This is a genomic window from Pseudomonas sp. MIS38, assembly GCF_019891575.1.
Classification (GTDB): Bacteria; Pseudomonadota; Gammaproteobacteria; order Pseudomonadales; family Pseudomonadaceae; genus Aquipseudomonas; species Aquipseudomonas putida_A.
The window spans coordinates 115,007-155,390 of record NZ_JAFLXF010000014.1; the positions used below are offsets into that span (position 1 = coordinate 115,007).

32 protein-coding genes and 1 pseudogene (1 of these 33 only partly in view) are annotated in these 40,384 nt (G+C 61.3%); 9 read left to right on the top strand and 24 right to left on the bottom strand.

The window, feature by feature from the left end:
• Positions 1-387: pseudogene (locus J1G18_RS28460) on the top strand (methyl-accepting chemotaxis protein); its annotated part reaches 210 nt to the left of the window's first position; the annotation flags it as partial.
• Positions 388-547: 160 nt separating this feature from the next.
• On the opposite strand, the gene J1G18_RS17245 reads toward J1G18_RS28460, so the two are convergent.
• The 8 genes from J1G18_RS17245 to J1G18_RS17280 form a co-directional block, all read right to left on the bottom strand.
• Entirely contained in the window at positions 548-967 is a 420-nt protein-coding gene (locus J1G18_RS17245) for a type II toxin-antitoxin system VapC family toxin (RefSeq protein ID WP_098967124.1), read from the bottom strand.
• Entirely contained in the window at positions 964-1,209 is a 246-nt protein-coding gene (locus tag J1G18_RS17250) for a FitA-like ribbon-helix-helix domain-containing protein (protein WP_098967122.1), read from the bottom strand. Before J1G18_RS17250 ends, J1G18_RS17245 begins: the two co-directional genes overlap by 4 nt.
• 221 nt (positions 1,210-1,430) lie before the next feature.
• Positions 1,431-2,804 (bottom strand): DUF1329 domain-containing protein, encoded by a 1,374-nt coding sequence (locus J1G18_RS17255; RefSeq protein WP_223008123.1) that lies wholly within the window; start codon positions 2,802-2,804, stop codon positions 1,431-1,433.
• A gap of 164 nt (positions 2,805-2,968) precedes the next feature.
• On the bottom strand, positions 2,969-4,927 hold the full coding sequence (locus J1G18_RS17260; protein ID WP_223008124.1) for a DUF1302 domain-containing protein: 1,959 nt from the start codon (positions 4,925-4,927) through the stop codon (positions 2,969-2,971).
• Between the two features lie 42 nt (positions 4,928-4,969).
• On the bottom strand, positions 4,970-6,259 hold the full coding sequence (locus tag J1G18_RS17265) for a phospholipase (protein WP_223008125.1): 1,290 nt from the start codon (positions 6,257-6,259) through the stop codon (positions 4,970-4,972).
• Positions 6,260-6,490: 231 nt separating this feature from the next.
• Positions 6,491-8,059 carry an FGGY-family carbohydrate kinase gene (locus J1G18_RS17270; RefSeq protein WP_223008126.1) on the bottom strand — a complete coding sequence of 523 codons (1,569 nt, stop codon included), beginning with the start codon at positions 8,057-8,059 and terminating at the stop codon, positions 6,491-6,493.
• A 20-nt stretch (positions 8,060-8,079) separates the two neighbouring features.
• The gene (locus J1G18_RS17275) at positions 8,080-9,675 is read right to left on the bottom strand and encodes a glycerol-3-phosphate dehydrogenase/oxidase (protein ID WP_223008127.1); all 1,596 of its coding nucleotides are present in this window, start codon (positions 9,673-9,675) and stop codon (positions 8,080-8,082) included.
• Positions 9,676-9,680: 5 nt separating this feature from the next.
• Positions 9,681-11,276 carry an FAD-binding oxidoreductase gene (locus J1G18_RS17280; RefSeq protein ID WP_223008128.1) on the bottom strand — a complete coding sequence of 532 codons (1,596 nt, stop codon included), beginning with the start codon at positions 11,274-11,276 and terminating at the stop codon, positions 9,681-9,683.
• Positions 11,277-11,487: 211 nt separating this feature from the next.
• Here J1G18_RS17280 and J1G18_RS17285 point away from each other — a divergent pair, with 211 nt between their 5' ends.
• Both J1G18_RS17285 and J1G18_RS17290 read left to right on the top strand, forming a co-directional pair.
• Positions 11,488-12,504 carry an AraC family transcriptional regulator gene (locus tag J1G18_RS17285; protein ID WP_223008129.1) on the top strand — a complete coding sequence of 339 codons (1,017 nt, stop codon included), beginning with the start codon at positions 11,488-11,490 and terminating at the stop codon, positions 12,502-12,504.
• 514 nt (positions 12,505-13,018) lie between these two features.
• Positions 13,019-13,384, top strand: coding sequence for a DUF6124 family protein (locus J1G18_RS17290; protein WP_223008130.1), 366 nt, complete (start codon positions 13,019-13,021; stop codon positions 13,382-13,384).
• 256 nt (positions 13,385-13,640) lie between these two features.
• Here J1G18_RS17290 and J1G18_RS17295 read toward each other — a convergent pair whose 3' ends face one another.
• The 7 genes from J1G18_RS17295 to J1G18_RS17325 all read right to left on the bottom strand — a co-directional run bounded on the left by J1G18_RS17295 (position 13,641) and on the right by J1G18_RS17325 (position 20,888).
• Complete coding sequence (locus J1G18_RS17295) at positions 13,641-14,009, bottom strand: glyoxalase superfamily protein (protein WP_007962133.1); 369 nt, start codon at positions 14,007-14,009, stop codon at positions 13,641-13,643.
• Positions 14,010-14,128: 119 nt separating this feature from the next.
• Positions 14,129-15,586 (bottom strand): N-acyl-D-amino-acid deacylase family protein, encoded by a 1,458-nt coding sequence (locus tag J1G18_RS17300; protein WP_223008131.1) that lies wholly within the window; start codon positions 15,584-15,586, stop codon positions 14,129-14,131.
• A 1-nt stretch (position 15,587) separates the two neighbouring features.
• The gene (locus tag J1G18_RS17305) at positions 15,588-16,448 is read right to left on the bottom strand and encodes a MurR/RpiR family transcriptional regulator (protein ID WP_223008132.1); all 861 of its coding nucleotides are present in this window, start codon (positions 16,446-16,448) and stop codon (positions 15,588-15,590) included.
• 15 nt (positions 16,449-16,463) lie between these two features.
• Positions 16,464-17,813: a GntP family permease gene (locus J1G18_RS17310; protein WP_223008133.1), complete on the bottom strand. Its 1,350-nt coding sequence runs from the start codon at positions 17,811-17,813 to the stop codon at positions 16,464-16,466.
• Positions 17,814-18,180: 367 nt separating this feature from the next.
• On the bottom strand, positions 18,181-19,074 hold the full coding sequence (locus J1G18_RS17315; RefSeq protein ID WP_223008134.1) for an NAD-dependent epimerase/dehydratase family protein: 894 nt from the start codon (positions 19,072-19,074) through the stop codon (positions 18,181-18,183).
• A 103-nt stretch (positions 19,075-19,177) separates the two neighbouring features.
• Positions 19,178-20,089 (bottom strand): LysR family transcriptional regulator, encoded by a 912-nt coding sequence (locus J1G18_RS17320; RefSeq protein WP_134785388.1) that lies wholly within the window; start codon positions 20,087-20,089, stop codon positions 19,178-19,180.
• A 208-nt stretch (positions 20,090-20,297) separates the two neighbouring features.
• Entirely contained in the window at positions 20,298-20,888 is a 591-nt protein-coding gene (locus J1G18_RS17325; protein ID WP_098967101.1) for an NAD(P)H-dependent oxidoreductase, read from the bottom strand.
• Between the two features lie 182 nt (positions 20,889-21,070).
• On the opposite strand from J1G18_RS17325, the gene J1G18_RS17330 reads away from it, so the two are divergent.
• Entirely contained in the window at positions 21,071-21,385 is a 315-nt protein-coding gene (locus tag J1G18_RS17330; RefSeq protein ID WP_027614144.1) for a putative quinol monooxygenase, read from the top strand.
• Here J1G18_RS17330 and J1G18_RS17335 read toward each other — a convergent pair.
• Entirely contained in the window at positions 21,375-22,139 is a 765-nt protein-coding gene (locus J1G18_RS17335) for a sulfite exporter TauE/SafE family protein (RefSeq protein ID WP_223008135.1), read from the bottom strand. The genes J1G18_RS17330 and J1G18_RS17335 overlap by 11 nt on opposite strands.
• Positions 22,140-22,353: 214 nt before the next feature.
• Here J1G18_RS17335 and J1G18_RS17340 point away from each other — a divergent pair, with 214 nt between their 5' ends.
• The 4 genes from J1G18_RS17340 (at position 22,354) to J1G18_RS17355 (ending at position 24,738) form a co-directional block, all read left to right on the top strand.
• The gene (locus tag J1G18_RS17340) at positions 22,354-23,235 is read left to right on the top strand and encodes a LysR substrate-binding domain-containing protein (protein ID WP_223008136.1); all 882 of its coding nucleotides are present in this window, start codon (positions 22,354-22,356) and stop codon (positions 23,233-23,235) included.
• A 44-nt stretch (positions 23,236-23,279) separates the two neighbouring features.
• The gene (locus tag J1G18_RS17345; RefSeq protein WP_098967095.1) at positions 23,280-23,855 is read left to right on the top strand and encodes an NAD(P)H-dependent oxidoreductase; all 576 of its coding nucleotides are present in this window, start codon (positions 23,280-23,282) and stop codon (positions 23,853-23,855) included.
• Between the two features lie 47 nt (positions 23,856-23,902).
• Complete coding sequence (locus tag J1G18_RS17350) at positions 23,903-24,274, top strand: MerR family transcriptional regulator (RefSeq protein ID WP_086793657.1); 372 nt, start codon at positions 23,903-23,905, stop codon at positions 24,272-24,274.
• Positions 24,275-24,387: 113 nt separating this feature from the next.
• Complete coding sequence (locus J1G18_RS17355; protein ID WP_003221437.1) at positions 24,388-24,738, top strand: cupin domain-containing protein; 351 nt, start codon at positions 24,388-24,390, stop codon at positions 24,736-24,738.
• A gap of 248 nt (positions 24,739-24,986) precedes the next feature.
• Here the strand turns inward: J1G18_RS17355 and mmsB are convergent, their stop codons facing one another.
• Both mmsB and J1G18_RS17365 read right to left on the bottom strand, forming a co-directional pair.
• Positions 24,987-25,874, bottom strand: coding sequence for a 3-hydroxyisobutyrate dehydrogenase (mmsB, locus tag J1G18_RS17360; RefSeq protein WP_098967092.1), 888 nt, complete (start codon positions 25,872-25,874; stop codon positions 24,987-24,989).
• Between the two features lie 9 nt (positions 25,875-25,883).
• Complete coding sequence (locus J1G18_RS17365) at positions 25,884-27,410, bottom strand: CoA-acylating methylmalonate-semialdehyde dehydrogenase (protein WP_007962100.1); 1,527 nt, start codon at positions 27,408-27,410, stop codon at positions 25,884-25,886.
• 150 nt (positions 27,411-27,560) lie between these two features.
• Here J1G18_RS17365 and J1G18_RS17370 point away from each other — a divergent pair, with 150 nt between their 5' ends.
• Positions 27,561-28,508 (top strand): LysR family transcriptional regulator, encoded by a 948-nt coding sequence (locus tag J1G18_RS17370; protein WP_007962101.1) that lies wholly within the window; start codon positions 27,561-27,563, stop codon positions 28,506-28,508.
• Here J1G18_RS17370 and J1G18_RS17375 read toward each other — a convergent pair.
• From J1G18_RS17375 to recC, 6 genes are all read right to left on the bottom strand, one after another.
• Entirely contained in the window at positions 28,505-28,960 is a 456-nt protein-coding gene (locus tag J1G18_RS17375; protein ID WP_177416206.1) for an OmpA family protein, read from the bottom strand. The two genes, J1G18_RS17370 and J1G18_RS17375, sit on opposite strands and share 4 nt — an antisense overlap.
• A 43-nt stretch (positions 28,961-29,003) precedes the next feature.
• Positions 29,004-30,272: a diguanylate cyclase domain-containing protein gene (locus J1G18_RS17380; RefSeq protein ID WP_097090438.1), complete on the bottom strand. Its 1,269-nt coding sequence runs from the start codon at positions 30,270-30,272 to the stop codon at positions 29,004-29,006.
• Entirely contained in the window at positions 30,269-30,844 is a 576-nt protein-coding gene (locus J1G18_RS17385; protein ID WP_027614152.1) for a YfiR family protein, read from the bottom strand. The genes J1G18_RS17380 and J1G18_RS17385 overlap by 4 nt, the downstream gene beginning before the upstream one ends.
• Before the next feature lie 120 nt (positions 30,845-30,964).
• Positions 30,965-33,064 (bottom strand): exodeoxyribonuclease V subunit alpha, encoded by a 2,100-nt coding sequence (gene recD / locus J1G18_RS17390; RefSeq protein ID WP_223008137.1) that lies wholly within the window; start codon positions 33,062-33,064, stop codon positions 30,965-30,967.
• Complete coding sequence (gene recB, locus J1G18_RS17395; RefSeq protein ID WP_223008138.1) at positions 33,061-36,750, bottom strand: exodeoxyribonuclease V subunit beta; 3,690 nt, start codon at positions 36,748-36,750, stop codon at positions 33,061-33,063. The genes recD and recB overlap by 4 nt, the downstream gene beginning before the upstream one ends.
• Entirely contained in the window at positions 36,747-40,199 is a 3,453-nt protein-coding gene (recC, locus tag J1G18_RS17400) for an exodeoxyribonuclease V subunit gamma (protein WP_210559099.1), read from the bottom strand. The genes recB and recC overlap by 4 nt, the downstream gene beginning before the upstream one ends.
• Between the last annotated feature and the right edge of the window lie 185 nt (positions 40,200-40,384).

Here is a 40,384-nt window from a genome sequence, read left to right on the forward strand (position 1 = left end):
CGTGGTCTGGCCCAGCGCACGCAGAAATCCACCGAGGAAATCGAAGGTCTGGTCGCCGGTCTGCAGAACGGCACCCAGCAAGTGGCGGCGGTGATGAACAACAGCCGCGCCCTGACCGACAGCAGCGTGGCCCTGACCCGCAAGGCTGGCGACTCCCTGGAAAACATCACCCGCACGGTGTCGAACATCCAGTCGATGAACCAGCAGATCGCCGCCGCGGCCGAGCAGCAAAGCGCCGTGGCCGAAGAAATCAGCCGCAGCATCATCAACGTGCGCGACGTGTCGGAACAGACCGCCGCGGCCAGTGATGAAACCGCCGCGTCCAGCGTTGAACTGGCACGCCTGGGTGGTCAGTTGCAGCAGATGGTGAGCCACTTCCGCGTCTGATCTTCACCTCTGCGTTGAACGGAAGATCGATTCGCGAGTAGGCTCGCTCCCACAGGTAATGCGTTGAACACAGATCATGTGAACAACGCCAATCCCCTGTAGGAGCGAGCCTGCTCGCGATGGCGTCAGTCCAGTCAGCCCATACTCACTGCCCCACCGCTCACACCTCCCACGGATTCATCACTTCCACTCCCGAGAACCGAAAGTCCTTCACGTTACGGGTGGCGATTGCCGCGCCATGAGCCCGGCAAATTGCGGCTATCTGAGCATCAGCCATCGACACCGCCCGTCCCTTTGCTTCGCAATCTGCGACGAGTGCCGCGTACTCGACAGCGGCATGCGCATCGAACGGCAAAATGCGTCCGGCGAAATCCTCTTCGAACATTGCCATCGCATGGGCTTGAAGATTCTGTTTGCGCTTGCCTGAGGGAAGTCGGGCGATGCCGTGGAGTATCTCAGCCACCGTTATCGCACTGATGGCCAGATCCATGGCGGGCTGCGCATCAACCCAGGCCAGCACCCTGGTTTCAGGTTCGATACGCATAAACTCTGAAAGCACGTTGGTATCGAGCACTATCATTCAGAAAAATCCACCCCGGTGGCTTTCTCTGAGCGCTCCGGCAATTCAAGTTCAACTCCGCCGTTTGCACTGAACCTGCTGCGTATCCGGCTTCCAAGTCCGCCGGCACGATCAACTGTGGCCAAGGCTCGACCGAGAATCAGGCGCGCCTCTTCTTCCATGGAGTGTCCGTTGTGTGCAGCGGTGATACGCAACTGTTCCTTGAGCTTTTCGTCAAGGTTTCGAATGGTGATGCTGGCCATGACGCCTCCTGCAATCAATGAAATCATTGATTGCATGCTAGCACATCCGTTCTGGCTCACACCGGGCAATCTTCCGAACGGCCATTCTCACTGCAGCAGATGGTCAGCCATTTCCGCGTCTGACCTTCACCTCTGCGCTGAACGAAAGATCGATTCGCGAGCAGGCTCGCTCCTACAGGGGTGGCGTTGGATCAGCAGGCCGGTGCGCGTGTTGCCTGACTCTAGCGTGTCCCGCGCTGGCGCAACGCCGAGGGCATGAAATACGCGTCTTCCGGCACCGGTTGCGAGAAGTCCACGGTGGAGGCTTCTTCGTTATCGAGGTTCTGCACGTAGTAACGGCGGGCCTGCAGGTCGTGGAACACGTCCAGTGCGCTCCAGGTGGTCGGCAGGTCGTAGAAGTTTTTCAGGTAGGCCATCGACACCCGCCACAACTCCCCTCGCCCATCGTATTGATCAACCAGCGCCGCGCCCCAGCTGTCCTCGTCGAGAAACAGCACGCGCTTGGAATAGATATGCCGCGCGCCCGGTTTCAGGTTGCCTTCAACCACCCACACGCGGTGCAGTTCGTAGCGGGTGAATTGCGGGTTGAGGTGGCCCGGGGTCAGCAGTTGTGCGTACTTCACGTCGGGGCTGCCGACCTTGTAGTTGTTGTAGGGAATGTAGATTTCCTGCTTGCCCTTGAGCTTCCAGTCGTAGCGGTCCGGCGAGCCGTTGAACAGGTCGGTATCGTCTGCCGTGCGCAGGCCATCGGATGAGGCGATCGGCGTGTCATATGCCAGGTTCGGCGCGCGGCGCACACGGCGTTGGCCGGCGTCGTAGACCCAGGCCTGGCGCGGGTCCTTGAGCTGATCGAGCATCTCGTGCACCAGCGCCGCACCGCCGGCCAGCCGCGCCGGACTTTTCACGAAGGCGAGGTAGTAGAACAGGATGTTTTTCAGGTCGGCGTACTGCCCGCCCGGACGGTAGAAGTTGAACAGCGCTTCCTGCTGCGAGGTCACCAGCGCAAAGCTGCCGTTGCGCTGCACCGGGGCTTCGGACGCGCGACGTACCACGTAGATTCCGCGATAACGGGTGATGTGGTTCCACAGCACTTCGATGCCGTCCTTGGGCACCGGAAACGGTACGCCGCCGTAGGCATCGGCGAATCCGCTGCCGCCTTCCAGCAGCTTGGCCGAGGTCGCGTTCTTCAGGGTGTTGTCATACAGCCACTGCGGCGCCGAACCCGAGCGACGCGACGGGTAGACCGGCATCTGGAACGTGTCCGGGTAGCTGTTAAACAGCGCAATCTGACCGGGGCTGAGGTGGGCCTTGTACTGGTCGAGATTGGCCTTGGTAATGGTGAACAACGGCTTGTCCGCCGCATATGGATCCGGGTGATGTTGGCCCGGTTTGTAGCCGGCGGGCGCCTGGGTGATGCCGCCGGTCCAGGCCGGAATGGTGCCGGCGGCGTTGCCCGCGCGCTCGGCGCCCAGGGGCGTGAGGGTGGTTTTCAGTTGTTCGGCTTGTTGCGGGGTGATGGCGGCGAAGGCGCTGCCGGCGGTGAGGCCCAGAACCAGCGCCAACATGGTTTTGCTGAATCGTGATGAGTAAAACATGATCGATCTCCGAGATGGGAGTGAGGTCTGAGAATCACCGCAAGTCCCTTGTAGGAGTGAGCCTGCTCGCGATAGCGGTGTGTCAGACAACATTTACCGCGACTGAAAATCCGCTATCGCGAGCAGGCTCACTCCTACAAGGGGGTGCGCCTGTGTTCTGGATATCAAAGAAAATACTTGAGATTGAACCCGACGTTGTCGCGGTCGCGAATCCCGTTGTTCTGTCCGCCGCCCCAGAAGTTGGTGTATTGCACCTCGGCTTCGAGCTTGTTCTGGTAGTTGGCCTTGATCCCCAGGGTGTAGGCCTTACGCCCGTCGATGGTGTTGCCGGCTTGATAGCTGTTGCCCTTGAAGTCGTCCTTGTAGACGACGTAAGGCGAGACGTTGACCCCGGCGTACACGTCGTTCCAGGTGCCGTTGAACATCACCGTGTAGCTGTAGGAGTTGCGGTTGACCTGATCATCACGATCACCGCCGGAGACATAAGAGGTGTTGCCGGTACCGGCGTAATAACGCGTGCTGCCGTCGTAGGCGGTGTATTGCAGACTGCTGCCGCGCAGGTGTTCGGAGGCCAGTTCGAAGATGCCGAACATCGAGTCGAACGACAGCGTCGGGCCGAAGTTGTAGATGCTGCCCAGCGAGGTGTTGAACGCCTCCACGCGCTCGGCGTTATTGATCTGGCTGTCGAGGGTGACCATCTGCCCGCCGACGTTGATCGCCTTGCCGGTCACCGCCACAGCGGCACCGTTGGCCAGATCGCCGATCAAGTCGTTAGTCGCGGCGATGCCGATCGGCAGGTTCGGCCGGTAGGCAATCTCGCCGAACACCGAGGCCTGGCCCAAAGTGGTATTGAAGCTGAAACCGTACATGCGGATGTCTTCGGCATAGCGCCGATGCGCCTGAATATTGCCCATCACGTCGGCTGTCGCCAGACCATTCGCCAGCGCCCCAGCCTGACTGCCAGCGACGCTGGAGAGCATGTTGGTCAGGGCATTCATGTCGATGCCTTTGTAGCCACCGAGGTCAGCGGCGATGGTCGGCTCCTTGGCGTGGTAGTTGACCAGATACAGGCCGAACTCGGTGCTGTTGAGCTCCTCGGCGATGTAGCGAAACGCAAAGCCAAACTGACCATCGTTGCGCGCGTTGTAGTCCTTGCCGATCGACGCCACTTTCAGCGTATTGCCGTAGGCCGGCGTAACGCCGTTGGCGTACAGGCCAGTGGTCTGCAAAACCGGACTGAGCAACGGGTTGTTGCCCAATGCGCTGTACAGGCCGATGACGTTGCCAAAGCCCGGCACCGGCGTATCAAGCGCAGTGCCGCTGAAGTTGTTGTAACCGGTGTTGCCGCCATCGGCGAACAGGTCGGTCTGCGAGTAGAAAGTGCCGACCGGGTCGATGCGGGTTTCCTTCCAGTTGGTCTGGTAGAAGCTCTCCAGGGTCAGCGAATCGCTGAGGCCAATGTTGAAGCTCACGGCCTCCACCGGCATCAACACTTCCTTGACCTCGGCGCCCGGCAAGCGGTACTTGGCGGCGTCCACCGGGTTGGTGGTGTTGACGCCGCCGCGATAGAAAATCCCCTCGCCCCAGTTGAACACCTGACGCCCGACCCGCGCAGTCACCGGCATCTGCGCCACGTCCCAGTTGCTGTAGACATAGGCGTCGAGCATCTCGATCCGGCTGCCGGCGATGTCGCGGGTCTGGCTGGTGAAGCGGTCATCCTGCGGGTAGCTCTGGCTCGGCTGCGCCGGGTTGTTGTTGCGGTAGTAATCGTTGCGCTTGTCCATCAACTGGGTGTCGTAGAACGCCGTGCCGCGCAGGAACATCCCGTAGTTCTGGTAGTTGGCTTCCAGCTCCGAAGTGATCTTGTACACCTCGGAAACCAGCCCGGTGTCGAAGTTGCGATTGCCGTCGTTGGTGTTGACGTCATCGTTGTTCTTGTCGCGACCCTGCACCCGCCACAAACGCCCATAGGACAGGGTCGTGTCGATCGAGCCGGTGACCTGATTGTCCAGCACGCTGAACTCGGCAGCCTGCAGCGCATCCACCGCGCAGAGTTGCAGCAGCCCTGCCAGGCCGACACCGGGCAGTGCCACGCCGGTGAGGCGCAATCGAGTGTTGATCATGGGTTCCTCCTTGTTCTTATTGTTTTTGTGTGGCCGCGATGGCTACGGTGCCAGTCCCGCACGGACATAAATCCGGCTGTGCGCGCCGAAATGGCCGAGCAGTTTGAACAGCTGCTGATTGAGTGCCGGATGCTCGAAGGTCTCGCGCTGCACCTGATTGCCGCTGCTGAAATCACTGGTCACCGGGGCCGTCTCCAGCCACTGGCCGATGGTTTCATCGAACGCTGCCGAGTCCTCGACCGACTCGGCGCTGACCACTTCGCGCAAGTAGTCCACCGAGTACGGCGGATAGTGTTGGTCTTGAGCGACATCGGCGTAGGCCGCGAGCATCGGATGCGCCTGACCGGCACGTAGCACGCGGCGCAACCAGGTCGATTGATACTTCTCGATTTCCATATGGCGGGTGGCGACCCGTTCGATCGAGGCTTTTTTATCATCGGCAAAACCGGCCAGCGCCTTGCCTTCCAGCAACAACAGACTCGGCAGTTCGACCCCGGGCAATGGCTTGGCGTGATAAGGCTGGGTCAGGTCCTGCACGTGGTGCACGCCCCATCCGAGAAAGCGGTAACCCCAGTAAGGATGGCCAGAGGCGAACGCCAGACGCGCCAGCCCCAGGTACTGATAGGCGCGCCAATCCGGCCAACTGCGCTGAAGAAATCCGGCAGCGGCATACACCACCGCGCTTTCATGGAAGAAGCCCATGTGGAACGGTGCCTGCGAGCTGTACTGAAAACGCGCATCGCCAAACGGCTGCGGGCCGAAGCCATACAGCGCGCCGACCTCGCCGGGGTTGTCGCTGAACAGGTTGATGTCGTGACCGTAATCCGGCTCGTCGGCGGCGCTTGCCAGCACCGCCAGCGGCGCAACTTTTTCGCCGTCCGCCACGCGAATGAAACGCTGACGATTCCATGGCGAAAGCGTCTGCTCGACCATCACCTGATCGGCACTGAGATGTTCGCGTTCGGGCAGGTCTTGGCCCGGCAGCGGCTGAATGACCATCGCCAGATGAATGCGCGGATTGAGCCGCAACGCCGTGAGAAAATCGTGGCGCAGATTGTCGCTTGGTACGGCGGGCAGTTTCAGGTTGTCGGGGCGCGGCGGGTATTGGGTGAAGTGTTCACGGGCGAAGTTTTCCTGTTGTTCCAGCAGTGCGACCACGGCTGGATACTGCTCGGCGAGAAAACGCTCCAGCGGCTCGACTTCGACCGGCGGCGCATCGCGCAGCGCCGGCAGTTCCTGCAACGCCAGATAGCTGCCCACCGTGTGGTTCGACCAGCCCCACGCCGTCGGGGCCATTGCACAAAGCAGCAACAGGAGAAATGTCAGCTTCATTGCTTTTAATTCTTATTGGAGGTGCTGTGGGGGTTGAGCCTAACAACCGCCCCAGGCGCTGACACTGTCCGATCTCACCAGAAAAAGTCTCCGATAGCGCCATGTGCGAATCACCACGCCCCCTGTAGGAGTGAGCCTGCTCGCGATGGCGGTGGGTCAGTCAAACAGGTGCAAGCTGACACACCGCCTTCGCGAGCAAGCCCGCTCCCACAGGGGATTTCTGGTGTCTGGTCAGGCGGGGTAACCGGTGATTTTGCGGATGCTCTGGTACAACGGCTTGAGCTGGCGATACATGCGCAGGTACACCTCTTTGTACAAACGCTCATAGACCTGCTGTGCCTCGGGCTGCGGCGTGAATACCGTCCCGACGCGGGTCATCGCGGCGATTGCCGTGGGGAAATCCGCATACAAGCCCAACCCCACCGCACAACAGATCGCCGCGCCCAACCCGGACGCTTCGTACACATGCGGACGCTCCGCCGGCAGACCAAAAATATTCGCCGTCAGCTGCATCGCCGCATCACTCTGCGAACCGCCACCGGCCACGCGCAGACGCTTGACCGACACCTTCGAGCGCTTCTCGATGTTCTCCAGGCCTTGGCGCAGCGCATACGCCAGCCCTTCCAGAATCGCCCGGTAAATGTGCGCGCGGGTGTGCACGTCGCCGAAGCCGATCATCGCGCCCTTGGCTTCGACACCCGGCTCACGAATCCCCGGCGACCAGTACGGTTGCAGCATCAGCCCCATCGATCCCGGCGGCACCGCATTCACCAGCGCATCGAACAGTTGCTCGGGTTCAATGCCCTGCTCTTTGGCCTGCTGCATCTCGCGCAGGCCGAATTCGTTCTTGAACCAGCTGACCATCCAGTAACCGCGATAAATCATCACCTCGCAGTTGTACTGATCCGGCACCGCCGAGGGGTACGGCGGGATCAGCGGGACGATTTCCAGATAGCGCGAGCGAGTGCTGGTGATCGTCGCCGTGGTGCCGTAGGACAGGCACACCGTGCTCGCATCGACCACGCCGGAACCGACCACTTCGCAGGCCTTGTCAGCGCCCGCAGCAATCAGCGGCAAGCCCTCCGGAATCCCCGTGTGGCGGCTCGCTTCGGCGCTGATGTAGCCAAGGGTTTCGCCGGGCTTGTGCAAGGTCGGCAATTGTTCCGGACGCACCGCCAGCGCCTGCCATTTCCAGTCGCTGGGCGCGGCCCATTTCAACCGTTTGAAGTCGAACGGCAGATAGCCGACGCAGCAACCCACCGAGTCGACAAAGCGCCCACACAAACGATGGGTGAGAAACCCCGAGAGCAGCAAAAACTTGTCGGTCGCTGCCCATACTTCAGGCTGGTGTCTGGCGATCCAGTTGGCCTCGGCCTGAGCGCGAAAATAATCCACGGTGGCCTGCGCGCCGACCAGTTTGAACAGCCAGCCCCACGGCCCCTTGATCCCGCCCTCGACTTCGCTCTGGCGCTGATCGAGCCACAGAATGGCCGGGCGCAGTGGCTTGCCCTGAGCATCGACGTTTATCACCGTGCCGCGCTGAGTGGTCAGCGACACCCCGGCAATCTGCGAGCGATCAATCCCGGTTTGCGCCCATACCTGCTGACAGGCTTCGCCGAGTTTCGCCCAATAATATTCCGGGTCCTGTTCGGCCCAGCCCGGTTGCGTCGAGTAATACGCCTGCAACTCGACCTTGCCTTTGCCCAGCAGATTGCCCTGCAAATCGAAGAGCAATGCGCGCACGCTCTGGGTGCCGTTGTCGATCGCCAGCAGGTAGCGCTTGTTCGAGTGGTTATCCATGGCGCTCTCTTCAAGGGGCATCAAGGCGTGGCATCCGGCAGACCGTGATGGCGTTGCCACAACGCCCGGTAACGCTGCAGCTCTTGCTGCCAGTGTGCATCGTCCCAGCCCAGTCTTGGCTGGCAGAGTTGGCGGATGGCAGCGAAATATTCTTCACCACCGCGCGCCAGCAACAGGCCCAGACGGGTGCGGCGCAGCAACAGATCATCGAGGTGCAGCACCATTTCCGCTTCGCAGGCAAAGGCCAGCTCTGCCCACAAGGTGTCGGTGTTGCCGACCGTTTCGTGACCCAACTCGTCGATCAACTGCGCCAGTCGCGGCAGGTCGCGACCGTGGCGTCCGGCCAGACGTCGCCACTGTTGCGGGCTGAGTCCGGGGATCGGCCGTGGTGCTACAGCGGTAAAAACCGCTGCGCCATCATCTTCGAAATCGCGGCCAAGCATGTCGGCACAGGCCTTGAGCACTTCGATGGCTTGCGGGCGAAACGTCGTCAGCTTGCCGCCGGCCAACGTGACGCAACCCGGCTCCTGCCACAGCACATGCTCACGGGTTTCATTCGACGGCTTGCCTTGCTGTTCACCCGCCGCGCTGCCGACCACCGGACGCACGCCGGACCAGGTCGACAGCACATCGCTCGCCGTCACTTCGGCACCTGGAAATTGTTGCGTGCAGGCCGCCAGCAGATAGTCGAGTTCGTCAGCGCTGATGCTCGCGCTCTGGTCCAGATTCTCGCGATGATCGAGGTCGGTGGTGCCGACCACCGTCGCCCCTTCCCACGGAAAAACGAACACCGGCCGACGGTCGCGCGCATGCAGAAACGTGAAGGCCTGCGCCACCGGCAAACGCCAGCCCGGCAGCAGCAGATGACTGCCGCGCAGCGGGCGCAACTGTCGTGGCGCTTCAGGCAAACGCAGGCGCTCAGCCCATGCCCCGGTCGCCACCGCCAGCACGCCGCAACGCAATTGCAGCGATCCACCCGCTTCGCAGTCCTCGATCTGCACCCCACACACCCGACCGTTTTCGCGCAGCAAATGTTCGACGCGCACCCCGTTGAGCACTACCGCGCCATCGGCTCGCGCTTCGCTTAACACGCGCATCACCAGCCGTGCATCATCGGTCAGCGCATCAACGAAACAGGTGCCGCCGAGCAGGTGGTTTTCCTTCACCCCCGGCGCCAGAAAACGCAGTTGCTGCGCGTCATGAAAACGATGGCTGCGGCGTCCCGCCAACGCGTCATACACCGACAACAAGCCACCGAGCACACGCGGCCCGGGAAAGCCACCGCGATAGTGCGGCATCATGAAACTCATCGGCTCCACCAGCCCCGGCGCTTCATCGAGCAGGCGCTGGCGCTCGCGCACTGAATCACGGGTCAGGCGCCACTGGCCCTTGGCGATGTAACGCAAACCGCCGTGGACCATTTTCGACGATCGGCTAGAGGTGCCCCAGGCGAAATCCCGTTGCTCCAGCAGCAGACAACGCCAGCCACGCCGTGCCGCTTCGCGCAGAATTCCAGCACCGCTGATGCCGCCGCCGATGACGATCAGATCCCAGCTTGCGTCGGCCAATGTCGGCAAGGTTTGCTGGCGCCACGCGGCGTTCCAGTCCGGGTGCATGATCGTCACTCCTGCAACAGCGTGCCGGGGTTGAGGCGCCCGGCCGGATCGAAGTGCTTGCTCAGCGCCTGCAAAGCGTCCATCGCCAGCGCGCCTTTTTCGCGCGGCAGGTACGGCGCGTGATCCTTGCCGACCCCATGCTGGTGGCTGATGGTGCCGTGATTGTCGACGATGGTCTGGCTGGCCGCGTGCTTGAGTGCCTGCCAGCGCGCCAGCGTCGCCGGATAATCCGCCGCCGGGCGAAAAACGTAAGTGGTGTAGATGCTCGAGCCTTCGCCGTAAACGTGGGACAGATGGGTGAACACATGCACCCGCTCGCCCTGCGCTGCCAAGGCATCGCGCAGGCTGTTTTCGATCAGGTTGAGCAGGTGGTCGACGTTGCTCCAGTCGGTGGCGGTTTCCAGGGTGTCGACAACGTAACCGGCGTTCCACAGGTTCTCGCGCAGGTAGGGGAAACGGAAGCGGTTCTGCGCCCATTTCTTGCCAAGCAAGGTGCCGGTGAACACGCCACCGAAGGCTTTCAGATGCCGGCGGGCCTGGCTCAGCGACAGCGCGTTTTGCCGACGGTTGCCGGTCACGCCGAAGGTCAGCAGGCATTTGCCTTCACCGGCACCGCGCAGGCTCAGGTACTTTTCCAGCCAGGCGATTTGCTGCGGATGCCCAGACAGCGCCAGTTGGGTTTCGGTCTCCACCGCGTTCGACAGGCGCAGCATCGACAGCGGCACCCGCGCCTGGGCCAATTGGCGAATCGCTTGCAGCGCCTTGCTCCAACTGGGCAGGAACACTCCGTAAAAACGCTCATCGGCCGGCAGCGGACTGACCCGCACTTTGACCTCGGAAATGATTCCGAAACGACCCTCACAACCGAGCACCACTTCGCGCAGATCAGGCCCCGCCGCCGAGGCTGGGAACGTCGGAATTTCCAACGGCCCGGCGAAAGTTTCCAGGGTGCCGCCAGCGAACAATTGCTCGATGCGCCCGTAGCGCAACGACTGCTGACCGCTGGAGCGACTGGCCACCCAACCGCCCAGCGTCGACAACTCCCACGACTGCGGGAAATGCCCCAGCGTATAGCCGCGAGCGCGCAGCTGACTTTCCACCTGCGGGCCACTGGCGCCGGGGCCGAACGTCGCCAGTTGGCTCTGCTCGTCGAGGTCGATCAGGCGATTCATCCGCGCCAGCGACACGGTCACCACCGGTCGCGTCGAATCCGGCGGGTTGATGTGCCCGGCCACCGAAGTGCCGCCGCCGTAGGGAATCAGGCACAGGTCCTGCTCATGGGCAAGCGCCAGCAACTGGCGGATCTGTTCGGCAGTTTCGGGAAACGCCACCGCATCGGGATAGTTGCCCAGCGCGCCTTCGCGCAGCGCCAGCCAGTCCGGCAGGCTCTGGCCCCTGGCGTGCAGCAGACGGTCATGGGCGTCGACGCTGTACAAGGTGTGCGCCGCCAGTCGCGAGAGCGGCACCCGCGCCAATGCCGACTCCAGCGTGGCATCGGGCAATACGTGCCCGGCCCCCAGTCGTTCATGGAGAAAACTCGCGCCCTGGGCCGGCAGTTCGACCACCGTTGTTGCCTCTCCCCAGCCGTTCCAGCGTCGCATGCGTGTGTCCTTCTTATGCAGTCTGATCAGTGATGTGGCAGGCCTCCATACTAGTCAGCGGCCAAAAAGTGTCACGGTCGCATCCGGCCAGTTCGAGTAGCCAATTGAGTCAAACGTCGCGCAAGTGCCAGCCATTTACTTTAGTCGGGGTTTCAAATTACCTTTCAGGCATTCATTCGCTAATGCAGGCCTTGATCAAGGAATTCGGATCATGCAATCGCTCGGCTTCACCTCGGTTCCGCCGCTGCTCAAATACGTGCGCCATGCCGAGCAACTGGGCATGGCCATCGAGCCGGCGTTGGCGGCAGCCGGATTGCAGGCGCAGCAACTGAGCGACAACAGCCTGCGCCTGCCGGGCGAAACCCATGAACGCCTGCTCGATTATTTCTGCGAGCACTCGGGCGACCCGCTGTTTGGTCTCAACGCGGCCAATTTCGTCCTGCCCAATTCCTGGAGCGTGCTCGGTTACATCACCATGAACTGCGCGACCCTGGGCGATGCCATGAGCCGGATCATGCCGTTCGAAAAACTGGTGGGCGACATGGGCGTCAGCCGCGCCGAAGTGCAGGACGGTCATGTACACCTGATCTGGACTTGCCGCTACGAGCGTCCGCGGATTCGTCGGCATCTGGTGGAAAACGTTCTCGGCTCCTGGCTGCAATATGCACGCTGGATTGCCGACACACAGATGTCGCCCGCCGCCGTGTGGCTGGAACATCCATGTCCGACAGACGCTACCCAGGAGCAGTACGAAGCGTTTTTCGATTGCCCGGTGCTGTTCGAGCAAGCGTATTCGGCGCTGATCGTGCCGTTGGCGTATCTGCAATTACCGCTGCGCCAGGCCGATGCGCAATTGCTGCGTACGCTGGAAGAACACGCGATGGGCTTGATGGCGACGCTGGAGGATGCATCGCTGGAACAGCGGGTCAAAAGCATCCTGCGCCAGTTGCTCAAGGAAGGCTTGCCGCGCAAGGAACAGGTGGCCGAGCAAATGGCGGTGTCGGTGCGCACGTTGCAGCGCCAGTTGCATCAGGCGGGGACGTCGTATCAGCAGATTCTTGATGATTTGCGTCAGGAACTGGCCGAGCATTACTTGCTCAACAGCACGTTGCCGATTCAGGACATTGCGCAGTATCTGGGGTTTACCGAGCCGCGGTCGTTTCACCGCACGTTCAAGAGCCGGCGCGGGATGCCGCCGGGGGAGTTTCGGCAGATGCATCGGGGATGACGGGACTGGCCTCTTCGCGAGCAAGCCCGCTCCCACAGGGGATTTGTGTCGTACACAAAATCTGCATTCACTGAAGATCCACTGTGGGAGCGGGCTTGCTCGCGAAGGCGCCAGTCGCCTCACCTCAATCCGACAGACAAATCCTCCGCTCCTGTAGTGCAATAAACACTTTCCAGCACACGTGTTTAAAGACACTCAGTGTTACGCCCTACTGCCTACAAATCCTTGCGCCACTGCCTACGGCTACGCCAGAATCCGCCGGCTTGTGCGCCCCGGAGGCCGTCGGTAACTTGAGTCCGTCACTGATTTCCAGTGATCGGGTTTAGTAGCCCGAGGTTTTTGGGGCGTATCGCTCATCAGACAGTCAGGTCTTGCCTGAACGTTATGGTGGCTGTGCGCAGGGCGCCCTCGGGCGCGCCGGTTTCCCAGATCCCCGGTCTACTAACCTGCGCACGGCTGCCTCCATTTCTTTTAGTAGGGAAACGGCGGCCAGCCCTCAATGAGGATCTGGCAAATGTTCAAAGTTACACCCAACCCGCCGTCCACCGACGCGGCCTCCCCCTACGAATCCCCCGCTTCAAGGAAATTCCACGAAGCCGCCGAGCGCGCCCTCGACCACTACCTCGGCCCACCGAGGCCCGCGATCATGGCCACCCCGTACCAGCCCAATAGTCTCTACATGGCCAATCCGGCCAGCGGCACCGAACCGTTGCTGGCCGATGCCTGCGAATCCCTTGGCTCGGCCACCGTGATGCTCAACGACTTCGCCGGCCTGCTTGAAGGCTCGCACCGCAAGACCCTGCAAGGCATCGCACAAGTGGTGATGGTGGCGGAAGTCGCCGTCAATCGGGTGCTGGATCAGTTAGTGCCAACCGAGTAACGAAAAAGCCCGCGGCAAAACCTTAGTGGTTTGGCAGCGGGCTTTTTTGTATGGCGTGAATCTTTTTCCCTCACCCCAACCCTCTCCCGGAGGGAGAGGGGGCCGATCGAGGGATGCTCGCGAGACACACCGACCTGAAAATGCTGCTGTGAATGCACAATCGCAGCGGATCATTCAGGTCGATGTACAGCGCAAGACACCTCGGTCAGTCCCCTCTCCCTCTGGGAGAGGGTTAGGGTGAGGGGCTCTTCTCAGCTCAAACACTGATCGCGTTGGTAAACACCAACCGATTACCAAACGGATCAGCAATCGTCATGTCCTGACTGCCCCACGGCATCGCCTGAATCTGTGGGTGCGAGAACTTGTAGTCCTTGGCCACCAGTTGCTGCTGGAACGCCTCCAGCTCATCGGTCTCGATGCGCAACGCCGAACCCGGCGTCGCATCGCCATGATGCTCCGACAGGTGCAGCACGCACTCGCCACGCGACACCTGCAGATACAGCGGGAAATTGGCTTCGAAACGATGCTGCCAGTCGATCTTGAAGCCGAGGAAGTCGACGTAAAACTCCAACGCCTTGGCTTCATCGAAGATCCGCAGGATCGGGGTGGTTTTGCCGAAGCTCATGGGGTGCTCCCTGACTTGTTTGGCCCAAAAGTGTAGACGGGCTGGATGTCAGCAATTCGGCTTGGCGGTGGCTTTCTTTAATTGCAATGTGCCACCACTGTGACGCACTCCGCGAATCGTCAGCGAAAGTTGTCACGCAAATCCCCGTCCCGCGCCAGAAACCGCCCTTCCCGGCGACCATTCGCCTGCCCATCGCGATAACTCAACACGCCATTGACCCACACCCCATCAATCCCCTGCGCCGCTCGCTGCGGATCATGGAAATCCGCCACATCTCGCACCGTCAAAGGATAGAACAGCACCAGATCCGCCCAATAGCCTTCACGAATCTCGCCGCGCCCTTTCAAGCCAAACCGTGCCGCCGACAGACCGGTCATCTTGTGCACGGCGGTGTGCAGCGGAAACAGCCCGACATCACGACTGAAATGGCCGAGCACTCGTGGGAAAGCGCCCCACAGGCGTGGATGCGGGAATGGGTCTTCCGGCAGTCCGTCAGAGCCGACCATCGACAGCGGATGCGCGAGGATTTTTCGTACATCCGCCTCGTCCATGCCGTAGTACACCGCGCCCGCCGGTTGCAGGGACTTGGCGGCTTCGAGCAGTGGCACGTTCCATTCGGCGGCGATGTCGATCAGGTCGCGACCGCTGACTTCGGGGTGCGGCGTCGACCAGGTGATGGTGATGCGATGGGCATCGGTGACTTGCTTCAGATCCAGCGTCGAAGAACTCGCCGCGTAGGGATAGCAATCGCAGCCCACGTGCTGGGTTTTCGCCGCTTCCTCCAACGCCGCGAGCAACTGCGGACTGCGCCCCCAATTACCGACACCGGCGCATTTGAGGTGGGAAATGATCACCGGCGATTGCGAGTGACGGCCAATGCTGAACGCTTCTTCCATCGCCTCCAGCACCGGTTCGAATTCACTGCGCAGATGGGTGGTGTACACCGCGCCGAACGCCGTGAGTTCTTCGGTCAGTTGCTTCACTTCGTCGGTGGAGGCGTTAAAGGCGCTGGCGTAGGCCAGGCCTGTGGATAAACCGAGCGCGCCAGACTCAAGGCTTTCACGCAATTGCTCGCGCATCGCGGCGATTTCATCTGGAGTGGCGGTACGGAACAGGTCGTCGAGGTGATTGCTGCGCAGTGCGGTGTGACCGACCAGTGCGGCAACGTTTAACGTGGTGTTCGCCGCTTCGACGGCGGCGCGGTAATCGCTGAAGCGCGGATAGACGAACGCCGCTGCGCTGCCGAGCAGGTTCATCGGGTCCGGCGGATTGCCTTTCAAACTCACCGGCGAGGCGCTGATCCCACAGTTGCCGACAATCACCGTGGTCACGCCCTGGCTGAGCTTGGGCAGCATTTCGGGCTGGCGGATGACCACGGTGTCGTCGTGGGTGTGTACGTCGATGAAACCCGGGGCGAGCACGCGGCCGGCGGCGTCGATTTCCTCCGTGGCGCGGGCATCATGCAGGTCGCCGATACGTTCGATGCGCCCGTTGAGAATCGCCACATCGGCGCGGTAGCCGGGGGTGTTGCTGCCATCGATAACGGTGGCGTTGCGGATCAGCGTGTCGTACAGCATGTCAGTCTCCCAGCGGCAGGTGATCGTCGCCGCCACGGTATTCGTCGAGGGCGAGTTTGATCCGCCGCAGACGCTCTTGATTGTCTTCAGGATTGGCCAGCGCCAGCTCGGTCGCAAGCACATCGATGGCCAGCAGCATGCCGTAGCGCGCCGCCGTCGGTTTGTAGATGAACGAAGTTTCCGCGCCTTGCAGCGGCAGGACGATGTCGGCCAATTCGGCCAGCGGCGAGTCGGCGCGGGTGATGGCCAGAATGCGTGCGCCGTAGTTGCGCGCCAGTTCGACGGTTTCCAAAAGCTCCGGGGTGATGCCGGTCAGCGAGCAGACGATCAGCACTTGCTCGGCGTTCAGGCTGGCGGCGGTGACGCGCATCATCACCGCGTCGTGACACACCGCAATCGGGTAGCCGAGGCGCACCAGGCGCACCTGCAATTCGTCGCTGCACAGGGTCGAGCAACCGCCCATGCCGAACGCATGAATCATCCGTGCCTGGCCGAGCATTTTTACCGCGTCGGCGAAGCGTGATTCGTCAAACCCGGCAAGATGCTGGCGTAGCGTGGTTTCGATATCGCCGACAATCTGCCCGTAGAACGCCGACTGTTCAGGTGTGCCCGCCGGGTCGAGAAAACGGCTGCCGACGCCGCTGGCCTGAGCCAGTTGCAGCCGCAGATCGCGCAGGTCGCGGCAGCCCACCGTGCGGGCGAAACGCGACAGCGTGGCGGTGCTGACCTCGGCCCGTTGCGCCAGCTCTTCGAGGCTGGCGGAGGCGGCAAAACCGACGTCGTCGAGCATCAGCCGGGCGATGCGGCCCTCTCCCGCGCTGAAGGAGTCCTGACAGGCGCGGATCTGATAAAGGATGTCCATGGCGGCTGGCTCCGGTTACAGCAAATAAGAAAGGCCGACGGTCAGACCGAAAGCGACCAGCGAGATCAGGGTCTCAAGCACGGTCCAGGTCTTGAACGTCTGCGCGACCGTCATGTTGAAGTATTCCTTGATCAACCAGAAGCCGCCGTCGTTGACGTGGGAAAAGATCACCGAGCCGGCGCCGGTCGCCAGCACCAGCAATTCCGGGTGTGGATAACCCAGACCAATGGCCACCGGTGCGACCACGCCGGATGCGGTGGTCATGGCCACGGTCGCCGAGCCGGTGGCCACCCGCATCAACGCGGCGAACAGCCAGCCCATGATCAGCGGCGACAGGTGAAATTCGTGGGCCAGCCCGACGATCTGATCGGTGACTCCGGCATCCACCAGAATCCGGTTCAGGCCGCCACCGGCGCCGACCAGCAAGGTGATACTGGCGGTCGGTGCCAGGCACTCGTTGGTGAATTTGAGGATCGATTCACGATTGAAACCCTGAGCGATGCCCAACGTCCAGAAGCTCAGCAAGGTTGCCAGCAACAGCGCAATCACCGAGTTGCCGATGAACAACAGAAACTGGTTGAAACCACTGCCCGGCGTGGAAATCAGGTTGGCCCAGCCACCGATCAGCATCAGTACCACCGGCAACAGAATGGTCGCCATGGTGATGCCGAAACCCGGCAGCTTGTCGCGCGGTTCGCGGTCGAGAAATTGTTTTTCCAGCGGGTTATCCGGCGGCAGTTGAATGCGCGGCACGATGAATTTGGCGTACAGCGGACCGGCGATGATTGCGGTGGGAATACCGATGGCAATCGCATACAGCAAGGTCTGCCCGACCGAGGCCTGATACGCCTGCACCGCGAGCATCGCCGCCGGGTGCGGCGGCACCAGCGCATGCACCACCGACAGACCGGCAACCATCGGCAAGCCGACCATCAGAATCGACACGCCCACCCGCCGCGCCACGGTAAAGGCGATGGGTACCAGCAACACAAAACCGACTTCGAAGAACAGCGGCAAGCCGACCAGAAACGCGATGCAAACCATCGCCCAATGCGCGTTCTTCTCGCCGAATTTTTCGATCAAGGTGCGGGCCATCTGCTCCGCGCCACCGGACTCGGCCATCATCTTGCCAAGCATCGTCCCCAGCGCCACCACCAGCGCAATATGCCCCAGCGTCTTGCCCACCCCGGCCTCATACGCCCCCACCACGCCCGACGGCGGCATCCCCGCCACCAGCGCCAGACCGATGGAAATCAGGGTGATGACGATGAACGGGTTGAGCCGGTAGCGGGCGATCAGCACGATCAGGGCGATGATGGCGACGGCGGCATACATCAGCAGCCAATAGCCGAAGGAAGGCGTCATGCGGTACTCCTCGAAAGGGTCACGTTCGAATGGGTTGTGAAACTCATAAATCATTTCGAGATCGAGTTTTCAAACACCATGAAAGTAATTTTCGTTGAGAGGTAAGGCGTGTCGCTGTTGGATATGTCTTGTCGCGATTAATGAAAATCGCGGGGTGGGATTTACATGGTTCTCAGGCAAACACAAAAACTTGTGGGAGCTGGCTTGCCAGCGATGGCGGCTGCCCATTCAAGATCTCTGCCGACTGATCCACCGCTTTCGCGAGCAAGCCCGCTCCCACAGGTTGATCGCATTCCTTCAGCCAGAATGCGCTTCACTTGTGGGAGCGGGCTTGCTCGCGAATGGCTTCACGCGGTGTAGCGTGAACTCACACCATCTCGTTACGAATCCACTCCACCACCGACGTACGCTTCGGTACCCAGCCCAGCAGTTCGCGGGCGTGTTTGCCGCGTACCCGGCTGTTGGAGCCGAGGCCGTAGTTGGCCATTTCGTAGCCCCACTCGGCTTCGGCATCTTGCAGCGGCCAGTCTTGTGGCTCGCCGAGATTCAGCGCTTCGGCCATGGCAGTGGTCATGTCGATGAACGAGGCTTCGCCGCTTTCGACGAAGTAGAAGGTGCCCGGGACGTTTTTGGTCAGCGCCAGCAGGTACAGGGCGACGACGTCTTCGATGTGCACGTTGGACCAGATGTTCTGGCCAGTACCGACATGGCGCACCACGCCGCTTTTGCGTGCTTGTTTGAGCAGACGCGGCAACTGCACGCTGTCGCGATTGACGCCCAGGCTGTGGCCATAGATCAGCGTGTTGCAGATCACCGCCGAGTTCACGCCGTCCTTCGCGGCGGCGAGGATCAGGTTGTCGATGGCCACACGGGCAGCCTTGTCGACGGTGGGTTGCGGCAGGTTGTCTTCGTAATAGATGACGTCGCTGGACTTGCCGCCCGAGGCATCGCCGACGATGCTCGAACCGCTGGTGTGCAGGAACACTTTGTTCGATCCGCGCAGGGCATCAAGCAACGCTTCGACCGCACCGCGATGGTCGCTGCTGGCGGCGTTGATCACCGCATCGGCGGCGCGGGCCTGTTCAGCCAGCAATGTGCTGTCTTCGAGGGTGCCGATCACCGGGGTGATGCCCAAAGCTTTCAGCTCATCAGCCTGTTCGGCGCTACGCACCAGACCCGTGACGGTGTGGCCGGCCCGAACCAGACCGGTGGCGATGGAACCGCCGATGAATCCGGCAGCGCCGGTGATGAATACGTTCATGGAGAAACTCCCTGCGTGAATAAGTGATGCTGCGAGTATCGACCGCTAACCCCGGTGGAAAAACCCGCCCTCGCCCAAATCACTGTTGCGCAGGGATCACGAATCAACCCTTGAAATCCGCACTGGCGTAAGCCGCAAGCTTGCTCTGGATGAAGTCGAGGAAGCACTGGATGCGCAGCGCCAGTTGCGAGTTCCGGTAGTACACCGCGTTGATCGGCTGGCGATAACCGCTGTTGAATTCCGCCAGCAGCACCTTGAGGCGCCCGGCGCGGATGTCGTCGATGGTCATGAAGTGCGAGAGGCAGGCAATGCCCTGCCCTTCCAGCGCCAGATGACGCACGGTCTCGCCGCTGGAAGCGCTGATGGCCGGGGTGATCGGCCAGCGGTCACCGTGCACGTAACGCAGCGGCCACTGATTGAGGCCTTCGTTGTGGGTGAAACCGAGCAGGGCGTGGTCAGTCAAGTCGGCAACCTGCTGCGGCGCGCCGTGCTGCTCCAGATACGCTGGGCTGGCGACGATCAGCAGCGGACTGCAACCCAGCGAGCGCGCATGCAAGGTCGAATCGGCAAGGGTGCCGATGCGGATGGCGACGTCGGTGCTTTGTTCCAGCAGGTCAATGATCAGGTCATTGCTGTTGAGTTCGAGCTGGATGTCCGGGTACAGGCCACGGAATTCGTCGATGTACGGCACGATGGCGTGCAGCATGAAGGGCGACGCGGCGTTGATCCGCAGGCGTCCGGACGGGGTTTGCTGGCGTGAGGACAGTCGCTCTTCGAGCGCATCCATCTGGTCGAGAATCAGCTTGGCCTGCTCGAAGAAATACTTGCCCTCCTCGGTCAGGTCCATGCGCCGCGTGGTGCGGTTGATCAGCGTGGTGTCGAGCTTGGCTTCCAGCCGCGACAGTGTGCGGCTGACCGCCGAAGGGGTCTGGCCGACCTGCTCGGCAGCAGCGGAAATCGAACCGCACTCGATCACGCAGACGAAAATCTGCAACTCATCGGATCTGGCTTTCACGGGTGTCCCTTATTGATCGTCAGCACAAAATCCATTGTGGAGAGAGAACACCCCTGTGGCGAGGGGATTTATCCCCGATGGACTGCGCAGCAGGCCCCGCTTTTCGAGATCAAGATCGGGGGGCCGCTGCGCGACCCATCGGGGATGAATCCCCTCACCACATTTAAAACCCTCACCACAGTTACAACCGTAACCACATGAAATCACTTCACGCCTTGAGAGCAAACACCTGTTTCAGATGCTGCTCATACCGCGCCACATCATTCTCGATGTTCGGGCGCTTCATCACGTCCACACAGAGGAACGTCGGCAACCCGCTCATGCCCAAGAACTCGTTGGCCTTGTGGAACGGGAAATACACCGCATCCACACCTTTGGCTTCAAAGAAATCGCTCGGGTCATCGAACGCCTGCTGCGGTGCGTTCCAGGTCAGCGACAGCATGTATTGCTTGCCCTGAATCAGGCCGCCGCTGCCGTACTTCTGCGACGCATCGGAACGGGTCCGACCATCGCTGGCATAGAGGCTGCCGTGGCCTTCGGTGAAGACTTCGTCGATGTACTTTTTCACGGTCCACGGCGCGCCCATCCACCAGCCCGGCATCTGATAAATGATCACATCGGCCCAGAGGAATTTGGCCACTTCTTCAGCGACGTCGTAACCCTCGTCGATGAACGTGGTTTTGACATCCAGACCGCCACGATCCAGCACGCTCAGCGCGGTTTCGTGCAGGGTGGCGTTGTAACGACCGTCGGAGTGGGCGAATTTCTTGCCGCCATTGAGCAACAACACTTTTTTCATCGGAACGCCTCGCGCAGCCATTGGGCTGGAGAAAGATGGGAAAACGAATGGCGGCAGGTTAACCATCCATCTCGCGCGGAATAAGCCGCGTCAGCGCAAAATACATTTGATCAAAAAGCACGAATCGAATACCGATTGTTGCAATAGCATTCCCGGCCATCTGCATTTGAGGAGTTGTTTTGATGAGTGAACGCCACGGTTTCATCCTGCATGCCAAGACCCGCCCGGAAAAAGCCGAGGCCTTCGAAGCGCTGTTTCGCGCCTATGTCGAGCCGAGCCGCGCCGAGCCAGGCTGCATCGAGTACCACATGCTGCGCGACAAGGAAGACCCGACGCTGTTCATCTTTTACGAGATCTGGGAAAGCCAGGCGCACCTCGACGTGCATTCGAATCTGCCGCACATGCGCGAGTTTTTCGACAACCGCATGACGTACCTGGAGCGTGATTTCGATATCCGTCGGATCGACATGCTCAGCGCCTCGTCGGCTAGCCGCTGATCAGCAAATGGGCGCCGAGTGCGCCCAGTCCGATAAAGAACACCCGCTTGAACAGCACGGCGCTGATGCGCTGACGCAGCCATTGGCCGAACCCCATGCCCAGCATCGCCGGGATCAGCACCAGCAGCGACGCACTCAATTCGCCACTGCCCAGTGCGCCGCGCCAGAACAGGCCGCCGGCCAGCGCCAGAGTCGACACGGTGAACGACAGGCCCAGCGCCTGCACCAGCTCATCGCGACTCAAACCCAGCGCCTGCAGGTACGGCACCGCCGGAATAACGAACACACCGGTGGCCGAAGTGATAACCCCGGTGATCAGCCCGCACAGCGGGCCGAGCCACGGTTCATGCCGGGGATTGACCTGCAGGGTCGGCAGCAACAACCCGCTCAACGCATACAGCAGCAACGCCGCGCCCAGCCCACGCACCACCCAATGCCCGCCTGCCATGCCGATCGACAACGTGCCGACGGCGGTGCCGAGGAAGATCATCAGCAACAGCGGCCACAGGCGTTTAAGCAACCCTTTCAGATGCCCGCCGAACGCCAATTGCCAGACATTGGTCAGCGTCGCCGGAATGATCAGCAGCGCGGCTGCCTGTGACGGCGCCATAGCCAGACCAAGCAGGCCCATGGCGACGGTGGGCAGACCCAGGCCGATTACGCCTTTGACCAGCCCGGCCATGATGAAAGTGGCGATGACCAGCAGGCACAGAGCCAAGCCGAGGTTTTGATAGAAGTCTGCAAATGCGTTCATGGCGCTACTGTGCGCTTTGGCGGGTGCGTTGAAAATCTGCCATATACTGAGGCTGCCTCTGCCGGTACAAGAGGCTGTTAATTGCGTTGCGGCTGATGGCCCCTTCGCGAGCAAGCCCGCTCCCACAGTTTTGGATTCACCACTGATCCACTGTGGGAGCGGGCTTGCTCGCGAAGAGGCCCGCCCAGACACCACAACAACCACAGGCGGCCCCATGCACTTCGACCTCACCGACCTGCGCCTCTACCTGCACATCCTCGACACCGGCAACATCACCGCCGGCGCCGCCCGCAGCCATCTTTCGCTCGCCGCCGCCAGTGCGCGCATTCGCGCCATGGAAGCCTCGCTGGGCACCGAGTTCCTGCATCGCGGCCGCCGTGGCGTGAGCCCGACGCCCGCTGGCAAGGCACTGGCCCACCACGCGCGCATCCTCCTGCAACAGGCCGAACGCATGCAGCAGGATCTGGCCGACTACGCGCAGGGCGTCAAAGGACAGGTGCGACTGTTGTGCAACACCACGGCGATCACCGAATACCTGCCGGAAGTGCTCGCGGACTTTTTGCGCGAGCATCCCAACCTCGACATCGATCTGCAGGAACTGCCCAGCGCCCGCATCATCCACGCCTTGCGCCAGGGCGCAGCCGATATCGGCATCGTCTCCGATGCAGTGGACACCTCCGATTTACAGACTCAGCCCTTTCGCGATGATCCGTTAGTGCTGATCGTGCCGCGGGAACATCCACTGGCCAACGCCGCCGAAGTCAGCTTCAGCGACGCCCTGCATCACGATTTTGTCGGCCTGAGCACCGACAGCGCGCTGGCGATCTACCTCGAAGAACAGGCGCTGCACAGCGGCTCGCGCATGCAGGTGCGGATCCGCGCCGACGGTTTCGAAGGGGTGCTGCGCATGGTCGCCCGAGGCGCCGGCCTCGCCATCGTGCCGCTGGCGGCCATTGAACGCGCGACGCCGCGCTCATTCAACAGCATCGCCCTCAACGAGCCATGGGCGCGCCGCACCCTGATGCTCTGCGCCCGGGATTTCAGCGCCCTGCCCGGTTATGCCAAAGCCTTGCTGCAAGCCTTGACTCTCCCCTGAGGGGCAGACTTCATCCTTGGCGTTCAACGGCAAGGAGCATGACCATGGGCAAACGCATTCTGCTGATTCTCGGCCATCCCGGCGCGACGAGCTTCTGCGCCGCACTCGCCGAGCGCTATGCACAATCAGCGCTCGATGCCGGACACCAGGTGCGTCAGCTACGCCTGGGAGAGATGGCTTTTGACCCGGTGTTGCGCCAGGGGTATCAACAGGTTCAAGCGCTGGAAGAAGACTTGAGCCGCGCGCAATCCGACATCCTTTGGGCCGAACATCTGACGCTGGTCTACCCGATCTGGTGGGGCGGCATTCCGGCGCTGCTCAAAGGTTTTTTTGATCGGGTGTTGCTGCCGGGATTCGCCTTCAAATACCGAAAAGGCAACCCCTTTCCCGATCAGTTGCTCAAGGGGCGCACCGCGCATTTGCTGGTGACGATGGACACGCCACTCTGGTATTACCGCTGGATCTACCGGATGCCGGGACTGCATCAGGTGCGCAAGACCACCCTGCAGTTCTGTGGTATCAACCCCCTGCGCACGCTGACCTTCGGCCCGTTGCTTGACTCCAGCGACCGGCAGCGCCAGCGCTGGCTGCAACAGGCGCACGCTATCGCCCGCCGCTAAGTCTGCCGATAATGCGCCGCATGGTTTCACATTGAAAAAGGACTTTTATGTACATCGGCCAAGCCGCGCAACGTGCCGGCACCACCATCAAAAGCATTCGCCACTATGAGTCGATCGGTTTGCTGCCCACGCCCCGGCGCCAAGGTAAATATCGCCTCTACGACCAACAAAGCATCGAACTGCTGATCTTCATCAAATGCGCAAAAGAGATGGGCTTCAGGCTCCGGGAATTGCAGACGATTTTTGCCGCGCATCATGGCGAGGCCATGCCATGGGATCTGGCCCAACAGGCTATCGAGGCAAAAAAACGCGAGATCAACAGCAGCATCGCTGAGCTGACGCGGCAATACGCGCAACTGGAAGGTTTCGAAATCGACCTTGAACGGGCGCGGGTCGAATGCCCGCTGGAAAACCTTTGACGGTTTGCGCGTTTCTGAGCAGCTCGATGTCGAGCACAGACAACTGAGCGGCAACCGGGCGCTATAGGGTGCGAGTTGGTTTCTTTGCCATCCGCCCACTGCCCGGAGTTCTCATGACCGCGACCGCCCCCATCACCGTTCTGCGCGACACCCACCCGCTGCCGGTACTCGATGCCTGCAAATGGGAAAAACTCGAAGGTGACCCGCACACCGTCAACCTCAACGCTTACACCAGCGAAGACGGCAGCAAGATCATGGGCACCTGGATCTGCACCCCGGGCAAGTGGCGGGTCGATTATGTGAAGTGGGAGTACTGCCACTTCCAGGAAGGCTACTGCATCATCACCCCGGACGGCATGGCGCCAATCCACCTGCGAGCCGGCGACATCTTCGTGGTTGAACCGGGGATGAAAGGCACCTGGGAAGTGGTCGAGACCGTACGCAAATATTTCGTCTTCGCCTGATGCAAAAAAAGCCGGGAAACCACCCGACGTGATTTCCCGGCAACACCTACTGCATTCTGGCTGACGCCATGGTTGTGGCGCCTTTGAGATTTGTGGCGAGGGGATTTATCCCCGATGGGCGCAAAGCGCCCCCCCGCATTGTGTCAGTTGAAACGCAGGCTCAGTGGTTGCGACTGCTACACAGTCGATCGGGGATAAATCCCCTCACCACAAAGTCTCCGTTGCCACAAAAAGTATTGATGTCCAAGTTACTGTGGCTTGCGATAGCTGTTGATAATCGCCGAGAAGTCCTTGCCACCCTCCCCGCGCTGGCTCATCGCCTGATACAACTGCTGCGCCACCGCGCCGAGCACCACCGGTTGATGCGCCTGACGCGCTGCTTCGGTCGCCAGCCCCAGATCCTTGAGCATCAGTTCGGCACCAAACCCACCGGTATAACCGCGCGAGGCCGGCGCCGTTTCGACGATGCCCGGCCACGGGTTGTACATTTCCGAACTCCAGCAACGCCCGGTCGAGCTGTTGATGATCCCGGCCAGCACCGAGGTGTCGATCCCCAGTGCATCGCCCAGCGCCATGGCTTCGCTGACGCCGACCATCGAGATCGCCAGCAGCAGGTTGTTACAGATCTTGGCGATCTGCCCGGTGCCGACTTCGCCGCAATGCACGATGTTGCGGCCCATCTGCGCCAGCACCGGTTGCAGGGTGACGAACAGTTCCGGAGTGGCGCCGACCATGAAGGTCAGCGTGCCGGCGGTCGCGCCGCCAGTGCCGCCGGAGACCGGTGCATCAGCCATGGCCACGCCTTGTTTGGCAGCAGCGGCGGCCACATCGCGGGCGGTCTGCGGATCGATGGTGCTGCAATCCACCGCCGGCACACCTTTGCCGATACCGGCGAGCACACCGTCCTCACCGAGCCAGACGCTGCGCACATGCACCGCCGCCGGGAGCATGGTGATCACCAGCTCGGCGTCTTCGGCGGCCTCACGGGCCGAGGCGCGGATAGTGCCGCCCAGTTGCTCAAGCTCCGCCAGCACCGTCTTGTTCAGGTCGACCAGATTCAGTGAATGGCCGGCCTTGATCAGGTTGCGCGCCATCGGCGCGCCCATGTTGCCCAGACCGATAAATGCGATTTTCATGGCCAGTCCTCAGCGCAGGTTGATGGTGGTGTTCACGCCGTCGTTGACGCTGTCGTCATCGAACCAGCGCGCCGTGACCGTTTTGGTCTGGGTGTAGAACTGCACCACTTGCTTGCCGTACGGACCCAGGTCGCCGAGTTTCGAACCACGGGAACCGGTGAAGCTGAAGAACGGCACCGGCACCGGAATCGGGATGTTGATGCCGACCTGGCCGACGTCGATTTCCGTCTGGAATTTGCGCGCCGCCGCACCGCTCTGGGTGAACAGGCCCGTACCGTTGCCGAACGGGTTGGCGTTGACCAGTGCGATGGCCTGATCGAGGGTGTCGACTTCCAGCACCACCAGCACCGGGCCGAAGATTTCCTGGGTATAGATCTGCATGTCAGTGGTCACGCCCGAGAACAGGGTCGGGCCGACGAAGTTGCCTTGTTCGTAGCCCGGCACCTTGATGTCGCGACCATCGAGTTCAAGCTTGGCGCCTTCCTTGATGCCGCTTTCGATCAGATCGAGAATCCGCGCCTTGGCTTTCTTCGAGATCACCGGGCCGACATCGGTGCCCGCCTCGCTGCCGGCGTTGACCTTGAGTTTCTGCGCCAGCGCTTTCAGATCCGGCAGCCATTGTTTCGCCGCACCAACCAGCACCACCACCGAGGTGGCCATGCAGCGTTGCCCTGCCGCACCGAAACCGGCGCCGACCAAGGCATTCAGCGCTTGCTCGCGATTGGCGTCCGGCAGCACGACGGCATGGTTCTTCGCACCCATCATCGATTGCACGCGTTTGCCGTGCTTGCCGGCCAGGTCGTAAACGTGCGTACCGACCGCGGTCGAACCAACGAACGATACGGCTTTGATGTCCTTGTGGGTACACAGGCCATCGACGACGTCCTTGCCACCGTGCACCACGTTGAGCACGCCGGCCGGAACGCCGGCCTCGATCGCCAGTTCCACCAGGAGCATGGTCGACAGTGGATCCTGCTCGGAAGGCTTCAAGACGAAGGTGTTGCCGCAAGCGATGGCCATCGGGAACATCCACAGCGGAATCATCGCCGGGAAGTTGAACGGGGTGATGCCGGCGCACACGCCGATTGGCTGGCGCAGGGTGTAGGTATCGACACCGCCGGCCACGTTTTCGGCGAACTCGCCCATTTGCAGGGTGCCGATGGAACAGGCGTGTTCGACCACTTCCAGGCCACGGAAAATATCGCCCTCGGCGTCGGCAATAGTCTTGCCCTGCTCGGCGCTCAGCACTACAGCGATGCGCTTGGAGTGCTCGCGGATCAGTGCCTGCAGCTTGAGCATGATGCGCATCCGCGCGCCGATCGGGGTCAGTTTCCAGGTCTGGAACGCGCGGTGCGCGGCACTGATGGCGGCGTCGACTTCAGCGGCAGTGGCGAACGGAACCTTGGCCAGCACTTGCTGGGTCGCCGGGTTGACGATGTCGTGCCACTCGGTGGTCTGCGATTCGACCCACTCGCCGTCGATCAGCAACTTGACCTTCTGGACCGTGGTTTCGTTGGGCGTAAGCGATGCGTTCATGCTGGTCTCCGAAACTTGTTTTTATCGTAGGAGCCAAGGCGAAAGGGTTCGCCTTGAGATGAGGCGTGTGTCACGAATTGGTTGTCGGACTGTTTTTGGAGTATAGATGTGCAAACTTCTAATAAGAACGCACATATAAGCCCGTCCATCATGCAAAAAAACATCACCTCCCTGGGGTCGCTGAACTGGGACGACCTGAAGTTTTTCCTCGAAGTCGCCCGCACCCGCAAGGCCAGCACCGCGGCCAAGCGCCTGGCGGTGGACTACACCACCGTGTCGCGGCGCATCAGTTCGCTGGAAGCGGCATTGGGCACATTGCTGTTCGAAAAATCGCGCACCAGCGGTTTTGTCCTGACCACTGAAGGCCAGCGTTTGCTGGGCTATGCCGAGTCGATTGAAAGCACGTTGCACATGGCTTGCGAGCAGGTCTCGGGGTCCGGCGTGGCACTGTCCGGGCACGTGCGCATGGGTTGCACTGAAGGTTTCGGCAGTTTTTTCATCACCCCGCAGCTGAGCCACTTCGTCGACGCCTACCCGGCGATTTCGGTGGACATCCTGCCGCTGCCGCACTTCATCAGCCTGTCCAAGCGCGAAGCCGATATCGTCATTGCCCTGGAACGCCCGGAGCACGGCCCGTATGTTTGCTGCAAACTCTGCGACTACCGCTTGCAGCTGTACGCAACCCAGGACTACCTCGATCAACACCCACCGATCCGCCGCCCGGCCGATTTGGGCAAGCATCAATTCATCAGTTATGTGGATGACCTGGCGTTCAGCTCGGAGCTGCTTTACCTGGCGAACGTGCTGCCCGGCGCCAGCGCAAACCTGCGCAGCACCAGCGTGATCGCGCAGTTCGTCGCGGCGCAGCAAGGGCGTTCACTGGCGATTCTGCCGTGCTTCCTCGCGGCGCAGGATCCGCGCCTGCTGCCGGTGCTGCCCGAGGAAATCGACATCACCCGGCAGTTCTGGATGTACTGCCGGGAGGATCTCAGGAAATTGAAGCGGATCACCCTGTTGTGGGATTACATCCGTGAGGTGACCGAGCGTAATCAGGGTCTGCTGATGGGGCAGACCCGCGAGATGCGGTTTGCCGATTAATCGGCGCTGACCACAATCGACACCCGGCGATTCTCGGTGCGTCCGGCGGTAGTGTCATTGGACGCCACCGGCTCGCTGCTGCCCAGTCCGCGCAGCTGGATGTTCTCTTGCTTCATGCCGACGGTGGTCAGCACTTTGGCCACGCTTTTGGCCCGACGCAGCGACAGTTGCTGGTTGTAGGTTTCCTTGCCCGAGGCATCGGTATGACCGTCGACCCGCACCCGCTCGATACCGACGCCGAGCAGTGCCTTGCCGATGCGTTCGACGATTTCGGTGCTCTGGTTGTTCAGGCTTTCGATATCGCTGCCAAACAGCACTTTGCCGGACAGGCCAAACTCCCAGCCCTCGTCGGTCGCTTCGAAGCCTTGTTGTTTGAGGACGGCGATCTGCGCCGGGGTCAGGCCTTTCTGCGGTGCGGTCTGGCACCCGGTCAGCGCCAGTACGGCGATCATCAGCAAGGCGGAAAACAGTCGAGCGGGAAATGTGAACACGGAATCAGCTCCTGGTTTGCAGATTGACGACCGGGCTCTCCGACCCGGCAGTGAATTGAGCGCCACGCGACAGGCGCTTGGCCTGATACATCGCCGCGTCGGCGGCGTTGAGCAAGGCACCTGGCGTGGCGCCATGATCGGGGAAAACCGCAATGCCGATACTGAGCGACGTCACCACACTGGTATCCCCCGGCAGCGCGATGGGCATGTCCATGCTGGCGAGAATCTTGTCAGCAATGCGCTCGGCGTCCTCGATCTTGTGCAGCGGCGCGAGCAGTACGGCGAACTCGTCGCCGCCGAGCCGCGCCACCAGATCCTCTTCACGCAGTTGCGCGCGGATCCGATTGGCGACCGCCACCAGCACCGCGTCGCCAGCGGCGTGACCGAAGTTGTCATTGATGCCTTTGAAGCGGTCGCTGTCGAGAAACAGCACCGCCACCCGCTCATTGAGCTTGCCGGCGTTGCGCAAGGCGCGAATCAATCGCCCCTCGAAAAACGCCCGGTTGGGCAAACCGGTGAGGCTGTCGTGGCTGGCCTGATGGGCGAGGGTTTCGTTCTCGCTTTGCAGATGGGTCTGCCAGGATTCGAGTTCATCGAGCAGGGCATTGAAGTCGTTGCCGAGGTTGTCGAGCTCGGCGATCTGCGCCGGCGGTACCCGGCGATCCAGTGCTCGCTCGCTGCGGGCAGCGTGGGCCACCGCCGCGAGGCTGCGAAGCGGGCCGGTAATGCTGCGCAGCTGTCGGCGCGCCAGATACAGCGCGACCCAGGCACTGATTGCGGTGCAGAGAATGATCCCCGCCAGACCGCTGAGCAAGAAGCGCATCAGGCTACCGCCGTGACCGACCAGCAGGATGCGTCCGATTTCACGATCCTGATGCACGATCGGCAGGCTGATCGGCTTTTCCAGAATGGTCCGGGCAGCCTGCATTTCCAGTTGGGAAAACAGACCGTTTTCGGGCCGCTGCCAACGCGCCAGCAACTGCCCCTGTGTGTCGAACACCTGGGCATCCGCCACCTCTTCGGTGGACGCGATCAAGGCCAGCGCTTCGGTGGCGGCGTCCTTATCGTTGAACACCACCGCCGCTTCCACGGTGTAGCTGATCGAACGTGCAATCAGATGCAGGTTGTGATCGGCGTACACCCGCAGCGCGAGAACGCCCAGCAGGGTCAGCGACACGCTGGCCATCGTCACGGCCACCAGCGCGACAATCAAATGGCCGCGGCCGATGACCGAGCCCAGTGTCGGGCGGCTCCTGGAACGAAACAGCTTCATGGTGCCGCCGGTTTGCGGCGCGACAACTGCAGTACGCTCGGGTGGATGCGTACACCGCTGCGGGCGACGGAGTCGAGATTGACCTCGAAGGAAACCTGCTGATCGCCGACCCGCAGGCAGAACAGGCTGCCGACCGTGCACTGATCGCCCCCTTCGCTGATGCTCAGCACCGGATGGCCGATCAATGAGGTGAACAGCCGACTGCGTTCATCTGCGGTGAGTTTGCCGATGTACACCGCATCGCATTCGCTGACGATCGCCGGGTTGTCGGCCAGCAGTCGGCGCACAGCGACCGGACGACCGGTGGCTTGCGTAGTGCCTTTGACCAGGTCATCGGTGTATTCGGTGGGGCCGACGATGCACAGGCGCAATTGTGCGGGTTCCACCGGCCAGCGCGCGTAACTGAGGATGCCCAGCACAACCTGCGTCACCGACTGGGCGCGCTGCTCGGCCATGCCCACCGGCGTCTGTGCCTGCGCCATGGCGGCGCCGGTCAGCAAACAGAGCAGACCGACAAGCAATGCGTGCTTGCAGCGAACCACGCGCTCTGTCGCCCAGACAGCCACCTTCATGCAGGGATTCTCTTGGATCGTACCGAAATGATGCCGCAACGATAGCACAGCGGAGTAACACCAGCGAGACAGCAGCTGCTGACCAGTTGGTCAGTAATCGGCACCGAACATCAGGCTATTTCATTCCCGAACCTCGCCACCTTCCTCCAGTTCCAGCATCAATCCGCTCAGGCGCTTGACCTTGCGCTGCACCGCCTCTTCAAACACGCCAGCCCGGGGTTCGATCAAAGTGAACCAGTGTTTGGCCCGGGTAATACCGGTATAGATCAATTCCTTGGTCAACACCGGATTCAAGGCATCCGGCAGGATCAGCGCGGTGTGGGCGAACTCGGAGCCCTGGGATTTGTGCACCGTCATCGCGTACACCGTTTCCACATCGTTGAGCCGGCTCGGCAGCACGAAACGCACACCGCCCTGCCCGTCGTTACGCGGAAAGGCCACGCGCAGCACCGGTTTGCCGGCGTCCGGGCCTTCGCGCTCGGGCAACTTGAGGGCAATGCCAATATCGCCGTTCATCAGACCCAGACCGTAATCGTTGCGCGTCATCAGCACCGGCCGGCCTTCGTACCATTGCTGGTCATGCTCGATCAGGCGTGCCTTGACCAGCGTTTCGGTGATCCGCAGATTCAACCCTTCAACGCCCCAAGGCCCCTTGCGCACAGCACACAACAACTGGAAGGTGTCGAACGCCTGCAGCACTTCCCGCGCCCAGTTGATCCAGTCCGGATGCTCCAGCGGTCTTTCCGCTGGCGGGCGTTGTTGGCGCAGGATATTCAGATAGTGGCGATAACCCTTTGGACCTTCCCCATGACCGTCGAGCAGCAGCCGCTCGAACGTGTGATCGTGTTCGCCCTTGAGCGGCAGGGAAAACACGTCATCATAGTGACCGGCCGCCAGCAACTGGCGCGCCTCCTCCGGCAACTGCTGATTGACCCGCCGCGCCAGCTGACCGATGCCGCTGCCTTCACCGAAGCGTCGGGAATGGCGCAGCATCACCAGTTGCTGAGCCAAAGGATGCGAGCCGTCGTGGTCCTCGTGCAGGCCACTGTCCTGTAATGACTCACCACTGACCGACTCCAGCCACCGCCGGGTCTGCGGGTTGTACCAGCCTGCCTCGGCATCGCGGCACAGATCGCCGAGCACCGCCCCGGCCTCTACGGAGGCGAGTTGATCCTTGTCACCGAGCAACACCAGACGCGCATGCGCCGGCAACGCATCGAGCAGGTTAGCCATCATTTCCAGGTCGATCATGGAAGCTTCATCGACCACCAGCACATCCAGCGGCAAGCGGTTGCCGGCATGGTGGCGGAAATGTCGGGTGCCGGGCCGACTGCCCAACAAACGATGGACAGTGGTCACGTCGCAGGGGATCTTCTCGCGCACGTCTTCGGTGACTTGCAGCGACTGCACTTGCTGGCTGATGGACTCGGTCAACCGCGCAGCAGCCTTGCCCGTGGGCGCCGCCAGACGAATGCGCAACGGCTGACCGGCTTCCACCGCCGGCGCCTGAAGCAGCGCGAGCAGACGCACCACCGTGGTGGTTTTGCCAGTTCCCGGGCCGCCCGTGATGATGCTGAAGGCTCCCCGAGTGGCAAGCGCGCAGGCGAGTTTCTGCCAGTCGATCACTGCTCCGGGCCTGGCGGGGCCGAACAATTCATCGAGACGTTGGGGCAAGTCATCCGGCGGCGTTTCGCCTTGGGCCAGACGTGTGCGTAACGCCGCATCGATACGCCGCTCATAGGCCCAGTAGCGCCGCAGGTACAGACGCTTGCCGGACAGCACCAACGGTCGCTGATGCGCCGCTTCGCTATTGTCCGCAGCGAGTGCAACCAGAGCGCTGCTCGCCAGCACCTTGCACCAATGGGCGCCATCCAGCGTTCCAAGCAACTGCGACGGCAGGAGCAAGACATCACTTTGCTCATCGCCTTCAGGAGGTAAAGACAGGGCGAAATCCGGGGCCTTGAGGGTTTCGAACAAGTCGAGGCAGACATGTCCGTGACCCAGTTGATGGCTGGTCAGTGCGGCAGCGAGCAACACCAGTGGATCGGACTGGGGTGCGAGTTCGTAAAGAAAACCGATAAAGGCCTTGTCAAGCGAACGAAGCCAGCCTCGCTCGACCCAGCGATCAAGCAAGATCAGCAGATCCGAGGCACTGGTCAGTGGCGCCAGGCTCGACGGGTTGTCGATAGCCGATGACAGATCGGCGAAGGTACGGCTCATAGCAGGACTCCCTGTTCCCATGCGGGTTCGGCCTTGGGTTCCGGCTTGCCCTGGAAAAGGCGATCCAGGCGCTCGATCAGTTCGCGCGGCGGCCGCGCAAAATACACCCCGCGACTGTCTGCCCGGGTCCCGCGCAGGAACACATACAACGCACCACCGACATGTCGATCGTAATCGTAGTCAGGCAACCGCGCCTTCAGTTGTCGATGCAACGCCAGCAGATACAACACGTATTGCAGGTCATAACGGTTGTCGAGAATCGAGCGCTCCATGGCTTGCTCGGTATAGGCCGCATCGTCGACACCCAGCCAGTTGGATTTGTAGTCAGCGACGTAGTAGCGCCCTTCATGTTCGAAAGTCAGGTCGATGAAGCCTTTGAACATGCCGTTGAGCTGTACTGGCTCGGCGGCCACTCGTGCCACACCGTTGTGGGTGTACTGGCGCACCCACTCATCGAGTTTGAGAACATCGACCTTGTGGCTGGCGAACCAGAACTCCATCTCGACGCGGTACTGTTTCAGTTGCTCGAGAACCACCGGAGGCTGTCCGCCACCTGCTGGCAGCGACGACTTGAGCAAGTGTTGCAGCCAGTCACTCAGGGTGGTGATCCACCCCTCCCAACCACGCAGGTTGCAGCGCCGGCCAATCGCATCCTTGAGCGTTTCAAAAGGAACGGCAAAACCTTCGTCTCCGGCCCATTCGAGCAGACCATGAAGAAAGGTTCCCGGATTCGGACCGCGGGGAAAACGATGAATATCGGCGCCACCGGCCACGATCTCGCGTGGCGCTTCCGGGTCGAGACGCTCATCATCAAACAGCTTTTGCGCTTGTGGACTGTCCGGCGCCTCATCGCTGCCCACGCTCAATACGTCACTGATGCGCAAAGCACTGTAGGAGGCAATCCACCAGTTTTCGCTGGCCTTGCGCTTGGGCACCAATGTAGCGCTGAGGATCGCTTCGTTACGCTCGGGCCGGTAGATCTCCTGAGTGGCTTGAGGCAACTCCCCCAAACTGATGGCCGTGCAGTTCTGCTGCAAATCCTGCAGCCAGCGGCTCAGACCGGTTGACTCATCCAGCCTTGCGCCGCCACCCAGGAGATAGCCAAGCGCCGAAAGATGAAGCACCGAACCGTTGTTATTACCGCGTTTGAGGTCCGTGACACCCAGCCAGCAGGCATGTTGCGCGCGAGTCAGGGCGACGTAGAGCAGACGCAGGTCCTCGGCCAGACGCTCGTCATCCGCCAGGGCGATCAATTCGGCGGTCGGCTTCAGTGTCACCTGGGCTTTGCCGGAGGCATCGTGGTAATGCAGCGGCATGCGACTGCCATCCACCGGTTTTGCCGAGCAGATGAAAGGCAGGAACACCAGTGGATACTCAAGCCCTTTGGACTTGTGAATGGTCACGACCTTGACCAGTTGCTCGTCACTCTCCAGACGCAATATCTGCTCTTCGCCGGCCTGACCGGACAACGCCAGAAGCTCGGCCAGATGACGAATCAGCGCTTGCTCGCCATCAAGCTCAGCGGCAGCCTGCTGCATCAGTTCCGACAAGTGCAAAAGGTTGGTCAGTACCCGCTCGCCATCACTGCGTGCGATCAGGGTCTGCGGCAGGTGAAAGTCGTGCAGCAGGCGTCGCAACATAGGCAGCACACCTTGCTTGCGCCACAGTTCGCGATAGCCACGAAACTGCATGACCCGGGCTTCCCAGACCAACTCGTCCTGATTCAAACGTTCCAGTTCAGCCAACGGCAGATTGAGGGTGATGCAAGCCAGCGCAGCCTTCAGAGAGCGCTCGACATCCGGCTCCGCGCAGGCCTTGAGCCAGGAGAGCAGGTCATGCGCTTCCTGGGCGGCGAACACCGAGTCCTTGTCCGACAGGTAAACGCTGCGCACGCCACGGGCCGCGAGTTCTGCGCGTACGGCTTGGGCCTCTTTGCCGTCGCGTACCAGAATCGCAATGTCAGAGGGTCGCAAGCCTCTGAAGTCTTCTCCGTCGCGGACAAATCCCGCCGCACCGGCTTGCCCGCCATTGAGCAACGCGGTGATTTCGCTGGCACAGGCCGCCGCCAACTGCTGGCGATAGACCGCGCCTGACAGCGGCTGCTCCGTCGACAGGTGCCAGACATTCAGTGCCGCGACATCGTGCCCGGCGATCTGCAGCCGCTCTTTACGCCCCTGAGACTCAACAGGCTGGAACGGCACCGGGTTTTCCCCGGTTTTTTCCCGAAACAAAAACGCGCCGCGTCCCTGCTCGCGGGACTCGGCGCGTTCGAATACGTGATTGACCGCGTTGACCATGCCATGGCTGGAGCGGAAGTTGGTGCCCAGCGTATGCAGGCGGCCGGCAGTGGCCTGACGCGCACGCAGGTAGGTGTAGATATCGGCGCCACGGAACGCGTAGATCGCCTGCTTGGGGTCACCGATCAGGAACAGACCGGTATCCGGACTGTTGTCCTCGATGCGGTAGATGCTCTCGAAGATCCGGTATTGCACCGGGTCGGTGTCCTGAAACTCATCGATCAGAGCAACCGGAAACTGCTCGCGGATCACCGCAGCAAGGCGCTCGCCGCTGTCGGATTGCAACGCCGCATCGAGGCGCAACAGCATGTCGTCGAAGCCCATTTCCGCACGACGACGCTTCTCTTCCTCAAAACGCGCGCCCACCCATCGCGCCGCATGTTGCAATACGGCGGCATCGGGGGTGGGAAGCGCGTCGAGGCTCGACTTGAGCCCCGGCATCGCGTCGAGACCCGGATGACTCGGTGCCTGGCCCTTCCAGGCTTCGGCCATTCCGTCAGGGGTCAATCGGGTGAAACCGGTGCCGATGTCCAGTTGCTCCATGGCCTCGTCTTCGGCCCACGCCTTGAGTTTCTCGAACCAGGGCTCGAAGTAGCGCGCCTGCATCTTGCGTCCATCGACGGCTTTGCTCGCAACGCCTTCGTGACAGATCACCAGCAGCTCATCGGCCCACTGACGCCACGGCATCTTCAGTTCGAGCAACGCGGCACGCCGTTCTTGCAGACACTCGTCGATCAGCTCTGCGGGGACCTTGCCGTCATCACTGTCGCGCTCACTGCCAAACAGGCCGCGCACTCGTGGCAACAACGCTGCCGGCCCACCCCAGTTAGCGCGAACCCAGTTCAGCGCGTCGCCCTGCATCGGGTAACAGAACAGTCGCCAGTAATCGCGCAGTACTTCACCGAGCAGATCGCTGTGATCGGTTTCCAGGGACTGGGTAAACAGGCTGCCGCTGTCGAACGCGTGTTCGCGCAGCATGCGCTGGCACCAACTGTGGATGGTGGAGACGGCCGCTTCATCCATCCATTGCGCGGCGATGTCCAGGCGATTGGCGCAACCGGGCCATTGTGCCGGGTCAAACTGCTCGCGCAGCTCGGCAATCAAGCCATCCGGCGCCGGGGTTTCTTCACGGAAAAACCGCGCAGCCTCGGCCAGCCGCGTACGGATTCTTTCACGCAGCTCCTTGGTGGCGGCATCGGTGAAGGTCACCACAAGAATCTGCGGGGGCAGCAATTCACGGCCGAAGCCGCTCGATTCGCCGCCGTGGCCAAGGATCAGCCGCAGATAGAGAGCAGAAATGGTAAAGGTCTTGCCGGTACCCGCACTGGCTTCGATGAGTTGACTGCCGTGCAGCGGGAAGGCCAGAGCCAGCGGTGTTTTGGTACTCATGCGCGTGCCCCTTCGCTGGCCAACGAGCGCCATGGCGCTTCCAACAGGGGGCGATACAACGCGTCGCACCAACCGGAGAATGTTTCGTCGGCACTCAATGCGTCAAAGTCAGCGAATTGGCGTGACAGCGCAGGGCTTTCACGGCGCTCACCGTCACTGGTCTGGCCGTCGCCTTCGTAGGCTTTTCTGGCAGCCGCCTCAGCCTTGAGCGGATCAGTCTGCGCAAGCCAGGCGAAGGCCGTCTTGACCGCGATCGGCAGCGGCTGGCGCATGCCGACCTGCCAGGCGAGCAGCAGATCACCCAGAAAACGAACCGCTCGGTCCTTCTCCGTCGGCTCAAGCAGCAGCGTATCGTCACTCGCCACCAGTGCCGTGGTCAGGATAAGTCCGCTGGCGCAGGCCACCAGGTGATTGACCCACGGCTTGATCAACCGATGCCATTTCCGACTTTTGATCGAGCCGATGCTGTTGGGAATGGTCGTGACCGACAACACGCCACCGTCAGCGCGTTGATGCAAACCGGCGAGCCAGCCTTCAACACGCACGCCCTGCAACTCAAGACTGACCGGGAGCGCGCTGGTCAATGGTGTCGGCCATAACGCCAGAAGGTGTTGGTAACGTTGCAGCAAGTCAGGTAACGGCTCGATCAACTCTCGTTGCAGGCATTCGCCGAAGCCGGCCATGGGCAGCAATCCGCTGTTTTGCAAACGCCGCGCCTGATCTTCGAGTGCCCGATTGATATTGTCCGGCTGCCGGAGTGCGGCTTCGAGCAGGCTGTCGCTCAGTGTGTAGCGTTGCAATGCGTCCAGCACGAACGGTTCTTCGTCAGCCAGGGGCGCCTCGGCGGCCTCGAAGTACACTTTGAGGCGCTGCGTGAAAAAGTGCCGGACCGGGTTACGCAAGAAATCCTGCAGCAGAGCCAGACTCAGCGGCTCCTCCTGAACATGGGGCGCGAGTAGCTCCATCTCATGTTGTGGCGCATGCACCTGGTGCAAGACCTGCCATTCACGGGCATAACTGAATAGTTGATCGCCTTCATGGAAATAGCGCGAACTGAACGGTTGCAGGGGGTGCTCCTCGGTCATGGAGGTCAACAGATCCTGATGCTCATCGAGCGACCGCCAGCCACTGGCGAGGTGATCGCGCAACTGCCCGATCAGCACTGAAGCAGGCCGTTCACTGTTGTCGCGAATGCTGCGTCCGACCCAACTGATGTAGAGCTGATCGCGCGCAGACAGGAGCGCCTCGAGCAACAGATAGCGATCGTCTTCACGCCGGGAACGGTCCCCTGGCCGGTAGTCACTGCCCATGAGGTCGAAGTCCAGCGGGGGTTGCGCCCGGGGATAATCGCCATCGTTCATCCCCAGCAAACAGACAAGCTTGAACGGGATCGCCCGCATGGGCATCAGCGTGCAAAAGTTTACTGCGCCGGCGAGAAAACGCTGGGACAGACGCCCCTGATCCAGCCCCGCGAGCCAGGCTTCACGAACCACCGTCAGCGGCAATTCATCGACCAATCCAACGGATTCACAGGTCTGCAGCCAGGTTTCGCGCAACTCCTCAAGTTGCGTGAGCAGATAATCGTCGTGCTCGTTACTGGCCTTGAAAAACAGCTGCATCAGGATTTGCAGGCGCTGGCCCCACACCTTGGGCTGAGCGACTTGAGTGAGTTCGTGATGGGCCAGTTCCAATGCATCGAGCAGGGCAACCAACGGACCGATCAACGCAGCATCCAGACCACCGATTTCATCGTAGGGTTCGATACCGGCACAGGCGCTGGAGCTGCCAACTGCGTACCCCAACAACATCCGCCGCAAACCGAAATGCCAGCTGTTCTGTTCAAGCTCATCCGGCAAGCCCAGGCCGGCACGTTGCCCGGCGTTCATTCCCCAGCGCACGCCTGCTCCTTCGATCCAGCGATGCAGAGTAGGCAAATCACGCTCTTGTACGCCAAATCGGGCGCGCAACGCAGGGACGTCGAGCAGATCGAGGATCTCGCTCACCGGGAAACGACTATCGGGCAGCTTCAGCAGGTGCTCGACAGCAATCAGCAACGGATCGCGGCCCCGCTGGCCCTGGTCGGCCAAGGTAAATGGAATGAAGCGTGGATCATGTCGATCCAGTTGTCCGAACACCGCCCGGATATGCGGCGCATAGCTGTCGATGTCCGGCACCATCACAATTACATCTCGTGGGCGCAGATCTGGATTGGCGCTGAAGCGTGCGAGTAACTGATCGTGAAGGATTTCCACTTCGCGCTGGGCACTGTGGGCTATGTGGAAGCGGATCGACCCATCCTGCGTCAAGTCAACGGCAGGCCAGCGCTCACGCGTTTCATTGAGTGGCCGCAACTCGAGGATGTCGTCCTGAAGTTGGTTGAGCATGTTATGTGGCTGATTTTCGCTGAACAGATCAATGCGCCCGTCACGAAACGCCGCGCGATAGCTGTTGGGGTCATCGTAACTGTCGAGCAGGTTGATATAGTCGCGGCCTTGCTTGCCCCAGGCGGCGAGCAGCGGATGAGCATGTTGGTGCAACGTTTCAGGATCGAGTACGACCGGCATGCCGTTCTTGCGGCTCTGACGCTTGTATTGATGACGCAGCAGATCCTTGTCGGCGACGATATCGGCCCAGTGGTGTCGGCAAGGGTTGTGTACACACAACAGCACCTGACTGAAACGTGCGAGTCCGGCCAACGCTTCAAGCACCTGGGCGGGCAACGAGGATATACCGAACACGATCACCCGCGAGGGTAGTCCTGCTGGTGCATGTTCGAGGGAATTTATGCACTCGATAAATCGTTGATGAACACCGGCGCGGCTCTGGGCCATGCCTTGCTCACCGACATCTTCCAAAAGAGCACGCCACAGTTCAGCCTGCCAGCAACTGACTGGAGGCAGTGGCTTTATCTCGCCTCGAACATTACGTAACTGATGCCGGCCCTCGGCCCAATCTTCGAGCCAGTCGGCCCGATACACCTGATATTGGTCAAACAGGTCTGCCAGGCGCTCGGACAACTGGTAGCGCTTGCGCAAGTCGGTGTCATGGGTGAGGAAGCGTTGTAGCGGTTCGAAATGGGGGCGATCAATCACTTGCGGCAACAGGCGCATCAGCCGCCAGGTCAGGGGAGCTTTGTCGAGCAGGGATGTGGCGGGGATTTCGTCTCGGCCCAACACCATACGGTAGAGCTGCCACATGAAACTGCCTGGAAGCTGCACATCGATGGCAGCGGCTATTCCGCAACCACCGAGATCGTCCTCTTCAGGATCTTCTGCCAATGCCAGCTTGAGCCATTGGGCGATACCGTTGCTTTGGACCAGAGCGATTTCGTTCTCCAAGGGAGCCAATGGGTAGCGCCGCATGATGCTGACCACCAGGCTGCGCAGCTCGTCCAGGCTATTGCTCTGAACCACCATGAATGCAGCGTTGAGGGACGAGGCGTCCGGCATAAAAGCTTCCTTGGAAAAGTACAAAAGCCAAGGCAGAACCTTAGCACTGTCGGCAGGCTGTGACAGCCGGAAGGGCCTACCGCATGCTGTAGGAACTTTCCTGCGGGCAAAACAAAACCCCAACTGCTTTCGCAATTGGGGTTTCGGAATTTAATCTTGACGATGACCTACTCTCACATGGGGAA

Excerpts from the sequence above, each read along its gene's own strand:
- J1G18_RS17380 (WP_097090438.1), bottom strand. The coding sequence starts at position 30,272 with ATGAAGCTGTTTCGTTCCAGGAGCCGCCCGACACTGGGCTCGGTCATC.
- J1G18_RS17275 (WP_223008127.1), bottom strand. The coding sequence starts at position 9,675 with ATGCACCCGGACTGGAACGCCGCGTGGCGCCAGCAAACCTTGCCGACA.
- J1G18_RS17375 (WP_177416206.1), bottom strand. The coding sequence starts at position 28,960 with ATGATCGCCGTACTGGCGCTGACCGGGTGCCAGACCGCACCGCAGAAA.
- J1G18_RS17370 (WP_007962101.1), top strand. The coding sequence starts at position 27,561 with ATGCAAAAAAACATCACCTCCCTGGGGTCGCTGAACTGGGACGACCTG.
- J1G18_RS17280 (WP_223008128.1), bottom strand. The coding sequence starts at position 11,276 with ATGCGACGCTGGAACGGCTGGGGAGAGGCAACAACGGTGGTCGAACTG.
- J1G18_RS17355 (WP_003221437.1), top strand. The coding sequence starts at position 24,388 with ATGACCGCGACCGCCCCCATCACCGTTCTGCGCGACACCCACCCGCTG.
- J1G18_RS17350 (WP_086793657.1), top strand. The coding sequence starts at position 23,903 with ATGTACATCGGCCAAGCCGCGCAACGTGCCGGCACCACCATCAAAAGC.
- J1G18_RS17255 (WP_223008123.1), bottom strand. The coding sequence starts at position 2,804 with ATGTTTTACTCATCACGATTCAGCAAAACCATGTTGGCGCTGGTTCTG.
- J1G18_RS17245 (WP_098967124.1), bottom strand. The coding sequence starts at position 967 with ATGATAGTGCTCGATACCAACGTGCTTTCAGAGTTTATGCGTATCGAA.
- J1G18_RS17330 (WP_027614144.1), top strand. The coding sequence starts at position 21,071 with ATGAGTGAACGCCACGGTTTCATCCTGCATGCCAAGACCCGCCCGGAA.
- J1G18_RS17265 (WP_223008125.1), bottom strand. The coding sequence starts at position 6,259 with ATGAAGCTGACATTTCTCCTGTTGCTGCTTTGTGCAATGGCCCCGACG.
- J1G18_RS17285 (WP_223008129.1), top strand. The coding sequence starts at position 11,488 with ATGCAATCGCTCGGCTTCACCTCGGTTCCGCCGCTGCTCAAATACGTG.
- J1G18_RS17335 (WP_223008135.1), bottom strand. The coding sequence starts at position 22,139 with ATGAACGCATTTGCAGACTTCTATCAAAACCTCGGCTTGGCTCTGTGC.
- mmsB (WP_098967092.1), bottom strand. The coding sequence starts at position 25,874 with ATGAAAATCGCATTTATCGGTCTGGGCAACATGGGCGCGCCGATGGCG.
- J1G18_RS17300 (WP_223008131.1), bottom strand. The coding sequence starts at position 15,586 with ATGCTGTACGACACGCTGATCCGCAACGCCACCGTTATCGATGGCAGC.
- J1G18_RS17305 (WP_223008132.1), bottom strand. The coding sequence starts at position 16,448 with ATGGACATCCTTTATCAGATCCGCGCCTGTCAGGACTCCTTCAGCGCG.
- recB (WP_223008138.1), bottom strand. The coding sequence starts at position 36,750 with ATGAGTACCAAAACACCGCTGGCTCTGGCCTTCCCGCTGCACGGCAGT.
- J1G18_RS17315 (WP_223008134.1), bottom strand. The coding sequence starts at position 19,074 with ATGAACGTATTCATCACCGGCGCTGCCGGATTCATCGGCGGTTCCATC.
- J1G18_RS17295 (WP_007962133.1), bottom strand. The coding sequence starts at position 14,009 with ATGAGCTTCGGCAAAACCACCCCGATCCTGCGGATCTTCGATGAAGCC.
- J1G18_RS17290 (WP_223008130.1), top strand. The coding sequence starts at position 13,019 with ATGTTCAAAGTTACACCCAACCCGCCGTCCACCGACGCGGCCTCCCCC.
- J1G18_RS17345 (WP_098967095.1), top strand. The coding sequence starts at position 23,280 with ATGGGCAAACGCATTCTGCTGATTCTCGGCCATCCCGGCGCGACGAGC.
- J1G18_RS17325 (WP_098967101.1), bottom strand. The coding sequence starts at position 20,888 with ATGAAAAAAGTGTTGTTGCTCAATGGCGGCAAGAAATTCGCCCACTCC.
- J1G18_RS17250 (WP_098967122.1), bottom strand. The coding sequence starts at position 1,209 with ATGGCCAGCATCACCATTCGAAACCTTGACGAAAAGCTCAAGGAACAG.
- recD (WP_223008137.1), bottom strand. The coding sequence starts at position 33,064 with ATGAGCCGTACCTTCGCCGATCTGTCATCGGCTATCGACAACCCGTCG.
- J1G18_RS17340 (WP_223008136.1), top strand. The coding sequence starts at position 22,354 with ATGCACTTCGACCTCACCGACCTGCGCCTCTACCTGCACATCCTCGAC.
- J1G18_RS17270 (WP_223008126.1), bottom strand. The coding sequence starts at position 8,059 with ATGGATAACCACTCGAACAAGCGCTACCTGCTGGCGATCGACAACGGC.
- J1G18_RS17385 (WP_027614152.1), bottom strand. The coding sequence starts at position 30,844 with ATGAAGGTGGCTGTCTGGGCGACAGAGCGCGTGGTTCGCTGCAAGCAC.
- recC (WP_210559099.1), bottom strand. The coding sequence starts at position 40,199 with ATGCCGGACGCCTCGTCCCTCAACGCTGCATTCATGGTGGTTCAGAGC.
- J1G18_RS17260 (WP_223008124.1), bottom strand. The coding sequence starts at position 4,927 with ATGATCAACACTCGATTGCGCCTCACCGGCGTGGCACTGCCCGGTGTC.
- J1G18_RS17365 (WP_007962100.1), bottom strand. The coding sequence starts at position 27,410 with ATGAACGCATCGCTTACGCCCAACGAAACCACGGTCCAGAAGGTCAAG.
- J1G18_RS17310 (WP_223008133.1), bottom strand. The coding sequence starts at position 17,813 with ATGACGCCTTCCTTCGGCTATTGGCTGCTGATGTATGCCGCCGTCGCC.